This window comes from Sandaracinaceae bacterium, assembly GCA_020633055.1.
In the GTDB taxonomy this organism is placed as follows: Bacteria; Myxococcota_A; Polyangia; order Polyangiales; family Houyiibacteriaceae; genus JADJJE01.
This window is the reverse complement of the sequence record JACKEJ010000017.1, coordinates 113,280-170,950: the sequence shown is the minus strand read 5'-3', so window position 1 is coordinate 170,950 and position 57,671 is coordinate 113,280. Positions and strand designations below refer to the sequence as shown.

The 57,671-nt window shown below is 70.2% G+C and carries 38 protein-coding genes and 1 pseudogene (2 of these 39 cut by a window edge); 24 read left to right on the top strand and 15 right to left on the bottom strand.

Going from position 1 to position 57,671, the window contains the following annotated elements; translation table 11 throughout:
• On the top strand, window positions 1-292 hold the 3' end of the coding sequence (locus H6726_32220; GenBank protein ID MCB9662350.1) for a putative metal-binding motif-containing protein. Its footprint begins 1,064 nt before the window's first position; the window shows 292 of its 1,356 coding nt (coding positions 1,065-1,356); its start codon lies beyond the left edge, outside the window; its stop codon occupies window positions 290-292.
• 48 nt (window positions 293-340) lie between these two features.
• Here the strand turns inward: H6726_32220 and H6726_32215 are convergent, their stop codons facing one another.
• Complete coding sequence (locus H6726_32215; protein MCB9662349.1) at window positions 341-1,786, bottom strand: serine/threonine protein kinase; 1,446 nt, start codon at window positions 1,784-1,786, stop codon at window positions 341-343.
• A 158-nt stretch (window positions 1,787-1,944) separates the two neighbouring features.
• Between H6726_32215 and H6726_32210 the strand changes: the two genes are divergently transcribed.
• Both H6726_32210 and H6726_32205 read left to right on the top strand, forming a co-directional pair.
• Window positions 1,945-2,616, top strand: a complete 672-nt coding sequence (locus H6726_32210) for a hypothetical protein (protein MCB9662348.1) — start codon at window positions 1,945-1,947, stop codon at window positions 2,614-2,616.
• 104 nt (window positions 2,617-2,720) lie between these two features.
• Window positions 2,721-3,923, top strand: a complete 1,203-nt coding sequence (locus H6726_32205; protein ID MCB9662347.1) for a glycosyltransferase — start codon at window positions 2,721-2,723, stop codon at window positions 3,921-3,923.
• 25 nt (window positions 3,924-3,948) lie between these two features.
• On the opposite strand, the gene polA is transcribed toward H6726_32205, so the two are convergent.
• Entirely contained in the window at window positions 3,949-6,642 is a 2,694-nt protein-coding gene (polA, locus tag H6726_32200) for a DNA polymerase I (GenBank protein MCB9662346.1), read from the bottom strand.
• 60 nt (window positions 6,643-6,702) lie between these two features.
• Between polA and H6726_32195 the strand changes: the two genes are divergently transcribed.
• Window positions 6,703-8,127: a sigma-54-dependent Fis family transcriptional regulator gene (locus tag H6726_32195; protein ID MCB9662345.1), complete on the top strand. Its 1,425-nt coding sequence runs from the start codon at window positions 6,703-6,705 to the stop codon at window positions 8,125-8,127.
• A gap of 96 nt (window positions 8,128-8,223) precedes the next feature.
• On the opposite strand, the gene H6726_32190 is transcribed toward H6726_32195, so the two are convergent.
• Window positions 8,224-9,834: a SulP family inorganic anion transporter gene (locus tag H6726_32190; GenBank protein MCB9662344.1), complete on the bottom strand. Its 1,611-nt coding sequence runs from the start codon at window positions 9,832-9,834 to the stop codon at window positions 8,224-8,226.
• Window positions 9,835-9,940: 106 nt separating this feature from the next.
• On the opposite strand from H6726_32190, the gene H6726_32185 reads away from it, so the two are divergent.
• The 4 genes from H6726_32185 to H6726_32170 all read left to right on the top strand — a co-directional run bounded on the left by H6726_32185 (window position 9,941) and on the right by H6726_32170 (window position 15,355).
• Window positions 9,941-11,389 (top strand): HAMP domain-containing histidine kinase, encoded by a 1,449-nt coding sequence (locus H6726_32185; GenBank protein ID MCB9662343.1) that lies wholly within the window; start codon window positions 9,941-9,943, stop codon window positions 11,387-11,389.
• A gap of 121 nt (window positions 11,390-11,510) precedes the next feature.
• The gene (locus H6726_32180) at window positions 11,511-12,074 is read left to right on the top strand and encodes a hypothetical protein (GenBank protein MCB9662342.1); all 564 of its coding nucleotides are present in this window, start codon (window positions 11,511-11,513) and stop codon (window positions 12,072-12,074) included.
• 159 nt (window positions 12,075-12,233) lie between these two features.
• A complete protein-coding gene (gene ffh, locus H6726_32175) occupies window positions 12,234-13,928 on the top strand; it encodes a signal recognition particle protein (GenBank protein MCB9662341.1) in 1,695 nt (564 codons plus the stop codon).
• A gap of 5 nt (window positions 13,929-13,933) precedes the next feature.
• Complete coding sequence (locus H6726_32170) at window positions 13,934-15,355, top strand: carbohydrate-binding family 9-like protein (protein ID MCB9662340.1); 1,422 nt, start codon at window positions 13,934-13,936, stop codon at window positions 15,353-15,355.
• A gap of 34 nt (window positions 15,356-15,389) precedes the next feature.
• Here the strand turns inward: H6726_32170 and H6726_32165 are convergent, their stop codons facing one another.
• Complete coding sequence (locus tag H6726_32165; protein MCB9662339.1) at window positions 15,390-16,967, bottom strand: hypothetical protein; 1,578 nt, start codon at window positions 16,965-16,967, stop codon at window positions 15,390-15,392.
• 65 nt (window positions 16,968-17,032) lie between these two features.
• Between H6726_32165 and H6726_32160 the strand changes: the two genes are divergently transcribed.
• On the top strand, window positions 17,033-18,754 hold the full coding sequence (locus H6726_32160; GenBank protein MCB9662338.1) for an acyl-CoA dehydrogenase family protein: 1,722 nt from the start codon (window positions 17,033-17,035) through the stop codon (window positions 18,752-18,754).
• The gene (locus H6726_32155; GenBank protein MCB9662337.1) at window positions 18,751-19,194 is read left to right on the top strand and encodes a hypothetical protein; all 444 of its coding nucleotides are present in this window, start codon (window positions 18,751-18,753) and stop codon (window positions 19,192-19,194) included. Before H6726_32160 ends, H6726_32155 begins: the two co-directional genes overlap by 4 nt.
• A 39-nt stretch (window positions 19,195-19,233) precedes the next feature.
• Here H6726_32155 and H6726_32150 read toward each other — a convergent pair whose 3' ends face one another.
• On the bottom strand, window positions 19,234-20,739 hold the full coding sequence (locus H6726_32150; protein ID MCB9662336.1) for a response regulator: 1,506 nt from the start codon (window positions 20,737-20,739) through the stop codon (window positions 19,234-19,236).
• A gap of 244 nt (window positions 20,740-20,983) precedes the next feature.
• Between H6726_32150 and H6726_32145 the strand changes: the two genes are divergently transcribed.
• Entirely contained in the window at window positions 20,984-21,637 is a 654-nt protein-coding gene (locus H6726_32145; protein ID MCB9662335.1) for a CPBP family intramembrane metalloprotease, read from the top strand.
• Window positions 21,638-21,732: 95 nt separating this feature from the next.
• Entirely contained in the window at window positions 21,733-22,617 is an 885-nt protein-coding gene (locus tag H6726_32140) for a GGDEF domain-containing protein (GenBank protein ID MCB9662334.1), read from the top strand.
• Window positions 22,618-22,653: 36 nt separating this feature from the next.
• Here the strand turns inward: H6726_32140 and H6726_32135 are convergent, their stop codons facing one another.
• A complete protein-coding gene (locus H6726_32135; protein ID MCB9662333.1) occupies window positions 22,654-23,763 on the bottom strand; it encodes an SMI1/KNR4 family protein in 1,110 nt (369 codons plus the stop codon).
• A gap of 353 nt (window positions 23,764-24,116) precedes the next feature.
• On the opposite strand from H6726_32135, the gene H6726_32130 reads away from it, so the two are divergent.
• The 10 genes from H6726_32130 to H6726_32085 all read left to right on the top strand — a co-directional run bounded on the left by H6726_32130 (window position 24,117) and on the right by H6726_32085 (window position 43,086).
• Window positions 24,117-25,838, top strand: coding sequence for a transglycosylase SLT domain-containing protein (locus H6726_32130; protein ID MCB9662332.1), 1,722 nt, complete (start codon window positions 24,117-24,119; stop codon window positions 25,836-25,838).
• A 4-nt stretch (window positions 25,839-25,842) separates the two neighbouring features.
• Window positions 25,843-27,108 (top strand): molybdopterin molybdotransferase MoeA, encoded by a 1,266-nt coding sequence (locus H6726_32125; protein MCB9662331.1) that lies wholly within the window; start codon window positions 25,843-25,845, stop codon window positions 27,106-27,108.
• A gap of 403 nt (window positions 27,109-27,511) precedes the next feature.
• The gene (locus H6726_32120) at window positions 27,512-29,614 is read left to right on the top strand and encodes a hypothetical protein (GenBank protein MCB9662330.1); all 2,103 of its coding nucleotides are present in this window, start codon (window positions 27,512-27,514) and stop codon (window positions 29,612-29,614) included.
• Entirely contained in the window at window positions 29,611-30,609 is a 999-nt protein-coding gene (locus tag H6726_32115) for a MoxR family ATPase (protein ID MCB9662329.1), read from the top strand. The genes H6726_32120 and H6726_32115 overlap by 4 nt, the downstream gene beginning before the upstream one ends.
• A gap of 190 nt (window positions 30,610-30,799) precedes the next feature.
• Window positions 30,800-31,597 carry a DUF58 domain-containing protein gene (locus H6726_32110; GenBank protein ID MCB9662328.1) on the top strand — a complete coding sequence of 266 codons (798 nt, stop codon included), beginning with the start codon at window positions 30,800-30,802 and terminating at the stop codon, window positions 31,595-31,597.
• Entirely contained in the window at window positions 31,597-33,504 is a 1,908-nt protein-coding gene (locus tag H6726_32105) for a VWA domain-containing protein (protein ID MCB9662327.1), read from the top strand. The genes H6726_32110 and H6726_32105 overlap by 1 nt, the downstream gene beginning before the upstream one ends.
• Window positions 33,501-36,266 carry a VWA domain-containing protein gene (locus H6726_32100; GenBank protein ID MCB9662326.1) on the top strand — a complete coding sequence of 922 codons (2,766 nt, stop codon included), beginning with the start codon at window positions 33,501-33,503 and terminating at the stop codon, window positions 36,264-36,266. The genes H6726_32105 and H6726_32100 overlap by 4 nt, the downstream gene beginning before the upstream one ends.
• Window positions 36,267-36,360: 94 nt before the next feature.
• Window positions 36,361-36,723, top strand: a complete 363-nt coding sequence (locus tag H6726_32095; GenBank protein ID MCB9662325.1) for a TraR/DksA C4-type zinc finger protein — start codon at window positions 36,361-36,363, stop codon at window positions 36,721-36,723.
• Entirely contained in the window at window positions 36,720-37,478 is a 759-nt protein-coding gene (locus H6726_32090) for a nuclear transport factor 2 family protein (GenBank protein ID MCB9662324.1), read from the top strand. The genes H6726_32095 and H6726_32090 overlap by 4 nt, the downstream gene beginning before the upstream one ends.
• 259 nt (window positions 37,479-37,737) lie before the next feature.
• Window positions 37,738-43,086: a hypothetical protein gene (locus H6726_32085; protein MCB9662323.1), complete on the top strand. Its 5,349-nt coding sequence runs from the start codon at window positions 37,738-37,740 to the stop codon at window positions 43,084-43,086.
• A gap of 210 nt (window positions 43,087-43,296) precedes the next feature.
• Here H6726_32085 and H6726_32080 read toward each other — a convergent pair whose 3' ends face one another.
• The 6 genes and pseudogenes from H6726_32080 to H6726_32055 form a co-directional block, all read right to left on the bottom strand.
• A complete protein-coding gene (locus H6726_32080) occupies window positions 43,297-45,120 on the bottom strand; it encodes a GAF domain-containing protein (protein ID MCB9662322.1) in 1,824 nt (607 codons plus the stop codon).
• Window positions 45,121-45,981: 861 nt separating this feature from the next.
• Window positions 45,982-46,260 (bottom strand): annotated as a pseudogene (locus H6726_32075) (LysM peptidoglycan-binding domain-containing protein).
• Window positions 46,257-47,192, bottom strand: a complete 936-nt coding sequence (gene ybgF, locus H6726_32070; protein MCB9662321.1) for a tol-pal system protein YbgF — start codon at window positions 47,190-47,192, stop codon at window positions 46,257-46,259. Before ybgF ends, H6726_32075 begins: the two are co-directional and overlap by 4 nt.
• A 188-nt stretch (window positions 47,193-47,380) precedes the next feature.
• Window positions 47,381-48,331 (bottom strand): acetyl-CoA carboxylase carboxyltransferase subunit alpha, encoded by a 951-nt coding sequence (locus H6726_32065; GenBank protein ID MCB9662320.1) that lies wholly within the window; start codon window positions 48,329-48,331, stop codon window positions 47,381-47,383.
• Window positions 48,332-48,521: 190 nt separating this feature from the next.
• Window positions 48,522-50,288, bottom strand: a complete 1,767-nt coding sequence (locus H6726_32060; protein ID MCB9662319.1) for a GAF domain-containing protein — start codon at window positions 50,286-50,288, stop codon at window positions 48,522-48,524.
• A gap of 239 nt (window positions 50,289-50,527) precedes the next feature.
• Entirely contained in the window at window positions 50,528-50,770 is a 243-nt protein-coding gene (locus H6726_32055; protein ID MCB9662318.1) for a DNA-directed RNA polymerase subunit omega, read from the bottom strand.
• A 239-nt stretch (window positions 50,771-51,009) separates the two neighbouring features.
• Here H6726_32055 and H6726_32050 point away from each other — a divergent pair, with 239 nt between their 5' ends.
• Together H6726_32050 and H6726_32045 are read left to right on the top strand one after the other, a co-directional pair.
• The gene (locus tag H6726_32050) at window positions 51,010-51,318 is read left to right on the top strand and encodes a hypothetical protein (GenBank protein ID MCB9662317.1); all 309 of its coding nucleotides are present in this window, start codon (window positions 51,010-51,012) and stop codon (window positions 51,316-51,318) included.
• Window positions 51,293-52,108: a hypothetical protein gene (locus tag H6726_32045; protein ID MCB9662316.1), complete on the top strand. Its 816-nt coding sequence runs from the start codon at window positions 51,293-51,295 to the stop codon at window positions 52,106-52,108. Before H6726_32050 ends, H6726_32045 begins: the two co-directional genes overlap by 26 nt.
• A 162-nt stretch (window positions 52,109-52,270) precedes the next feature.
• On the opposite strand, the gene H6726_32040 is transcribed toward H6726_32045, so the two are convergent.
• The 3 genes in view from H6726_32040 to greA are tightly spaced (at most 35 nt apart) and all read right to left on the bottom strand, a layout consistent with a single transcriptional unit that may run on beyond the window.
• Window positions 52,271-55,303: a sulfatase-like hydrolase/transferase gene (locus H6726_32040; protein MCB9662315.1), complete on the bottom strand. Its 3,033-nt coding sequence runs from the start codon at window positions 55,301-55,303 to the stop codon at window positions 52,271-52,273.
• Window positions 55,300-57,540, bottom strand: coding sequence for an ATP-dependent DNA helicase RecG (locus H6726_32035; GenBank protein ID MCB9662314.1), 2,241 nt, complete (start codon window positions 57,538-57,540; stop codon window positions 55,300-55,302). Before H6726_32035 ends, H6726_32040 begins: the two co-directional genes overlap by 4 nt.
• A gap of 35 nt (window positions 57,541-57,575) precedes the next feature.
• Window positions 57,576-57,671 carry the 3' portion of a transcription elongation factor GreA gene (gene greA, locus H6726_32030; GenBank protein MCB9662313.1) on the bottom strand. It continues 381 nt past the right edge of the window, so only the last 96 of its 477 coding nucleotides appear in the window; the start codon falls outside the window, past its right edge — the gene reads right to left on this strand; its stop codon occupies window positions 57,576-57,578.

Sequence of the window (57,671 nt, the reverse complement as noted above, 5' to 3'; positions counted from 1 at the left end):
GGGTTGCAGGACCACGGCCGACTGCCCTGCGGAGCTGTACTGCGGTGGGTTGCTCCTGGGCCAGGGGACGGCGGCGACGAACCTGCAGGCGTGCCTGCCTCGCATCCACTCCGGCGGAGGTATCACGGGCGACGCGTGCTCGAACGGCTGGTCCTGCCGCGACCTCGCCTGCATCGGCCAACGCTGCGCCGACACCTGCTGCAACGACGCGCAGTGCCCGGCGAGCGCGGCGTGCGTGCCCGTGAGCCGCGGACGTGGGGCCTACGAGATGCGCTGCGTCCCGCGCTGGTGAGCAACCACGCATGGACGGCGCGCTGCCGGTCCCTCGCGCTCGCTTCCGTCAGTCGAAGCGCTCGTAGGCGGAGCCCGTCGCGCGCATGGCGCTGGACGGGCGCTCGGTGGCGCCGGCGGACGGAGCCGGCCTTCGGCGCGCGCGTGTGAGACGCACGCGCTGAGGCGCTTCAATCGCTGCGAACAGGTGCTGCGTCGCCGCGAAACCCGCGAGGCGCAGCTCCACCTCCATGGCTGCACCCGCCGCGAGCGGGGTGACGAGTGGTGTCGTCCCGATCAGCACCCCATCGGACCAGACCTCGGCGCCGGCTGGCTCGGAAAGCAGCGTGGCCGTGACCTGCGTGGTCGGCGCCCCGTCGGGGGCCGCACCGGCCTCGTCGTCGCTCACGTCGGGCGCTGACGCCACGGCGGACGGCGCACGCGCAGCGTCCACGAGCTGCGTTCCGGCGTCGAGCGCGTGGGCCGAGTCGCCGCTCCGAAGCGCGAGCTGCGTCGCGAGCGCGACAGCCACCAGCGAGGCCGCGCCGATGGCGACGCCGCGAAACCCCGCCCGCCGCACCTTCGGTTGCCGCCAGGCGCGGTCGAGCGCCCGGGTCACCCGGTTCGCGGACGCGAGCGCCATCACCGCTGGGCTGGCGTCGGCGAGCGCGTCGAGGAACTCCGACGCGTCCTTGTAGCGTTGCTGCGGCTGCTTCGCGAGCGCCTTCATGACGACGCGGTCCAGCGCTGGCGGGATGGGCGCGTCCGGCACACGCTCGCGTGGGCTGACCACCTTCTCCCGGATGTGATGGGCCATCACGACCACCGCGTCTGCATCATCGAATGGGGGCGAGCCCGTCAGCATGGCGTAGAGCAGCGCCCCGACCGCGTACAGGTCACTGCGACCGTCGAGCTCGTGACCCTGGGCCTGCTCGGGGCTCATGTACTTCGGTGTGCCGAACACCGTGCCGGCCTGTGTCTCGAGCGCGTCGAAGCTCAGCTCGGCGCCGACGACCTTCGCGATGCCGAAGTCCAGCACCTTCACCATCGGCTCGTCGGACGTCGGGTCCTCGGCCAGGAAGATGTTGTCGGGCTTGAGGTCGCGGTGGATGACCCCCTTGTCGTGCGCCTCCTTCAGCGAGCTGAGGATCTGCGCCGCGATGTGCACCGCGTCCGGCACCCCCAGCTCTCGCTCCCGGATGGCCTGGCTCAACGTGCGTCCCTCCAGGTACTCCATCGCGAGGAAGAGCAGCCCGTCCGTCGTCTCGCCGAACTCGATGACGCGCACCGTGTTGGGATGCACGAGCAGGCTCATGGTCTTGGCTTCGCGATGGAAACGCTGGACCGTGTCCCTGTCCCACGACGAGTGCTGCCGCAGCACCTTGAGCGCGACGGGACGGCCAAGCCCAATCTGCGTGGCCCGGTACACGGTGCCCATGCCGCCCATGGCGATGATCTCACCGACGTCGAATCGGTCGGCGACCCGCTTGCCCTCGAGGTCTTCTGCGGCGTCCACCGGCACCCCGTCACGGAAGCCGGGCGCGTCCTCGAGAGGCGTCCCATCGCGAGGACAGACGCTCTCCCTACTGCTGGAGGATGTTCCGCATGTCGGGCAGATCCGCATTCGCCGCGATCACCGTAGCACCCGACGAAAGCGTGTGAAAGACTCGCTTCGTGAGCCGCCCGGCCCCCTCTGCCGCACCGCCACTGTACGTCGTCTCGACGAGTCGGGTCTCGGCGCGCAGCAGCTCCCAGCGCTACTTCGCCGCGCTCCTCCCGCAACGCCGCGCCGTCGGTGGTCGGCTGTGCGTGGCCTTGCGGCGCCTTCATACGATCGTCGGGGAAGGCGACTTCGACCATCTGCGCGTGGCGCGCTATCCGGGACGCAGGTCGCTCTCGGCGCTCGCCCGTTCACCGCTGCTCCGCCTGCTCGACAACGCACGACGAGATGGCGTCGCTGCCCTGCGGGTCTCCGAAGCCACGGCTCGCCACGAGCCGGAGACCTGGCGAGAGCTCCGCGCCGTGTGGGCCATCACGGGCGGCCGCGACCTGAACCCGTCCCTCGAGGCCCTCGGAGAGGCGCTCGCGCAACACCGCGAGACCCATGGATTCTTGGCGTTTCGGGCAAGCCTCGGCCCACCGCCGGCGCTGCGCGCCGCCGCTACCGCGCTGTCGCCGCTGGACGCCAGCGAGCTGGCGCTCATCGCATTCCCGAGCGTCCGAATCGCTATTGATACCCTTACTCGACCGGCCTTCGCTGCGGTCCAGAGCCGGGTCACGGACCTGAAAGGAGCCGAGTGGACCTTGCTGGAGCGTGTCTCTCTCCGCGAGATGCTGACCCCCTGATGCACCGCCGGGGGCGAGGTAGGCAGGGGGCGCTCACTTGGCCACCTGCGCCGTTGGTGCCATAGTCCCCGCAGCGTCCCCCATTGGCGCGACCCGAAGCACGCATGGGTACACTCGCCATCATCCTCCTCCTCTGCGCCGCAGGCGCCGTGGGTCTCTTCCTCCTCGGTGTCTGGTCGACCGTGCGACACACGTCGCTACCGACCCCCACCATCGAGGATGACGCCTACCCGCCCATCTCTCTGCTGAAGCCCATCAAGGGGACCGAAGAGTCCCTGGAGCAGAACCTGCGCAGCTTCTTCGAGCAGGACTATCCCGCCCCGTTCGAGCTCGTGTTTGCGTCCTGTGAGGACGGTGACCCAGGCATCGCCCTGGCGCGCCGGGTCGCCCGCGACTACCCCCACGTCCCCGTCGCCTTCGTGCGCTCGGACAGCAGCTTCGGGCTCAACCCCAAGGTCGCCAACCTCAAGGGCGCGCTCGACGCCGCCACCCACGACTTGGTGTTGCAGTCGGATGCGAACGTGCGCGCCCGGCCCACCTACGTGCGGGACATCGTCGGCGAGCTGGTCTCCCAGGACGCGTCGCTGCTCAGCAGCATGGTGGTCGGCGTCGGGGAGCGCACGGTCACAGCCGCGATGGAGAACCTGCAGCTGGGCGCCATGATCGCCCCCGGGACCTGCACGGCTTTGCACGTCGCCGGGGTCACCTGCGTCATCGGCAAGTCCATGCTGCTGCGCCGCTCGGAGCTCGAGGCGCTGGGGGGGCTCGAGCTGGTGCGCGACATCCTGTGCGAGGACTTCATCCTGGGTGAGACGTACCGGGCGGCGGGGAAGCGCCTGGTGCTCTCGTCGCACACCGTGGAGAACGTCAACGAGGAGCTGTCGTTGGAGGCGTTCCTCGGGCGGCACTCGCGCTGGCTGAAGATGCGCGCCGTCATCCACGTGGGCTCGTTCTTCGCGGACATGTTCGCGAACCCCATCTTCCTGTCCCTCATGGCCGTGCTGGCGAGCGACTTCGACCGGCGCGCCATCGCGGCGCTGGTGCTGGCGACCATCATCAAGGTGTCGGGTGACGCGTTCTTGGTGCGTGTGTGCCGCGGCACGCCGATGCCGGCGCGCTTCCTCGTGGTCGCGCCCTTCAAGGACGTGCTGATGGGCTTCGTGTGGTTCTACAGTGGCGTTTCGCGCAGCGTGACCTGGCGCGGGGTGAAGCTGCGTTTCGGGAAGAACAGCCAGCTGCGCCAAGACGACGGCACCCTGCCGGTGCGGGTCGCGCGGCGCCTGTTCTCGGGCGACGACGCGCGCTGATCGGCACAATCGGTGCTCGGCGTGTTCAGTGCGCCACCACCCAGTTGGGGCCCCAGCCGATGTCCACCACCAGCGGCACGCTGAGCGCCATTGCGCCCTCCATGCACGGGCGTACCAGCGCCTCGGCCGCGGCCCGTTCGTCCTCCGGCACCTCGAACACCAGCTCGTCGTGCACGCTGAGCAACATGCGCGTGCGCAGCTGCGCGCGGCGCAGCGCAGCGTCGATGCGCACCATCGCGATCTTGATGATGTCCGCGGCGGTGCCCTGGATGGGCGTGTTGCGCGCGATGCGCTCGGCGCCAGCGCGCAGGTTGTGGTTGCGGCTGCGGATGTCGTTGAGGGTGCGCTTGCGCCCCAGCTCGGTGGTGACGAAGCCCGTCCTGTGCGCGCTCTCCACGAGATCGTCCATGTAGCGCTGCACACCGGCGTAGCGCGCAAAGAACGCATCGATGTAGCGCTTGGCCTCGCTCCTCTCGATCTTGAGGTTGCGCGCCAGGGCGAACTGCGTCTGCCCGTAGATGACCGCGAAATTCACCGTCTTGGCCTGGGCGCGCTGCTCCCGCGTGACTTGCTCGGCCGGTACGTCGAACAGCGCCGTGGCGGTGCGTACGTGGACATCCATGCCGGTGCGGTAGGCCTCCACCAGCTCGGGGTCACGGCTGAGGTGCGCCAGCACGCGCAGCTCGATCTGCGAGTAGTCGGCAGCCATGAGCATCCACCCTGGTTGCGCCACGAAGCACTCGCGGATGCGCCGCCCGATCTCGGTGCGGATGGGGATGTTCTGCAGGTTCGGGTCGCTCGACGAGAGGCGGCCGGTGGCGGCGACGGCCTGGTTGTAGTGCGTGTGGATGCGCCCCGTGCGCGGGTCCACTTCGCGCGGTAGCGCCTCGATGTACGTGCTGGCCAGCTTGGCGAGCGAGCGGTGCTCGATGATGGCCTCCGGCAGCGGGTGCATGGGCGCCAGCTCCTCGAGCACGCTCTGGTCGGTGCTGCGCCCGGTCTTGGTCTTCTTGACGACCGGCAGGTCGAGCACGTCGAACAGCACGTGCTCCAGCTGCTTGGGCGAGCCCACGTTGAAGGGCTCCCCAGCCAGCTCGTGGCAGCGCGCCTCGAGAACGGCCAGGTCACGCGCCACGGTCTCGGCCATCGCCTCGAGAGGCGGCACGTCGAGCCGCACCCCCACCCGCTCCATCCCGGCGAGGACACGTGCCAGCGGCAGCTCGATGTCGAACATCAAGCGGTGGAAGTCCCCTTGGTCCATGCGCGGGCCGAGCAGCGCCGAGAGCCGCAGCTGGAAGTCCGCCCGCTGCGCGGCGTAGGGGAGCAGGTCGCGCGCCTCGACGTCGACCAACGGCACCTTGCCCTTCCCCTTGCCCAGCACGCTCTCGAGGGAGGTCAGCTCGGCGTCCAGCTCGGCGCGCGCGATCTCCTCGAGCGAGTGCCCGTGCCGGCCGGGATCCAGCAGGTAGCTCGCGATGGTCGGGTCGAAGCGTTCGCCGCGTACGATGACGCCGCGCGCCCCCCAGACGAGGTGCTCACGCTTCACGTCGCCCACCTTGCGGAGCAGCGAGTTCGAGAGCAGCGGGGCCAAGAACGCGCGCAGGGCCTCAGCGTCGACCCCCGCGTGACCCAGCCTCGACACAGGCACGTACGCCGCCACGCCCTCGGTGGCGGTCAGCGCCACCCCCAGCAGCTCGCCACGGCGCGCGTCGTCATCCGACACGATGCTGTGGATGGACAGGGCGTTCGCATCGCGAATCGCCGCGCCGAGAGGCCGCAGGTCTTCCTCGTCCGTGATCAGCTGGTAGTGCCCCTCGAGCGTGGGGGCGGGATCCATCTGCGCCAACATGCGCGTGAACTCGAGCTCGGTGAAGATCTTCCGGAGGGCCTGCGCGTCCCCGCCGTCGTAGCGCGCGGCCTCGAGGTCGAACAGCACGTCGACGTCGGCGCGCAGGCTCACCACGTCCCGCGAGACGTAGGCCAGCGCACGGTTGTCGAGCAGCTTCTGCTTGAGCGCCTTGGCCTTGATCGTCTCGACCGCCGCATAGATTCCATCGAGCGAACCGTGCTCCTCGAGCAGCTTCGCCGCGGTCTTCTGCCCCACCCCCTTCACGCCCGGCACGTTGTCGGACGAGTCGCCCATCAGCGCGAGGAGGTCGCGCACCTGCTCGGGGGGAACCCCCATGCGCTCGATTGTCTCGGCGCGGCCGAAGACCTTCTCGCGCATGGTGTCGTACATGGTGACGCCGTCGGTCACGAGCTGCAGGAGGTCCTTGTCCGCGCTGACGATGACGACCTGCAAGCCGGCCTCGCGGGCGCGATGCGTGATGGTCGCGATGATGTCGTCTGCCTCGAAGCCGCTCCGCTCGAGCGGGTGCAGCCCCCAGGCCGCGGCCACCTCTTTCACGCGTGTGATCTGCTGGCTGAGGTCGGGGGGCGCGGGCGGGCGGTTGGCCTTGTACGGCTCGTAGAGCTCGCGGCGGAACGACGGCCCGGGCGCGTCGTGCGCCACGACGACGTACGCGGGGGCGCGGTCCCCGATGAGGCGCAGCAGCATGGAGGTGACGCCCTGCACCGCGTGCGTGGGCTCGCCGCGGCTGTTCGAGAGCGGGGGCAGCGCGTGGTAGGCGCGAAACACGTACGAGCTGATGTCGATCAGGTAGAGCGTGTGGGCATCGCCCTTCGGAGGCAGCTTCGCAGGTGCGTCGGTCTCGGACATGGCGCGCACGATCGCGCGCTCGTCACGTGGGGTCAACTCGCGCGCGCTATACTCGCTGGGATGACCGCGAGCGCGCCCCTCGAGCCCACACCGACCTCCGCGCCACGCCCGCGGGTGCTGGTCGTGGAAGACGACGAGCACATGCGAGAGCTCTTGCTGGAGAGCCTGGCCCAGGACGGCTTCACGGTGCTCGGCGCGGCGTCCGCGGCCAACGCACTCGACCTCCTGCAGTCCGAGGCGGTACACGCGGTGGTCACGGACCTGAACCTGGGTGGCATGAACGGCCTCGAGCTGTGCCGTCGCATCCACGCACTGGACGCCTTGCTCCCCGTCGTGCTCATCACCGCGTTCGGCAGCATGGACGCCGCCGTGGGCGCTGTCCGCGCCGGGGCATACGACTTCATCACGAAGCCGTTCAAGATGAACCAGCTGGTGCTGGTCCTGCGCCGCGCGACGCAGCTCCGCGCCATCCAGACGGAGCTGAGCTCACTCCGAGAACGTGTGGCGAGCGCGAGCGTGGTCGACGCGCTGATCGGGGATAGCGAGCCCATGCGCCGGCTGCGGCACACACTCGGGCGCGTAGCCCGATCGGACGCGACGGTGCTGATCCTCGGCGAGAGCGGCACTGGCAAGGAGGTCATCGCCCGCGCCGTGCACGAGGACAGCGACCGCCGGAAGGGCCCGTTCGTCGCCGTGAACATGGGCGCCATTCCGGCATCGCTGGTGGAGAGCGAGCTGTTCGGACACGCCCGCGGCGCGTTCACCAGCGCGCACGACAAGCACGCAGGGCTGTTCGCGCAGGCCAACGGAGGCACCCTGTTCCTCGACGAGGTAGGCGAGCTCCCATTGGAGGTCCAGCCGAAGCTCCTGCGGGCCCTGGAAGCGGGCAGCGTGCGCCCCGTGGGCGCCGAGCACGACGTCGCCTTCGACGCACGCATCGTGGCTGCCACCCACCGCGACCTGGCGAGCCTCGTAGAGGACGGGTCGTTCCGCGAGGATCTCTACTTCCGCCTGAACGTACTGGACGTCCACGCGCCGCCGCTCCGCGCTCGCGGGAGGGACGTCCTGCGTCTCGCGCAACACTTCATGTCGGCACTGGGCGCGCAGGCCAAGCGCCCGGGGTTGCAGCTCTCGCCCGAGGCGGCCCAGCGCCTGCTGGAGTACACGTGGCCTGGCAACGTGCGCGAATTGAAGAACTGCATCGAGCGCGCAGTCGCGCTCTCGCGTACCGACACCCTCGCCGTGGCAGACCTCCCCGAACGCGTGCGTGACTTCGATCCAGGTCACCTGGTCGTCGTCGCACGCGACATCGACGCCCTCTTGCCACTCGACGTCATCGAGAAGCGCTATGCGCTGCACGTGCTCGAGGCCGTGGGAGGCAACCGTACGGTTGCCGCGGAGGTGCTGGGGGTCGGACGTAAGACGCTTTACCGGAAGCTGCTCGAGTGGCAGGTCGAGCCCGGGGCGACGCGGCCGAAGACCTGAGCGTGGTGGCGTGGCGCGCTGATCCGGAGGCGCGCTGCCCGGGTGCCTGACCACCTACGCACGCCGCGCACGGCGGAAGCCTCCGGCGCGTGACGCTCAGGCGCCCTGCATCACGCGTCGGCGTGTGGCCTGGGGGTGCTCGGACACGGGACGCAGGCGCTGCAGCCCCTCGAAGCGCAGCGTCGCGCTCGGCCATTCGTCGGCGAGCAAGTGGACCTTCTCGAGGAAGGTGTGGTCCACGAGCGTGGCGTGCTCGAAGTCCATGACCACCTCACGCACGTCCTCTGGTACGCGCGTGAGTGCGCGACGCACGGCCAGGAAGTTCAGGAACGTCGCGGAGCCGGTGATGGTGACGACCAGCGTGTCTCCCTCTCGCCGCTGCGTGAGCGGGTCACGCAGGAGGCCACGAAGGGAAGCTCCTCGGACCACGTGCAGGACCACCTTCAGCGCGAGCCCGGCGGCCACGCCGACGAGCAGGTCTTCCACCACCGTGACGATCATCGTCGTGAGGAAGATCAGCAGCTGGTCGAGGCCCTTCTCGCGTGCGTGCCTCAGCTGGCTGGGGGCGGCGAGACGAAGTCCGGTGGCCACCAGCATGGCCGCCAGCGCGGCGAGCGGAATGAGGCCCAGCAGAGTCGGCGCAAAGACGACGAAGCAGAACAGAAACAGGCCATGGAAGAAATTCGCGCGATGGTCCACCGCGCCCGCGTCCACGTTCGCGCGACTGCGCACGATCTCGGAGATCATGGGGAGCCCCCCGACGACGGCGACCGCGGCGTTGGCGACCCCCACCGAGAGGAGATCGCGGTTGAGGTCCGACGCTCGCTTCTTGGGGTCCATGGCGTCCACGGCGATGACCGACAGGAGCGACTCCACGCTCCCCACGAGCGAGAACATGACCACGTACTTCGCGAACACGTAGGGGTGGGCCTGCACGCCACTGAAGTCTGGGAAGACCACGGCTTGCAGGAGGTCGTCTGGCAGGCTGACGAGGAACCGCGGGCCGAGGTCGTACGTGCCCCCCGCGAAGTGGTAGGTGTGCGCGTGCGGCAGGTCGAACCACAGCGCCGCCGGCACCGCGAAGATGAGTACCCCCATGGGAGCTGGCACCTTCTGGAGGCGCGCGGGCAACCTGGGCCAAACCAGCAGCATGACGAGCGCGACTCCACCAATCAGGGCGACCTCGGGGTTCGACTCGACGAGGTCGCGCGGGATGTGGAGGAGGAGCGCGAGGGGCGGCCCCGAGTCGGTCACCCCGAGCAGCAGCGGGACCTGCTTGGCGATGATGATCACGCCGATGGCGGCGAGCATCCCATGCACCACGCTGTCAGGCATGCTCGCGGCGATGTCCCCCGCTCGCAGCCACGCGAGCGCGATCTGGACGACGCCCGCCACCACGCCGACCGCCAGCATCCGGCGGTACCCCAGCGCAGCGTCGCCTCCGCCGAGCTCGGTGACCGCCCCCGCCACGATGACGATCAGCCCTGCGGCCGGACCCTTGATGGTGAGCGGCGCGCTGCCGAGGAACGAGGCGACGAGGCCACCGGCGATGGCCGTCAGGATACCCGCCACGGGCGGGGCGCCGCTCGCGAGCGCGATGCCGAGGCTGAGTGGCAGCGCGATCAGGAACACGAGGAACCCGGAGGTCGCGTTGGCGCGGATGTCGACGTTCATGGGCCGGTCGCGAGTAAGCAAGACGCGCACCATCCGTGCTCCCAGCAGATCACCATGTAGTCCGAGCCCAGAACCCCCTGCGGGTGGGTCAAAGTGACCCAAGGACCTGGCTAGTCGCGTTGACCAGTCCGCCCACCGCGTGGCAGCGTCGCGTGTGCGCTTGGCGCTCAAGCTGACCTTGGTGCTCACCCTCTGGACGCTGATCGTGCTGTCCGGCTACGGCTACTACCGCATGCAGCACGCGCTCGCGTGGGTAGAGGCCGACCTGCGGCGCGACGAGCTTCTCGTCGGGAGCGTATTGCGTCCTGCCGTGGAGCAGGCCTACGCGGCAGGAGGCCGCGCGGAGGCCGAGCGCGTGGTGAGATCGGCGAACGACAGCGAGCGCTTCGTACAGATCCGGATAGTCGAGCACGTCACCACAGGCGACGACGAGGCCGACTACACGTACCTCCCGAACCGCGAGGCGCCCGAGAGCCTGGTGAGCTACGTTCCACTGACGTTGCACCGGAGCCCGGCCGGCGAGCCCGTCGACCTGGGGCTGGAGCTCGTCGTCAGCCTGGACGAGGAGCGACTGCTGGCTCGCAACACGCTCCTCGACCTCGCCGTCGTCCTCCTGCTGATCGGGGTGTGCTCGTTCGGCCTCGCATCGTGGGTCGGGTGGCGCCTGGTCGGACGCCCGGTCGGCGCGCTGGTGCAGCTCCTGCGACAAGTGGGTCGCGGTGAGGAGGCGCACCGAGTCGACCTGCGCGGCAACGACGAGCTGGTCGACCTGGCGGCGGAGATGAATCGCATGGTGGAGCTCATGGCCGTCAGCCGAAGAAGGGAAGCCGACGAGGCCAACCGCGCGGGACAGCTGCAGGAACAGCTCCGCCACGCCGACCGCCTGGCCACGATGGGCATGCTCATGGCGCGTGTCGCGCACGACGTCGGCACGCCCCTCAACGTCATCGGCAGTCGACTCGACCGTGTCCTGAGCGGGCGGGTGGAGGGCGACGCCGCGCTGCGTGACGTGCGCATCGCCAACGAACAGACGGAGAGGATCACGGCAGCCATCGGCTCACTGCTGGACTTCGCCCATCGCGGCGACGCCGAGCGCAGCGAGATTGCGCCCGAACAGCTGCTCCGGCGCGCTCGCGAGCTGTTGGCCACGGTCGCACGGGCGCATCGGGTCGAGCTCCAAACGGTCTCGGTCGTGCCCCCCGACATCCGGCTGCGCACCGCCCCGCAGCTTGCGCTGCAGGCGCTCACGAACCTGTGTGTCAACGCGCTCCACGCATCGGGGGCAGGCACGGAGGTGACGGTGCGGGCGCGCGCCGCCGGGATGGCGTCGCCTCCTCCGGGCGTGATCGCGCACGCGGGACCGTACGTGTGCTTCTCGGTCGAGGACCACGGGCCGGGGCTGCCCACCGGAAAAGAGGACGAGGTCTTCGAGCCGTTCTTCACGACCAAGCCCGTCGGCGAGGGGACCGGCCTCGGTCTCCCGATCGCGCGCAGCATCGCGCACGACTTGGGTGGCTGGCTGGAGGTCCACGCGCGGATCCCTCGAGGGACGCGCTTCGAGCTGTACCTACCCATCCACCCCACCTGACGCCGTGAGCCCTGTACACCGAAGCGACGAAGCCGCAACACGGGCGAAACAGAGGCGTAGAATCATCGTGGCTCGGATCGCTTCCGATCCGCTCGTCGCCCGCGAAGAGAGGAGCACAGCCTTGTCCGCCGAATCGCCGCCGCCCACGCAGAGCCCGAGTCCTCCTTGGGTCGAGGTGTCTGCTCTCGGAGACAACCGCTACCGAGTGCGGCTCGGCGGCCCTTTCGGGCCCACCTGGCTCGCCAGCTTGTGCACCGAGCTGTCGGACAACGACCTATCCATCGAGCGGGCCCACGCCATGCGCGGGCCCGACGACGCGTGGATGGCAGAGCTGACCATCGAAGCCGACGAAGGGGCCGAGGACCCGTGCACCCTCCCCTACCTCGAGTGGGCCGAGTCCCAGCTCGAGACGCACAGCGCGCGCGTGCGCCCCACGACGTTCGATCTGGTGCAGACCGACGCGCATGGGGGCACCCTGTGTCTGACCCTGGAAGCGGACGACGTGCTCGGACTCCTGGGCACCCTCCTGACGCAGCTGGCGAACATCTGCCTGTGCGCGGTCGAGATGCACATCGAGACGCGGGCCGGTCGCGCCCACGACCAGGTGTGGCTCGCCACCGTCGACGGCTGCCAACCCACGGAGACACACCGCGACGAGCTGGATCAGCTGCTGCGCGGCGCGTAGCCGGGCGTCGCTCCGCGCCCGCTTCGCCCCCGCGGACGGGCCCAGGCCGGGCGCGTTGCGTCCGCGCTGCACGACGTGCTACTCCGCACCCCCGATCCCGAGACCCGTTCGCCGCTGCGGACGTCGCGCTCTCGGGTCCCGAACCACGCGACCACACCCATGTTTGAGACCCTCACCAAGGGCTTCCGGGCCGCCCGAAATCGACTCGCCGGCGTCACCGAGCTGACCGAAGAGAACATCGAGCCCGCGCTGCGCGACGTGCGCCTGTCGCTGCTCGAGGCCGACGTCGAGTTCAACGTCACCAAGCGCTTCCTCGCGCGGGTGAAAGCCGAAGCCATCGGCCAGGTACAGCAGGTCGAGGTCAAGAAGGGTCAGCAGAAGCTGAAGGTGGGCGCCGCCGAGCGCTTCGTGAAGATCTGCCAGGACGAGCTCGAGGCCATGATGGCCTTCGAGGGCGAGGCCGTGTTCTTCGCGCCCAAGCCGGCCCCGACCGGCATCATGATGGTGGGTCTGCAGGGCGCGGGTAAGACCACCAGCGCCGCCAAGCTGGCCCGCCTGTTGGAAGCCGAGTTCGGCCGCAAGGTGCTGCTCGTCGCGGCCGACGTGGCCCGCCCGGGCGCCATCGAGCAGCTGCAGGTGCTCGGCGAGCGCATCGACGTCCCGGTCTTCTCCATCCCAGGCGGCATCCCTCTCGAGATCTGCAAAGAGGGCGCGAAACACGCCAAGAAGATCAAGCGTGACACCGTGATCTTCGACACCGCAGGTCGCCTCGCGATCGACGAAGCGCTGATGAAGGAGCTGGCCGACATCAAGGCCGCCGTCACGCCGCAGAACATCTTCATGGTGGTGGACGCCATGATCGGTCAGGACTCGGTCAAGACCGCCAAGTCCTTCCACGAGCAGCTCGCGCTGAGCGGCGTCGTCCTCACCAAGCTCGACGGTGACGCGCGCGGCGGCGCGGCCCTCTCCATCAAGGAGGCCACCGGCGCCAGCGTGCGCTTCGTGGGTATGGGCGAGGAGCTGGACCGCCTGGAGGTCTTCCGCCCCGACGGCATGGCCAGCCGCATCCTCGGAATGGGTGACGTGGTCGGCCTGATGAAGGACTTCGAGTCCGTCGTCGACCAGGAGAAGGCCGAAGAAGACGCGCGCCGCATGCTCGAGGGGCGCTTCACCTTCGACGACTTCCTGCAGCAGATCGAGATGATCCAGAACATGGGTCCGCTGCAGGAGATCTTCGAGAAGATGCCGTTCTTCGCGGACTCCATGCCGGACGGCTTCCAGGTGGACGAGAAGGAGCTCGGGCGCACCAAGGCCATGGTCAACTCCATGACCCGCGACGAGCGGCGCGACCCGACGCTCTTCCAGAAGCACCCCTCGCGCTTGGTGCGCGTGGCCAAGGGTTCGGGCCGCGAGGCGAAGGACGTCGCCGAGCTGATCCAGCGCTTCTCCTTCATGCAGAACATGATGGGCAGCATCGGCCAGCAGGCGGGCATGCTGTCGAAGATCCCGGGCATGAAGCAGCTCGCTCAGGCCAACCAGCTCCGCAACGCCGTGCGAACTGGCGGCATGGAGAGCAACCCGATGATGGCCAACTTGGCCGAGCAGCTGCTGGAAGCGGCCGTCGCCGAGGGCGGTCTGCCCCCAGGGATGAGCGGGCTGCCCGGTATGGGCGGCTTCCCCGGCATGGGCGGCATGGGTGGCATGCCGGGCATGGGCAGCATGCCGGGGCTCCCGCCGGGCTACACGTTGCCGGGCATGGGCCGCAACCAGAACCCGCGCAAGAAGGTCGACAAAGACAAGAAGAAAAAAGAGCGCAAACAGCAGAAGAAGTCGCGCCAGAAGTCGCGAAAGTAGGGCACATGGGGAAGACGACACACGGAGCAGCGCCCTTCGTCGCGCTCGGGATCCTGGGGTTGATGCTGTCATCGGCCTGTGTCGAACGCTCGGAAGAGCTGAGCGCTGCGCAGCGCGAGCGAGTGAGGACCCACGTCTCGCGCACCGCCCCGCACCCCTCCCACCCGCTCGACATCGCGTTCGGCGACTCCGTGGAGCTGATCGGGTACGACCTCAGCGAAGAGACGTGGGCGCGTGGGACGGATCTGACCGTCACTTGGCACTGGAAGGTGCTGGCCCCCGTGGGCGACGACTACCGACTCTTCACGCACATCGAGGCGCGGGGCACGGACACGCTCAACCACGATGGCGACGGCGCCGTGCGTGGCCTCTACCCCCCTTCGCGGTGGCAAGCGGGCGAGTACATCCGCGATGAACAACGCATCCACCTACCCAGTGAGTGGGGCATGGGACCGAGCGGAGCCACGGCCACGGACGCTGCGTTCTACGTGGGCTTCTGGCGCGGCAACGAGCGCCTCCCCGTGCGGCGCGGGGCACAGGACGGCGACAACCGCGCGCGCCCGCTCACCATCCCCGTCAGCGGTGGCAACCCGGTCGAGGCTGGCCCCCCGCGCATGCCCGAGCTCGTCGCCAGCCGGGCGCTCTCATCCATCACCGTGGACGGCGACTTGCACGATCCAGGCTGGCTCGCGTCCCCTTGGTCGCAGCCCTTCGTCCAGACCATGAACGGCGCGCAGGCCCGCTTCGAGGCCCGCGCACGGGTCGTCTACGACGACACGTATCTCTACGTCGCGTTCCAGGTGGCGGACACGAACCTCCAGAGCCCCCACCGCAACGCAGACGACCACCTGTGGGAGCAGGACTGCGTCGAGGTGTTCCTCGATCCCGATGGCGACGGGCGCAACTACTTCGAGATCCAGGTCAGCCCGCGAGGTGTGGTGTTCGACACGCGCTACGACAGCCGGCGGCAGCCGCAGCCGTTTGGTCACGTGAACTGGCAGAGCCAGGCGCAGGTGGGGGTCGCGCTGCGTGGCACGCTGGACGACGACCAGGTGGACGAGGGCTACCACGTCGAGCTCCGCGTCCCGTTCAGCGCCCTGGTCGCCGAGGGGAGCGCGGCGACCCAGGAGGCGCCAGCCCCCGGGAGCACGTGGCGCATGAACTTCTATGTGATGGAGAAATCGCCCAACGGACAGGACGCCGCGGGCTGGTCGCCCGTCTTGGTGCCGGACTTCCACGCAACGGACCGCTTCGGTCGCGTCACCTTCCGCGACCTGCCGCGCAACCAGCGCGCGAACCCCGAACGCCCTTCGGTGAACGCGACGGAGGCTGCGCTCGAGGACCGCGGGCGCGCGTTGCAGGAGACCGCGGAACGCGTGGAAGCCCAGAACCGCCCGGCGCCCGGCGAACACCCTGTCGCTCCCTGAGCCCCACCGCTGGTCTTCGCCCGCCTGATGGAGGTCAGGGTGGCGGACCGGCGGGCACCCGCCGCAGCACGACGTAGTGGTAGTCCGGCGCGTAGGCCACCTGCGCGTACACACGGAACTGCTCCTGCACGAAGGGCATCCGCGCCACGAGCAGCTCCACGGGGTAGCCCGCCAAGCCGACCAACCGACCGCCCGCGGCGCGCTCGGCATCGTGTGGCGCGTCGCCTCGCGCGGCGTGAGCCGCCTGTTGCTGCGAGCCCTGCGGGCGCACCCTCGCCGGAGAGCTCGAGTGCAGCACGATCGCGTCGACGCCGCGCGCCATGAGCAACCCCTCGGGGATGCGCTTGCTCACGTGCCCACCAGGGAGTCGCGCGACCTCGAGGTCGGTGATGCCCCCCAAGTCCACGACGTGGAGGTCACCCGTGTACCCCAGGTACCCGATGTCGACCAACGCCACGCAGCTGGCGCCGTCCAGCGCTGCCAGCACCTCGGCGCCCCCCCGCTCCCGGACCCCAGGCTGCGCGCGCAGCGCGTCGAACGAGTGCAGCCACAGAGCGACCGGTACGAGTGAGGTCACCGCGAGCCCGAGCGCACCCGTCCAGGGCCACGACAGGCGAGCGAGCGCACGCCCCACGACCAGCGCGATGAGCGGGAGCAGAGGGACGACCAGCCTCCCCCCGGGCATCCAATCACCGCCCGCCAGCATCACGGAAAGGAGCCCCAGGCCCACGGCCCCAGGGAGTCGCGGCGGGCCACAGCTCGCCCAGGCCGCTCGGAGCCCATCGCGCCCGCGTGTCCAGAGCCACGCCCCGCACACCACGACGATAGCGGTCGCGGCGCCGGTGCCAACGAGCCAGCGCGCCACGTAGATCACGCCAGCGACGGGGTCACTCGGCTTGGCCAGCGCAGCGAGCGGCAGCGCATGACCGAAAGTGACGAGGCGCCAAGCCACCACGGAGATGGTCCCGCTCGCGACGCTCGCGAGACCCGCGACGCGCAGGCGCCGTGCGGAGGGGCCAACGACCGGACACCACGCCGCGAGACACGCGACGGGCACCAGCTCTGGACGCAACCAAGGGACGCTGAACAGCGCGAGGGCCCACAAGGCCGCGACGCCGCGCGCCGCGCGCGTGGGGGACGGCAGCTCCGCGTAGAGGCCGCAAGTGGCCACGGCGAGCACCAACGTGGCCAGCCCCGTCTCCAGCCCCGCCCCGGCCCACACGACCAGAGGCAGCTGGCACGCAAGGTAGAGCGCCGCGCAGGTCCGCGCCCGCGAGGCACGTGGCGTCCCCGTCGCGAGGAACAGGACGAGCGCAGCGCCCGCCAGCGCGCACAGCGACCCCACCACCCGCGCGACTGCGGGCAGCGCTCCGAAGCGCGCGCACAGGAGCAACAGCGCCGCCCAGGCAGGCCCCGTCACCCCGTCCGCGGCCGCTTCGCCCTGGAAGGCCCACGGTTGCCCTGCGGCGACGCGCCGCACTACGCGGAAGACGACGTACGCATCGTCGACCACATAACCCCCGAGGCCCCACATCGCGACGGACGCGAAGACGATGAAGCCCCCTACCACCACGGCGCGAGATGGGTTCGAGAGGCTATGCGCGCTCCGCATGGGTCGAAGGTACACCGTCGGTCGGCGGCTGGCAGGAGAGCGGTCGAGCAGGCATGGTTGGCAGCATGAGTGATCGCCCGACGAGCTTCATGCGACCTCTGTTCGAGGGCGTCATCCAGGACGACCTGCTGGTGCCCTTCCCCGACGTCTCGCCGGCGCAGCGCGAGTTGCTGTCCGACGCGGAGGGACGCCTCCGCGCGGTCGTCCACCGACTCGACGTGCGGGGCGCTGACCGCGCGGGCGAGCTCGGAGACCATGCGCGTGAGACGCTCGCGAGCGCAGGCGTCTACGGGGCCACCCTCCCCAGAGCGTACGGCGGAGCAGGCCTGTCGCTGGGCGCGTCCGCGGCCTACTACGAGACGCTCGGTGGCATCGACTTGAGCATCGCGGCCTCCTCCGTCGCGCACGCGGGGATGGCGGCGCGCGCCATCGCGCTGCTCGGCACCGAGGCGCAGCGCGCCGAGTGGCTGCCCGTGTTGGCGCGTGGCGAACAGCTGGCCGCGTTCGCCCTGTCCGAGCCGCTCACCGGCAGTGATGTGGCGGGCGTCTCCACGCGCGTGTTCGAGCGCGACGGTCAGCTGGTGCTGGACGGCACCAAGCACTACGTCACGAACGGCCGACACGCCGGGCTCTTTCTGGTGTTCGCCAAGCGGGAGGACGAGCGCCCGGGAGAGCTGAGCGCCTTCCTGGTGCCGTTCGGGGACGGCATCAGCCGCGGCCCAGTGCGTGATTTCGTGGGTCTACGCGCCGCCGGACTCGGCGCCGTGTCGTTCGAGCTCGTGTCCCTCTCCATGGACGCGGCGCTCGGCCAGCGCGGCGACGGCTTCCGGCTCGCGCTCGAGACACAAGACGCGGCCCGCGTCGAGCTCGCCGCAGCGTGCATCGGCGCCGCGAAGAAGGCGCTGTCGCAGGTCGTCGAGCGCGCGTCGTCGAGGAACGCCTTCGGGCGACCCCTGCGTGACTTCGGCATGGTGCAGAGCCGCTTGGCCCACATGTCCTGTGCGCTCTATACGGCGTCCTGCGCCACCCGGCTGACGGCTGGCTGGATGGACGGCACCAACGGACCCGACGAGCTCCCGGACTGCGGGATCGAGGCCGCCATGTGCAAGGTGCTCGCGGCCGAGGCGTACCAGCACGTGGCGCTCTCGGCGCTCGAGCTCGCTGGAGGCATGGGCACGCTGGGCGACCACCCCTTCGAGCGCCACCTGCGTGACGCGCGGGCCATGATGATGTACGGCGGCAGCCACGACGTGCTGCGCAGCTTCATCGCGCTCGCCGGGCTCGAGCGCACCGACGAACGGGTCCACCAGAGCGCGGCGACCCTGCGTGACCGCGTGAAGCAGCTCGGCGTGGTGCGGGAGCTCCGCGCGCAGCGGGCCCGGCGCGGCTTCGCTCGAGAGCGCTTCGCTACGGTGCACCCAGCGCTGGCGCGTGAAGGGGTGATCTTCGAGGAGCTGGTGGCGCGCTTCGGCGGTGAAGCAGAGCGCATCGCGCGCAAGCACGGCGACGCCCTCGGTCGACGGCAGTTCGTTCAGCAGCGCCTGGCCGACGTCGCGCTCGACCTCTTCGGCGTGGCGTCCGTGCTCGCGGCCACGAGCCAGACCGTCCTCCAACGGGGCCCCGAGCGGAGTCGCTCGCAGCTCGACCTGGCGACCGCCTGCGTCGAGCTGGCCCGCGTGCGCGTGGGGCCCGCACTCGACCACATGGACCGGGACGTGGACGAGCTGCTGAAGCAGATCGCTGGAACCGTCTGTGACGAGGCAGCCGCCGCGCTGCGCTCATCATGAGTGGCGCCCGCGGTCGGCGCGCACGCCAGGGGCCCGCGCGGCTCGCGTCCATCTTCGCGCTGCTGCTCTCTCTCGGATGCCACGAGCTCGGCAACCCGGTCACGCGCGAGACCCCCGCGACACCGTACCCCAGCGCGGCCCCGCACAGCACCGTCACCCACGTGACCTACGCGCACAGTCGGGAGGCGGTCGCGTGGCGACGCCCGCCCGCGCACGCCCTCGACCAAGCGCTGCCGAGTGCCCGATACATCGCGCGCATCGACGTCGAACACGCCCCCGTCGCGGTCTCGCGTGTGCGGCTCGCCACGACGGTCGCTTTCGCCGACGGAACGACGCGGACCGTCGAGTGGATCGCGCCCGGCGCGGAGTCTCCGTGGTCCCTCGACCTGGCCCTCGCCGCGCCCCCCGTGCGGGCCATGACGCGGGTCGCCGTCCATTGAACGTGACGAGGCGATGCGCCCCAACCGGGAGGCCTCGGCCTATTCCATCTCGCGGATCACGACGTCGATGTTGCCGCTGTCGCAGCGGTAGTCCTCCACCGTGCCGAGGAACAGCTGTGCCACGTCCGGGTCGAACTGCGAACCGCTGCAGCGGTTGATCTCGCTGGTGGCCACCTCGTGTGGCAGGGCCTTGCGGTACGCACGGTCGCTCGTCATTGCGTCGTAGGTGTCCGCCACGCTGATGATGCGCGCGATGAGCGGGATGTCCTGCGCCTTGAGACCCAGCGGATAACCCAGCCCGTCCCAGCGCTCGTGATGTAGGTGCACACCCGGGATGAGCGGGTGCAAGAACGAGATGGGCTCGAGGATGTCCCGCCCGTGCGCCGGATGCATCTTGAAGACCTCGTACTCCTCCTGCGACAGCTTGCCCGGCTTGTTCAGGTTCATCACGCAGCCGATCTTGCCGATGTCGTGCATGAGCGCTGCCTGTCGGACGATCTCCACCTGCTCGTGGGGCAGTCCCAGCTTGAGCGCGAGGATCTGCGCGTAAGCCGCGACCCGCTCGCTGTGGCCCGCCGTGTAGCGATCCATCTTGTCGATGGCGCTCGCCAACCCGCGGATGGTCTGCCGGAAGGTGGCCTGCAGGTCTTCGTACAAGTGCGCGTTCTCGATGGCGGCCGAGGCGCGGTTGGTGATGATCTGCTGTAGCTTCCGCAAGCCCTCGTCGTAGCGCTTGCCCGCCGTGTAGCTGGCGCAGCACACCATCCCGCTCAGCTTCCCGCGGATGCGCAGCGGCGTGACGATCAGCGACACCGGATCGCCTGCCTCGGGCACCTTGGCGTAGAACGGCAGCGCGGCCGCGCCGTGCTCGCGGAGGGGTCGGTCGTCGTTGAAGCGCTCCTTCAGCGCGTCGATGTCGAACTCGCCCGTGCTCCCGCTCCGTCGGAAGCGGGGGTTGCGCTCCTCCGCGCGGACGAAGAACGACCCCTCGCCGTTGTCGAGGATGACCGTCACGACGTCCGCCTCGATCTCGTGGAGCGCCGCGTCCATCACCGTCCGCAGCACCTGGTCCAGCGAGAGGCTGTTGGCGATGGCTTCGCTCACCTTGTAGAGCGACAGCGCCTCTTTCAACCGGATGTTCTCGGCCGCGAGCTTCTGCTTCTCGAGGCCGCGTCGGATCGTGTGGACCACCTCCTCCACCTTGAACGGCTTGAGGATGTAGTCGTAGGCCCCGCGCTTCATCGCGTCGATCGCGGTCTCCACCGTGCCGAACCCGGTCATGATGACCGTGACCACGTTCGGCATGTGCTTGGCGATCGACTCGAGCAACTCGAGCCCGCCCATGTTGGGCATCTTCAGGTCGCTCAGGACCAGGTCGTAGTGGGTGCGCGACAGCTCGACCAGAGCCGCCGCGCCGTCCTCGGCGGTGCGCACCCAGAACCCCTCCATGGACAGGAAATCCGCGAGGATCTCGCGGATGACTTTCTCGTCGTCGACGACGAGCAGGCGTGGGGAGTCGTTGGTAGGGGTAGGACTGGACGTCATGAGCGCCCGCAGTCCGACCGCAGGGTGGTCTTGGTGAGTCGAGGGTCGCGCCGGCCGGAACACCCGTGCGACGCAGCAGAGAGGCTACGTTTCCTCGTCCGCCGCTGAAGATGGGGGGACATCGCGTTCTTAGATAGTTCTCAGGGACGGTGCCTGTCAACACGCGCGAAGGCGCCTCCGGAAATCGCCGCGTTGCCCGTCGCCCCACGCCCTGGTAGCGTCCCTCCTCGTGTTGAGCCGACGCATGGGAGCCGCCGTCGTGGTGTACGGCCTGCTGACCGCCGCCGCGCTCCTCCTCACGGGGCTCCGCGGACGGAGTCCCCTGTCCCTACCCACGGACGAAGCCTGGCTCGCCGGCGCGATACCGGCGCTGACCATGCGCACGGCGCTGTCCTTGGCGATCGGCTTGGGCCTCGGCGCCTGCGCCGTGCGCGCGACCAAGCTCTTGGTCACCCGCACGCGCTGGGCCATGCGCTTGCACGTGGAGCTCCGCGCGATGGTGGGACCGTTGTCGGGTGCCCGCATCGCGTTCTTCGCGGTGACCTCGGGCGTGACCGAAGAGATCTTCTTCCGCGGGGCGCTCCAGCCCTTGGCTGGTGTGTGGCTCACGTCGGCGCTGTTCGGCGCGGTGCACGTCGGCCCGAACCGCACGTTCCTTCCGTGGACCCTGTGGGCCGCGTTCATGGGGTTGCTGTTCGGATTGTCGTACCAGCTCACGGGTTCGCTGTTGGGTCCGGTCGTGGCCCACATCGTCGTGAACTACGAGAACCTGCACTATCTCGTGTCCTACGACCCGGTCACCGTGGCACGTGAGCGGCGCATCACCCCCGAAGCGCCCACGTTGGTCGGGGCCCGGGTGCGGACGAGTGGCCGGTCGACCCCGGCGGAGCCCCGATGAGGCCCCCACACAGCGCGCAGTTGACGGCCGGCGCCGCTCTCTTCTACTCTGACGACGGTCGTCCCTGACGCCCTGCGCAGGGCCCACATCGCTCCATGGACTCCGACATCAAGACGCGCGTCACTCCGCTGGAGGACCTCAAGCTTCCGGTGAAAGACGGCCAGGATTGCCTGGTGATCATCTATTCGTCGGACGCGCGCCAGTTCGGCAAGCGCTACCTCCTCACCGCGGACTCGGTCAGCATCGGGCGTGGGAGCGAGAACGAAGTGGTGCTCGAGAACGACGCGGTGTCCCGCAAGCACGCGGTCATCGAGAAGCGTCAGCGCATGTACTACGTGAGCGACTTGGAGTCGACGAACGGCACCTACGTGAACGACTCGCTCGTGCGCGACTACCAGCTGCGCCGCGGCGATCAGATCAAGATCGGGGACACCATCCTCAAGTTCCTCTCCGGCTCGGACATGGAGGCCCAGTACCACGAGACCATCTACAAGATGACCATCGTGGACGGGCTCACGGGGGTGAACAACAAGCGCTTCTTCTTGGACGCGATGGACCGCGAGATCCCGCGCGCCCGTCGCCACCAGCGGCCGCTCTCGCTCGTCATGATGGACCTCGATCACTTCAAGGGCATCAACGACACGTTCGGGCACTTGGCCGGAGACTTCGTCCTCAAGGAGTTCGCGCAGCTCGTGAAGGCGCGGCTGCGCCCGGACGACATCCTCGCCCGCTACGGCGGCGAGGAGTTTGCGGTGATCCTGCCCGAGACCGACCGTGACGGCGCCCACAAGATCGCCGACGAGCTGCGCCGGATGGTCGCCGCACACCGGTTCGAGTTCGAGCGTGAGCCCGTGCGCGTGACGCTCAGCTGTGGCGTCGCCCAGCTCGCCGAGGGCTGGGACGTGCTGCAGTTCGTCAAAGCGGCCGACGACCGCCTGTATCACGCGAAGAACTCAGGCCGGAACCAGGTCGCGTCATAGCGCCCAGGCGCGGGCGACGCACCCAACGGCAGCGACTCAGAAGTCTCGCCGCACCCGCAAGCAATCCCCGAGCGGGTACCGCTCCCGCAGGGGGGCCATCGTGGGCTCGAGGAGCAGGTCCTCGTCTCGCACGACGCCGGCCAGATAGCTGCGCTTGACGGCATCGAACCAGGCGTTGGTGTCCTCCATTGGAGGGACGAGCGGTTCCTCACGCAGCGGGTCCAGCGGCGGGAACGGCGCCCCGGTCTCCATCGCCACGCGGATGGCCTCCACGTCTTCCCGCTCGTCCTCGGGAGCCGCCTCCTCGAGTTGGCTGAGCATACGCACCCAGCGTGACGGCGACCCCGTGCGACGCGCCAGCGGCGCGACCACCTGCGCTACCCACAGCGGAGAGGTCTCGCGCTGCTCCCAGGCGGACGCAGGCGCGCGCGCCGCCAGGCGAGAGGACGCCTCGTACGCTTCGGCGCGCTTGTCGATCAGCACCGCGATCTTGAGCGCCTCCCAATCGCACCACGGCAGCGACGGCACGCAGCGAGCTGCCGCCAGATAGGCCCGCATCGCCTCCTCGGGCATGCCCGCGCGCTTGCGTGCGTGGGCCACACTGGCGAAAGCGGTCGCGACGTCGGGCTCCACGCTGACGTGACGCTCCCCCTTGCGCAGGTAGACGTCGAGCGTGAACTCAGCCCCGAAGTCGGGGCTCTCCCACTCGCTGACGCAGGTCTGGCACCACCCATCCATCGTGCGGTGGATCATCCGCTCTTCCCCGGTGTCCGGGTAGTAGTCCACGATGGGCCACGTGTCGGACACCGGTCCGGCGCTGCGGTCGAACGCCAGCAGGCTGCCTTCAGCCGTCTCACAGAACGGCAGCAGCAGCTCGGGGTCCAGGAAATCCTTGCGCATGGCGTTGGCGTAGTCGCGAACGGCGGCGCCGATGGTGCCGGGCTCGAGGCCGACCGGAAGCATCTTGCCCACGGGGAGCTCGCCGCCATTGAAGCGCGTCAGGATCAGGCGCAGGTCCGAGGGGAGCGGCCCGCCCAGCGTCTGCTCCAACGCCCGCAGCTCCGCGTTCGATGCTGGCGGGTTGAGGGTGAGCTCCGCGCGCTTGACGCCGACCCACTTCAGAAACTGGCGAACTCCTCGATGCACGATCTCTCCTGGGTGACCCCGACCGATGGGGGACGGGGGCGGCTCGACCGCGCCCCGATGTCTACCCTGCTTCGCCCACGAGGTAAACGGCCAAAGCCCGCAGCGCACTCGCCGCTACAGCCCCGCGGCGGGGGCTGCTACCCTGCGGCGTGCCGTCCGCCCCCCCTACGCCCAGGCCATCGCCACGAGCCGTCCCGCGCGCAGCCGTGCTGCTCGCGCTCGGCGTGGTCTGCCATACGGGCGCGGCGCGTGCGCAACCGCTCGAAGGCGAACAGGCTGCGGCCCTGCGAGCGATGCGCGAAGCGGAACGCGCGCTGTTCCGACCGGTCGCCCCACAAGGAACCCGAGCGGCGGTGCAGCTCGAAGACCACGTCCCGAGCGTGCTCAGCTCGGGCGTCCCGGCCGCGGCCCCCGAGCGGGCCCAGGCCGACTCCGACCTCACCTGGCTGCGGGGCATCGCCCTGCCCGACCTGCCCGTGCGCTGGGACGAGCGCGTCGTTCGCTTCCTCGAATACTTCCGCAACGATGCGCGCGGCCGTCAGCTGATGGCCGGATGGATTCAACGTTCCACCCGCTACGGCTCGATGATCGACCGGGAGCTCGCGCGCGCCGACCTGCCGCGAGATCTGCGCTGCGTGGCGATGGCAGAGAGCGGCTTCGACCCGACGGTGCGCAGCTACCGCGGCGCATCCGGAATGTGGCAGTTCGTCCCACGCACCGGAGAGCAGTACGGACTGGTCCGCACGCACTGGGTGGACCAGCGCAACGACCCCATCCGCTCCACCCGCGCCGCGGCGGAGTACCTCGGGAACCTGCACCGACGGCTGGGCTCCTGGGAGCTGGCCCTCGCCGCGTACAACATGGGCTATGGCGCGATGACGCGCTCCATCCGCAAGTACAACACCAACGACTTCTGGGCGTTGGCCCGGCTCGAGTCGGGTCTCCCCTTCGAGACGACCGTGTACGTCTCGAAGATCCTCGCGTGCGCCATCGTCATGCGCAACCCCGAGCGGTTCGGCTTCGCCGACCTCACGCGCGACACGCCGATCGAGGTCGAGGAGGTCACGGTCTCCGGAGGGGTGCAGATGTCCACGCTGGCCCGCGCTGCGGGTCTGTCCACCGCCGAGCTCGCCGCCCTCAACCCCGAGCTACTGCGTGGCCGGACGCCCCCCGGCGCCGAGTATCCGGTGCGCATCCCTCGGGAGCGCTTGGAGGCGTTCGCACGAGCCTGGGCGCGCGTGCGGCCCCGCGATCGCGTGTTCGGCTCACACGTCGTGCGCTTCGGCGAAGACCTCGACGACGTCGCGTGGGCGTACCGCACCACCACCGAGGTGCTCCTGGAACTCAACGACCTGGGCAACGGGTCCGCCGTGAGCGCCGGCCTCGTGTTGGTCGTACCCGCCGGGACGCCTCGCCAACGGAGCGCCTCGGCGCGCCGCGATGTGGTGAGCGTTCCATCGACGGTGACCGACGTGCCCGACCGGCGCCGCGTGTTCTATCCCGTACGTGGTGGCGAGTCCATCGAGGCCGTGGCCGCCTTCTTCGGTGTGGGCGTCGACGACGTGCGGCGCTGGAACGCGCTCGACCCCGCAGCCCGACTCGTGTCCGACATGGTGCTGCAGCTCTTCGTCGAGCCCAGCCGAGATCTCTCGCAAGCCGTGGTGCTGTCCCCCGACGACGTGCGCGTCCTCGTCGTCGGGACGGAAGAGTTCTACGAGTATCACGAGACCCAGGCCGGCCGCGTCCGGCTCCGCTACGAGGTGCAGCCCGGCGATACCCTTCGCAGCCTGGCCGACCGCTTCGGACAGCGCACGGGCGACCTCGCGCGCATCAACCGCTTTTCCCGCCGCAGCACGCTGGTCCCGGGTCAGGAGGTCATCATCTACGCGGACCCGACGCGACTGGCCGCCGCCCACCTCGACGGCGACGCGGAGCGCTCCGACGACATCGACGATGATCGCCACGAGGGCGCAGAAGACGACGGGGAGGACACCGGAGACGACGCCGCCGATGCCGACGGCGACGGTGCGATGGGGGTCGCCGACGACGACACCCCCGACGGCGAGGGAGACTGAGCGCGTGCTGACCCTAGGCGACGCAATCTCGCGTGTCCTCGCCGGTGCCGCCCCCCTCGCGACGGAGCGCGTGAGCCTCGGCCGGGCGCTGGAGCGCTTGCTCGCCATCGACCTCACCGCGCGGGTGGACAGCCCCCCGTTCACGAACAGCGCCATGGATGGCTTCGCCGTGCGGGCCGACGCGCTCATCGGGGCCACGCACGTCAGCCCGGTCACGTTGCCTGTGGAGGGCGAGAGCCGCGCGGGTGGTGCTCTGGTCCCGACGTGCCCGCCAGGCGCCACCATACGCATCTTCACGGGAGCGCCCCTTCCCGAAGGGAGCGACAGCGTCGTCCTGCAGGAGGACGTGCAGCATGAAGGACACGTGGCGGTGTTTCGCGATCCGGCACGCCAGGGGCAGAACGTGCGTCAGCGCGGCGAAGACGTCGCGGTCGGCGGCATCCTGCTCCCCCGTGGCGCGCGGCTCCGCGCGGGAGACATCGGGCTGTTGGCCAGCCAGGGCATCGGGGAGGTGGAGGTCTACCGGCGTCCACGCGTCGCCATCCTCTCCACGGGGGACGAGCTCCGTCGCCTCGACGAGCCCGAGCGCCCGGGGAGCATCGTCAACTCGAACGCGTACATGCTGGAGGCGCTGGTGCTGGACGCAGGGGGTACTCCAGACGTGCGCCCGATCGTCTCGGACACCCTCCCGACGCTGACGGCGAGCGTGCGCGAAGCGTGCGCGACGTCCGACCTGGTGATCTCCACCGGCGGCGTGTCCGTCGGAGACCACGACCTGATGCGTGACGCGCTCGGCGCTGCGGGTGTCTCCATGGACTTCTGGAAGGTCGCCATCAAACCAGGCAAGCCCTTCGCGTTCGGACGCGCTCCACACGGCAGCGCGGTCGCCGGCCTGCCAGGGAACCCCGTCAGCGCGTTCGTCACCTTCGAGGTCCTGGTGCGCCCCCTGCTGCGCGTGCTCGCCGGAGACCCCCGCCCCCACCGTCGACACCTCGCGGCCAAGCTCGCGAGTGCGGTCAAGGCCACCCGTGGACGCGACGAGCTGCTGCGAGCGCGGCTGACGGAAGACGCCACGTCCCCGAGCGGGCTGGGCTGTGTCCCCGTGGCGCGGCGAGGCTCGGGGGCCTTGCCCGCGCTCGCGGGGGTGGACGTGCTGGCCCGCATCCCCGCCGGAGAGGAAACCGTCCCGGCGGGGGCGCTCGTGCAATGCCTGCCGCTGTTCGACGTGCCAGGCGTGGCGCGCACGCCCTTCCCTCTTGCGATGGGCTGAGCCGACGCGCTCGTCGGCGCGCGCTCGCCCTGCTGGCCTCCTCCATACCGCACCGCATGCGTTCCTCCCCGCTCGAGGGGATGCGCACCTGCGCGCGCCTGTCGACCCCGAGCGTCCATGGGGAAGATCTCGCGCGCCCGCGCGTTCATCGGATCAAGCGGTGCGCGGTGGGCTATAGTGCCCTTCCGCTCCGCCCCCAGGGAACTTTCCCCGCCCGGCACGGTCCACTCAGCATGCCACGCCCGTTCGCGCCGCCTCCCAGTCCAGCCCCCGGCCCCGAGGTCTCGTCGGCCCCATGGACGCGCGCGAGGGACGTGCGATGAGCGCCACACTCCCGGCCGAACTGGCCCGGGCGGTGGCGGCCGTGCGACGCCGTGTCCGCACCCGGCGTGCCATGGAAACCATGACGCTCTTCGTGGTGGTGGGGCTCGCGGGAGCGGCGCTGGTCATCGCGGGTGTGAAGACGCACGCGATGACGCACGCAGACGCGCTGCCTTGGCTGCTGGGGTGCGCGGTGCTCCCCGTGCTGGGTGCGCTCTTGGGCGCCCTCCGGCCGGTCCCCCCCCTGCATGCGGCGCAGCTCTTGGATCGCGCCCACGCGCTCGACAGCCGGGTCGCGAGCGCCCTCGAGTTCTCGGCCCTCCCCGACGCGGAGCGCAGCGCGTTCATGGACGCCGCCATCGCGGACGCCTCCCAGCGTGGACAAACTCTGGAGCCCGCCCGCGCCATGCCGCTGCGCGTCCCGCAGGACTGGCCCGTGGGCCTGGCTCTCGCCATGGTCGTGCTGGTCGTCGCGCAGCTCGAGGTGCTCGGACGCGCGCCCGCTCCGCCCATCACGCAACAGAACGCGATGCTGGTCCACCCGGACGACTTGGACGCCTTCGAGAGCGCGCTGCGTCCCATGTTGGACGACCCCGACACCGACGAAGCGCTGCGCGACGCGGCGCGCGACTTCAACGACGTGTTGGAGCGCCTCGCCGACCGTGACCTGGACCGCACCGAGGCCCTACGCGAGCTGCGCGAGCTGGAGACCAGGTTGGCGGAGGCGCGGCCCATGGAGGCCGAAGCGCTGGACGACGCGCTGCGGGAGCTCGGCAACGAGCTGCCACGCCAGGGGCTTACGGAGGCTGCCTCGGAGGCCATGCGCGAAGCCAACGCGGAGGCCGCGGCAGACGCCATGCAGCAGCTGGCCGAACGCGTGAGCACCGAGAGCATCTCCCGCAGCGAGCTGGAGCGCCTGCGCCAGGCCATGGAGCGTGCGGCCCGCGACAACAGCCAGCGCGACCGCGAGGAGCTGGAGCGCCGCCTCGACGAGCAGCGTGAAGAGATGGAGAGCCTGCTGCAGCGCCAGCGCGAGCAGGGGCTGGACGAACAAGAGGAGAGCCTGCTCCGTCGGCGCCAGCGCGAGCTGGAGACCTTGCAGCGCGACCAGGCGGCCATGGAGGAGCGTCGCCGTCAGCTGGACCGGCTGCGGCGCGAGATGGACCAGGCCGCGCAGGACCTCAACCGCAACGCCCGCGACGAGGCGGCGCAGCGCATGCAGCAGATGGCCGAGGACCTCAACCGCATGGCGCGCGAGCAGATGAGCGAAGAGCAGCGCCGCGAGCTGCAGCGCCAGATGGAGCAGCTGCGCGAGATGATCCGCCGGGCGCGTGAGCAACAGCAGCAGAACGGCGACCAGGGCCAGCAGGGCCAGCAAGGTCAGCAGGGCCAACAAGGTCAGGGCCAGGGGCGCGAGGGGATGATGCAGCGCTTCCGGCTGGGCGCGGCTGGCGAAGGCGGGCAGCAGGTGCGCATCCGCATGCCCGGCGATGGGCAGCAGGGTCAGGGTCAGCAGGGCCAGGGCCAGGGTCAGGGCCAAGGCCAGCAGGGCCAGGGCCAGGGCCAAGGGGGTCAAGGGCCTGGTCAGGGCCAGGGCCAGCAGGGTCAGGGCCAGGGCCAAGGTCAGGGCCAAGGTCAGGGCCAAGGTCAGGGCCAGGGCCAAGGTCAGGGCGGTCAGCCGGGCGGCTCGGGCCAAGGTCAAGGCCAGGGCCAGGGTCAGGGCGACATGGAGCTCACGCTCGACCCGTCCGGCCAGGGCGGCGGCAACGCCACGCTCGAGCTCCCCGGGATGGGCGAGGGCCAGGGCCAAGGGGAGAGCGAGGGCCAGGGCCAAGGCGGTGGCATGGGCCCTGGCGCGGGGTCCGAGAGCGGCGGCGAGATGCTCAGCGACGACCCCACGCGGCTCAACGGGAACACGCGCGACTCGCGCGTCGAGGGGCAGCACGGCGACGGCCCCTCGCGCAGCGAGGTCATCCTGGGCGCGGCCGAGCGCGGCTTCGTGGGGCGCGGCTACCGCTCCGTTCACACCGACTACTCCAACCACGCCGAAGAGGTGCTCGAGCGCGACGAAGTCCCGCCCGGCTACCGCTTCTACGTGCGACGCTACTTCCAACTGATCCGGCCGCGCGACGCGGCGGACGCCCCCAGCGCTGGCGCAGCAGGCGCGCAGGAGACGACCCCATGAGCAAGGACACCCCAGCCGAGACCGTCGAGACCTTCGGGCGCGACGTGCAGCGGGTGAAGGCCGAGATCGGCAAGATGATCGTCGGTCAGGACGACATCGTGGACGGCGTGTTGACCTGCCTTCTGGCCGGTGGCCAGGCGCTGCTGGAGGGCGTGCCGGGCTTGGGCAAGACCATGCTGGTGCGCACCCTGGCCGAGTCCATGCGGCTCGAGTTCTCGCGCATCCAGTTCACGCCCGACCTCATGCCGGCGGACATCCTCGGCACCACCGTCCTCTCCGAGGACGCGCACGGCAAGCAGAGCCTCGAGTTCCGCAAGGGGCCCATCTTCGCCAACATCGTGCTGGCCGACGAGGTCAACCGCGCGACGCCCAAGACCCAAAGCGCGCTGCTCGAGGTCATGCAGGAGCACTCGGTCACGGTGGGTGGCCACACCTACAAGATGGAGCAGCCCTACTTCGTGCTCGCCACGCAGAACCCCCTCGAGATGGAGGGCACCTACCCGCTGCCCGAGGCGCAGCTGGACCGCTTCCTGTTCAAGCTGCAGGTGGAGTTCCCCTCGCGCGACGAGCTGCACGCCATCCTCGACCGCACCACGGGCGCCGAGAGCCCCGAGGTCAAGCCCGTGCTCGACCGCGAGACCATCTTGAAGATGCGCAAGGTGGTGCGCGACGTCGCGGTCGCCCGCCACGTGCAGGACTACGCCATCCGCGTGCTGGAAGCGACGCACCCCGGGCGCCCCGGCTCCCCGGACAGCGTCGCCCGCTTCGTGCGTTTCGGCGCCAGCCCTCGCGGCGTGCAGGCCACCTTGCTGGCCGCCAAGATCCGCGCGCTGTTCGACGGTCGCTTCAGCGCCAGCATCGACGACGTGCGTTGGGCGGCGAAGCCGGCGCTGCGCCACCGCATGATCCTCAACTTCGAGGGTGAGGCCGAGGGCGTGCGCACCGACCAGGTGCTCGACGACATCCTCAAGTCCGTGCCCGAGACGGCGAAGTAGCCCCAGCGTGCTGAGCTGGTTCCGACAGCGAGTGTCCGGCGGCGGCGCGAGCGCGGTGTCCGCGTCCAAGACGGGCGCGAAGGCCCGCGCGCGCAAGGCCCCGAGCGGCGACGCGGAGCTCTTCGACGAGGAGTTCCAGCGCCGCTTGGAGTACCTCGCGATCGTGTCACGCCGCATCTACAACGGGCGCATGCGCGCCGAGCGCCGCTCCAAGAAGACTGGCGCGGGCATCGAGTTCGCGGACCACCGCGAGTACGTGCCGGGTGACGACTTCCGCTACCTGGACTGGAACGTCTACCAGCGCACCGGGCGCCTGCTGCTGCGCCTGTTCGAGGAAGAGGAAGACCTCTCGGTGTACGTGCTGGTGGACGCCTCACGCTCCATGGGCATGGGCGACCCACCGAAGCTCACCTACGCCAAGCAGCTCGCAGCGGCCTTCGCCTACGTGGCGCTGGCCAACCTGGACCGCGTGTCCGTGCTCACGTTCGACGCGGGCATGAGCGCCCGACTCGCGCCCACGCGCGGCAAGAACCGCATCTTCAAGGTCTTCGACTTCCTGCGCGACGTGCAGGCGAAGGGCGAGACCCACATGGGCGACGCGCTGCGCACCTTCGCGGCACAGAACAAGCGCCGCGGGGTCGCCATCCTGATCAGCGACCTGTACGACCCGGCGGGCTTCGAGGCGGGCATCAACCAGCTGCGCTTCGCCAAGTTCGAGCCCTTCGTGCTGCAGGTCTTCGACCCGGCCGAGGTGCGCCCCGAGCTCAACGGCGACGTGCGCCTGGTGGACCGCGAGACGGGCGAGCACCGCGAGGTGACCATCACGCCGCGCCTGCTCGAGAAGTACGCCGAGGCGCACGCGGCCTACCGCAAACGCATCGAGGACTTCTGCACCCAGAAGCACGTGGCCTACCAGGCCATCGAGACCAGCACCCCCTTCGACGAGGCGGTGCTGGGCGTGCTCCGCCGCGGAGGCTTGCTGGGCTGATGGGCGGCACGGGGCTCACACTCACGGGGCTCACCCTCTCCCAGGTGCTCATGGTGCTGGGGGGCTTCGGCCTGGGCGCGGTCATCCTCTACCTGCTCAAGCTGCGGCGCCGGCGCGTCGAGGTGCCGTTCGTCCGGCTGTGGGAGGACATCCTCGCCGAGAAGCAGACCACGCGCCTGTTCTCGCAGCTCAAGCGCTGGCTCTCGCTGCTGCTGGCCCTGTGCATCATCGCGCTGTTGGCGTTCGCGCTGGGCGACCCCCGCTACGCCGGTGCCACGGCCCAGGGGCGCTCGCTCTTGGTGTTGGTGGACGCGAGCGCGTCCATGTCCGCCACCGATGTCGAGCCCTCGCGCTTCGAGGCCGCCGAGGCCGAGCTGCGACGCTTGATCGACGGGCTCGGGCCCGCCGACCGTTTGCAGATCGCGCAGCTGGACCAGACCGCGACGCCCCTCTCGCCGCTCACCACCGACGCGCGCGTGCTGCGCGACGCCATCGACTCCCTGAGCACCACGCACTTGGGCGCCCAGCTGCGCCCCGGGCTGCACCTGGCGCTGGACGTGCTGCGCGGCCAACCCCGGGCCGAGGTGGTGGTCATCACGGACGGCGGGTTGTCGGCCTCCGCCACCATGGCCGAAGAGCTGCGCGAGGCGGACATCCGGCTGAGCTGGGTGCGCGTGGGTCGCACGGACGACAACGTGGGGCTCTCGGCCTTCGCGGTGCGCCGCTATCCGCTCGACAAGAGCCAGAGCGAGGTGCTGGTGGAGCTGTGGAACCCCACCGACGAGGCCCGTCAGGTGGAGCTGCAGCTCATCGGCGACGGAGAGCCCGTCGACGTGCAGACGCTCTCGCTGGGTCCCACCGAGCGCTTGCGGCGCACCTTCCGCAACGTGTCGGGCGTCGACCGCACATTGGAGGCCCGCCTGGTCACGCGCGAGGGGCTCGACCACCTGGCCGCGGACGACCACGCCTACGCCCGCCTGCCCGAGCGGCGCCGCGCGCGCGTGTTGCTCGTCTCGCGAGGCAACCTCTACCTGCAGGCCGCGCTCGTGCTGGACGAGTACCTCGACGTGGTCGAGGTCACCCCGGACATGTATCCACCGGAGGGCCGCTTCGACGTCGTCCTGTTCGACGCGTGGGTGCCGCCCTCCCCGCCCGAGACGGCCGCGCTCTACCTCTACCCCAAGCCCGACGAGGGCGTGACGGGGCCGTTCGAGATCGTGGAGGAGGTGGCCGCGCCGACCATCGAGCGCGTGGAGCGGCGTCACCCCCTCGTGCGCTGGACGGCGCTGACCGACGTGAACATCGCGTCAGCCCTGCGCGTGCGCACCGAGCGCGGTGACCGCGTGGTGGCTGGCACGGACTCGCTGCCCCTGATGGTCGAGGGGCGCCGCGCTGGCCAGCGCTTCGTGGCGCTCAACTTCGACCCTCGCCAGAGCGACCTGGTGCTGCGCGTCGCGTGGCCGCTGTTCCTGCTCAACACCATCGACTGGTTCGTGCAAGAGGACGCCCGCTACGTCTCCAGCTACTACACGGGCGACACGTGGCACATCCCCGTCCCAGCGGGGGCCACGCAGGCCACCATCGTCGCGCCGGACGAACGGGAGTTCGTGGTGCCCATCGTGGAGGGACGCGCCCTGTTCGCCGGGTCGCGCGCGGGCATCTACACCATCCGCACCGCGGGGGCGGAGGGCGCCGTGACGGAGGACGCGTTCGCCGTGAACGTGGGGCCCGGCGACGAGAGCGAGATTGCCCCCGCCGAGGCGCTGTCCGTCGGGCCCACCACCGCCGGTGAGGTCAGCGCGGGCGCCGCGGGCGTGCGGCGTGAGCTGTGGCTCTACCTGCTGGCCGCGGTGCTCGTCGTGCTGGGCCTCGAGTGGTTCTCGTACCACCGGAGGTACACGGTATGAGCCGGCCTCGCAGCAGCAGTTCCATGAACTGGGGCGTGCTGGCTTTCGCGCTCGTGCTCGTCGGCCTGGCCGCCGCGTACATCGCCCAGCAGGTGTGGCACCACGACCTGACGTGGGAGATGCGCGGCGAGCGCTACGAGTTTCTTGCGTCGCGCGCGCTGGTGGCCCTCAGCCTGATCCCCCTGCTGGGGTGGGTGGCCACGCGCTCCCTCGCGGACCTGCCGCCGCTGCAGAAGTGGCTGGGTGTGCTCTTGCGCGCGGCGCTGATGGCCACCTTGGTGCTGGCCCTGGCGCGCCTCTCGCGCACCACCGACAGCGCGCGCATCAGCACGGTGTTCCTGGTGGACGTGTCGGACTCCGTCACAGACGAGGCCATCGCCGAAGCGCGCGAAAAGGCGCAGGCCGCCTTGTCCGCGCGTGGCGAGAACGACGTCCAGCTGATCACGTTCGCGCAGCACGCGCGGGTCGTGCCGTTGGCGCGTGAGGCGACGGAGCTGCCCGAGACCCTCGAGCGCCACACCGACGCGACGCACCAAGACGCGGGGGCGGGCTCGAACCTCGCCGCCGCGCTGCAGCTGGCCTACGGCCTCTTCCCGCCTGGGCACCTGCGCCGCGCCGTCCTGCTGACGGATGGCGGGCAGACCGAGGGCGACCTGCTGGCCGAGGCCAGCCGCGCGCACGACTTCGACGTGCGCCTCTACCACCACGTGTACACCCAGGGCGCCCCCCACGAGGTCGCCGTACGCGAGGTGAGCGTGCCGGACCAGCTACGCGTGGGCGACCCGTTCCCGGTGCGCGCGCGGGTGTTCTCGAACTACGAAGCCGAGGCACGTGTGCGCCTGTACCAGGGCGAGACGCTCAACGGGCTCGACTCCGTGCGGGATGTCACGCTCACCCCGGGGGACAACGAAATCGAGTTCCAGTCGGTGGTGCGCGTCGCGGGCCCGGTCACATACCGCTTCGAGCTCCAACCACGGGGCGACGACCGCTTCCCGGCCAACAACCGCTTCGAGACCACCGCGGTGGTCCCCGGCAAGCCCACCGTGCTGTACGTGGAGGGCGCGGCGGGGCGTGCCAACTACCTCAGCCGGGCGCTCGCCGCGGGTGACTTCGACGTGGACGTGCGCTCCCCGCGCTCCATCCCCACCAGCCCGCAAGAGCTGGAGCGCTTCGACTTCTTCGTGCTGTCGGACGTGTCTGCCGACGAGGTGTCCATGAGCCAGATGGACGCCATCGAGCGCTACGTGCGCGACCAGGGCGGCGGCTTCATCATGGCTGGCGGCGAGAGCGGCTTCGGCCTCGGCGGCTGGCAGGGGTCGCGCATGGAGCGCATGTTGCCTGTGCGCATGGACGCCGAGCGACGGCGCAACCAGCCCTCGCTCGCGTTGGCGTTGGTCATCGACCGGAGCGGCTCGATGAGCGGCCAGAAGATGGAGCTGGCCAAGGAGGCCGCGCGCGCCACCGCCGAGATGCTGGGCGCCGACGACTACATCGCCGTCGTGGGCTTCGACTCGACGCCCGAGCGCATCGTGCGCATGCAGAGCGCGCGCAACCGGCTGCGCATCGTGCGCGACATCAGCCGCATGACGGCGCGCGGCGGGACCCAGATCTTCCCGGCGCTCGACATGGCCTACCAGGATCTGGCCGTCACCCGTGCGCGCGTGAAGCACGTCATCCTGCTGACCGACGGACAGGCTCCCGAGAGCGGCATCGCGGAGCTCACCCAGGTGATGCGCGCCGAGGGCATCACGGTCACCACCGTCGGCCTCGGCTCGGACGTGAACCGCGTGCTGCTCGAGAGCGTGGCCTCGCTCGGCGGGGGCCGCAGCTACTTCACCAACGACCCCCACAACGTGCCGCGCATCTTCATGCGCGAGACCACGACCGTGGCGCGCTCGGCCGCCGTCGAAGAGTACTTCCAGCCCATGGTGGTGCAGAACGCGGACTTCCTGCGCGGCATCGACATCCGCACGGCGCCCTTCCTGCACGGCTACGTCGCCACACGCCGCAAGCCCACGCCGGCGCAGGTCATCCTGCAGAGCGATCTCGGCGAGCCCATCCTGGCGCGCTGGCGCGTGGGCCTCGGGTGGTCGATGGCCTGGACCAGCGACGTGAAGAACCGCTGGGCCGTGGAGTGGCTGCGTTGGCCTCAGTATTCGCGCTTCTGGACCCAGCTCGTCCGTGAGCACATGCGCCAACGCCGCCGCGAGACCCTCGACATGACCGCCGAGGTGCTGGACGGCGAGGTGCGCGTGACCGTCGATGCCATCGACACGGCGGATCGCTTCATGAACGACCTCGACTCCGTGCTCACCGTCGAGGGCCCGATGGGGGCCCCTGCAGCGCGCGCTGGCGTGGACGACCCTCAAGCGCGCGTGCGCGAAACCCACGCCCTGCGGCAGACCGCGCCCGGTCTCTACGAGGCGCGCTTCCCGCTCGAGCGCTACGGCTCGTTCATGCTCACCGCGCAGCACGAGCGGCAGGGCCGACCCGTGGCGGAGAGCACCGCGCAGCTGGCCAACCCCTACCCGCGCGAGTACCTCAGCTTCGAGCCCAACCGCGCCCTGCTCGACCGCGCGACGGGCGTCACGGGCGGTGGTGCTCTCGACACGATCGAGGCGCTCTTCGACGCTGGCGACGAAACGATTCGGTCGCACGAAGAGCTGTGGCCCAAGCTGCTGTTCGCCGCGCTCGCGCTCTTCTTGCTAGACTTGTTGCTGCGGCGCGTTCGCCTCTTCGATCGAGACTTCCGCCGCGCTTGACTCGCGTTTCGCCATGGTTACCATCGCTGGTCCCGCTGGCCCGGCCCATAGAGGGTGGGGCCCGCAACCGCCCCACTCCTCGGAGCCGATCACGATGAAGAAGAGCGAAATCAACCGCCTGCGCAAGATCCTCGAAGAGAAGCGCGAGAGCGTCATCCGTCGCGCCCGGGAGACCATGGAGAACGACATGGCGCTCGACGTGAACGAGCTCCCCGACGAGATGGATCTGGCCAGCAGCGAGTACATGCAGTCGTTCACGCTCCGTCTGCGCGGCCGTGAGCGCGTCCTGCTCCAGAAGATCGACGTCGCGCTGAAGAAGATGGACACGGACGAGTACGGCATGTGCGTCGAGTGCGAAGAACCGATCTCGGTCAAGCGCCTCGAGGCCCGCCCCGAGACCGAGCTGTGTATCCGCTGCAAGGAAGACCAGGAGCGTCAAGAGCGAGACTTCACGTGAGCTCGCCGGGCTCGGGGAGCGCCCAGGCGGTCGATCGCGCGCTCGTCGCCGCCCGCTTCGTGGCCGCCCTCGACTCTCACGACCTCGCCAGGGTCGCCGACGCGCTCCGAGCGGACGCGGTCTGGCGTCAGCCTGATGGGAGCGAGGCCAAGGGCCGTGAAGCCATCCTCGCGTCGCTGGGCAAGAGGGCGACTCGTCTCACGCAGGAAGGGCCGCTCCGCGTGACGCGCGGCACGGAGGTCGCGTACGTCTGCCAAGAGGGGCTCGCCGATGCGGCTGAGACCAGTGATGGATCCCGCGCGGCGCGCATCGACGTCATCGACGTGGACGCGACAGGCCGTGTCGGGACGTGGCTCACGGTAGGCGGTGTGGGCGCCGCTGCGCCTCAGAGCGGCTCGGAGGCGGACGCGCTCCAGCGCTACGTGGAGCACGTGGGGAGAGGCGACGCACAGGCCGTGCTCCAGCTCTTCGGATCGGCGTGCGATGTGGAGGACCCCGTCGGCACCCCGATCCACGCCGGCCGCGCCGCCGTGGAGAAATTCTACGAGAGCGGTCTGGCCGCTATCACCGGGACGCAGCTGCTCGGCCCCCCAGTCGTGTCGCCGGGGGTGGCGGCCGTGCCGTTCCGCGTCGAGCTCGATCTCGGGGGACGATCGCTGGCGCTGGAGGTCATCGACGTGATGCGGTTCGATGACGACGGACTTTTCAGCTCCATGCGGGCCTTCTGGGGCCGGGGCAACCGACACGAACGCTGATCAGGTGCCGCCAGCGCCAATTTTGGCACCCGGTGCCAAAACGCGTCGCATTGGAAAGGGGATCGTTACAAACCAGCGCAACACTGGTACAGTGGCGGGGTCGTTCGCTTTTTGAGAGGCGCACCTATGCGTAAGCCAAGCACACCGCTCTTCCAAACCCTCCTCACCCTCGCTTTATTCGCGACGCTGTTCTCCGCATGTGCACAAAGGGGCACCCCCCGACCCGGATGCGGGAGGGGAGGAAGACGCGGGTTCCGACATGGGCGGGGGGACCGACATGGGCGCCGACGCTGGGGTGGACTCCGGCCCTCAGACGGGGCTCTGTCAAGAGTGCGTGGCGGACGACCAGTGCCCCGAGGGATCCGAGTGTGTGCCCTTCGGGGAAGCGACCCTCTGCCTCGAGCGCGTGGCCAACGAGTTCGCGATCTGCCCGCGCACGTTCGAGGCCGCGGAGCTCGCCACGCGCCCCGGCCGCTACTACTGCCTCCCGACGGAGGGCTGCTGCATCGACGAGGATGACGACGGCTACGGCGAAGGCGTGTTCTGCGACGGGCCGGACTGCAACGACGCGGACGAGCTGGTGCACCCGGACGCGGACGAGCTGTGCAACGGGGACGACGACGACTGCGACACGCTCGCCGACAACATGCCCATCGACTGCGTGCAGCAGGGCTGTCGCTTCAACGGGACCCGCTACGAGTCCTCGCCTGGCGCGGCTTGCTCGAACGGGACGTGTGAGCAAGTCACGGTGACGAGCTGTGGGCGCTACACGTGCATCGGCGGCATGGAGAACGGCGACGTCTGCGCCGGCAGCTGCGAGGTGAACGGCGTCGAGAACGACGACCTGTGCATCGAGTCCGCGCACTGCGACGCGGGCGTCTGTGTGGACGACCTCCCCGACGGCAGCGCATGCACCGTCGACAGCGACTGCCGAACGAACCACTGCGAGAACGGGTTCTGTTGCTCGGGCGGGACGTGCTGCGCGCAGGACTCGAACTGCCCTGGCTACCCAGGCGTCGGCGTGATCTGCAGCGACCGGCCCATGTGCCAGGGAACGATCGGTTCCGTGAGCTGCGGAGCGGACTTCCAGTGCGTGGCGCTCAACGGGGCGCCGAACGACTCGGGCTGCACCAGCAGCATCGAGGCCAGCAACTGCGGTCCGTACCCGTCCGTGTTCTGTGCGGGCACGACCGACCAGACCGCGCCGTCCTGCGCGACGTCGTGCAATGTCGACGCAGACTGCGACGCCAACGCCCACTGTGACAACAACCTGTGCCTGCTCGACCTCCCGGACGGCAACGCGTGCGACGAGAACTCGGACTGCACGTCGTCGCACTGCCAGAACAACTTCTGCTGCTCCGGCGGCGACTGCTGCGCGATGGCTTCTCAGTGCCCCGCATCGTACAGCTCGGCGTCGGTGTGCACGGACGCGGCAACCTGTCAGGGCACGCGCTCCGACGCGACCTGCGTCGCGAACGTGTGCGGCACCATGGCGGGCATCCAGGACGACACGGGCTGCGGGACCATGACCGTCGCCGACACCTGCGCGTCCTTCCCCTCGGTGTTCTGCAATGGCATGCCCACCCAAACTCGCCCCCCCTGCGGCTCGACCTGCACGCTGGACAGCCAGTGCGACATGGGCTCCCACTGCGACAGCGTGTGCATCCCCAACATTCCGGACGGTGGAGTGTGCGACGAGGACTCGGACTGTGTCGCAGGGCACTGTCAGAACGGGTACTGCTGTGCGTCCGGCGTGTGCTGCTCGACGGCGGCCAACTGCCCGGCCAGCTTCCGGTCGCCCAGCGCATGCGGCAACACCACGACGTGTCAGGGCACCCGGTCGGACGCCACCTGCACCATGTCGCAGTGCGGCACGGTCGCGGGTGTCCCGGACGACTCCGGCTGCAACACGTCCAGCGTGTCGAGCAACTGCGGCACGTACCCGTCCGTCACGTGCAACGGCGCGGTCGACCAGACGGCGCCCGTGTGCGCCACGTCCTGCACCGTGGACGGCGACTGCGACGCGAACGCCCACTGCGACAACGGCCAGTGTCTCTTGGACGTCGCCAACGGCGAGGTGTGTGACGAGAACTCGGACTGCACGTCGTCGCACTGCATGAACGGCTTCTGCTGCGCGTCCGGCGACTGCTGCGCGACGCCCACGAACTGCCCCGCCAGCTACCGTTCGGCGGCGACGTGCACCACGCAGTCGACGTGTCAGGGCCCCCGCACGGACGCGACGTGTAGCAACAACCAGTGTGGCACGACGGCACCCATCGACGACGACCGCGGCTGCACGGCCGGTTCCATGGCCCTCGACTGCGACCTGAACCCACCTCAGTACTGCACCGGGACCGAGACCCAGGTGCCCCCGGTGTGCGCGGCTGCGTGCACACAGGACAGCGAGTGCATCGCGTCGGCGCACTGCGACACCACGTGCGTCGCGGACCTGCCCAACGGCTCGAGCTGCGACGAGGACTCGGACTGCATCGCGGGTCACTGCGCCAACGGGTTCTGCTGCGCGACAGGCGACTGCTGCTCGACCGCGGCCAACTGTCCGGCGAGCTACAGCACCGCGCCCGTGTGCAACACGGCCGCGACCTGCCAGGGCACGCGCTCGAACGCGACCTGCAGCGCGTCGAACCAGTGCGGAACCATCTCCGGCGTCGAGGACGACAGCGCTTGCGACAACCTGGTGGTCGCGAACACCTGTGGTTTCTTCCCGAGCGTGACGTGCAACGGGCAGCCGGTGCAGGCGCCGCCCACGTGCAGCACGGGGTGTACGACCGACGCGGACTGCGACGCGAACGCTCACTGCGACGGCGGCCTGTGCCTCCCCGACCTGACGGACGGCAACTCCTGCGACGAGGCGTCCGACTGCATCTCGGGTCACTGCCAGAACGACCGCTGTTGCGCGAGCGGCGACTGCTGCTCGACCGCGAGCAACTGCCCCGCGAGCTACCGGTCCGCGCCGCTCTGTAGTGATCCGGCGACGTGTCAGGGCTCCCGCTCCGATGCGGTGTGCGCAGGCAACATCTGCGGCACCACCACCAACGTCCCCGACGACACGGCCTGCAACGCAGGCGTCTTGGCGAGCTCCTGTGGTCCCTACCCCAGCCGGTTCTGCAACGGCCTCGCGTCGCAGGTGGCCCCGGTGTGCGGCAGCAGCTGCAGTGGCAACGGCGACTGCGACGTGGACGCTCACTGCAGCGGTGGCCTGTGCGTGCCCGACCTACCGGACGGTGGGTCGTGCAGCGGGCTGGGCGCCGCGGCGTGCACCAGCGGCATCTGCAACAACGGCTTCTGTTGCTCGGGCGGCACCTGCTGCTCCACCGCGACGGACTGTCCGGGATCCTTCCGCCGGAGCCCGGCCTGCGACAACGCCGCGATGTGCCAGGGCACGCGCGACGACGCCGCTTGCGTGGCCTTCTCCTGCGCCACGGTGCCCAACGTGCCGGACGACACGGCCTGCTCGGCGGTGACGGTGGCGAACCTGTGCGGCCCCTACCCGACCGTGTTCTGCAACGGCGCGGCGGACCAGATGGCCCCGGCTTGCTCGGCCATGTGCTCCGCCGATGGAGACTGCGACGCGAACGCGCACTGCGACTCCAACCTGTGCACACCAGACCTCGCGGACGGCAGCACGTGCGACGAGCCCTCGGACTGCGTCTCCGGTCACTGCAGCAACAACCGCTGCTGCTCGGGCGGTGTCTGCTGTTCGTCGGCCGCCGAGTGTCCGGCCGCCATGTTCACGGTGGCCCCCGTCTGCGACACCGCCGCCGCGTGCGACGGTCACCGTAACGACGCGGTCTGCAGCGGCTTCGTCTGCAGCATGTCGCCCGAGATCGACGACGACAGCGCGTGTACGGCGGGGACCCTCGCGAACGCCTGCGGAACGTACGCCGACCGCTTCTGCAACGGGTCGGCGACACAGTCTGCGCCGGCGTGTGGCACCAGCTGCACGAACGACTCGCAGTGCGACACCAGCGCGAACTGCATGGGCGGCATGTGCGTGTCGGACGGCGCCAACGGCGACGCCTGCAGCGCGAACAGCCAGTGCATGAGCAACCACTGCCAGAACGGCTTCTGCTGCGCGACCGGGGACTGCTGCTCCACCGCCAGCGACTGTGGCGGCTATGGCAGCGCCCCCGCCTGCGACTCACCGTCGACCTGCCAGGGCACGCGCGACGACGCCGTCTGCACCGCCGCCAAGCAGTGCAGCACGACCGCCAACGTCCCGGACGACAGCGCGTGCACGTCCGGCACCCTCGCCAACGGGTGCGGCAACTACACCAACCTGATGTGCAACGGGGCGGTCTCGCAGACGGCGCCGATGTGCCCGTCTTCCTGCACCAACAGCTCGCAGTGCGACGCGGGCGCGTTCTGTGGCATGGGCATCTGTCAGCCCCTCCGCACGCAGGGTCAGACGTGCTCCATCACGTCGGACTGCGCGGGCGGCCTCGCGTGCGCAGACGGCGTGTGCTGCAACAACTCCTGCGGCGGCCTGTGCATGGCCTGCAACGTCGCCGGCAACGTGGGCACCTGCTCCCCCATCCCTGCGGGCCAGGACCCCATCAACGAGTGCGGGATGGTGCCCTGCACGGGCTGGTTCTCGGGCTGGGGCGGAACCAACTCGGACCAGTGCTTCACAGCACAGAACGCGCCGGCCACGGCCGTGGACTGCAACGGTGCCGGCGGATGTGAGGGGGCGCCGCAGGTCTGTCCCGCGCAGCCACCCAGCACGATGGTCCTCGACTGTGACAACCTGTGTCAGGCCAAGAACACGTCGACGTGCGTGAACCAGGTCGCGCCCGTGTGTAACTCGGTCACGCCGAGCCCGGCCAACCAGACATGCAACCTGGGCGTCTGCACGCAGAGCCTCGCACGCTGTATGGGCGGCGTACCCCAGAACTGCCCGATCCCCAGCTCGCACCCGAGCTACAACCCGAACGACATCTGCGACGGTCTGGACAACGACTGTGACGGCATGGTGGACGACGGAGCGGTGGCCCTGTGCAACCTCCCCAACGCGAACGAGTCGTGCGGCGGCATGAGCGGGTGTCAGGTCGCCTCGTGCACGAACGGCTACCTGGACGCGAACTCCACGGCCTCCGACGGTTGTGAGTGCTTGCCCGAGAGCATCTCGGTGAACAGCTGCGCGGCGGCGACGTCGGCTGCCATCCAGTACACCCTCACCGAGGGGATGTCCGGCACCATCACGGGCAACCTCGATCTCATGGCCGATGGCGACTGGTACCGGGTGGTCATGAACAACTCGGCGACTGAGGGCTACCGCCCGCAGGTGACGTTCACAGGAACCGTCAGCAGCGACGTGGTGTTCGACGTGTACCAGAACGACTGCTCGACGCTCGCCCAGCACACGGGCCGCGCCGGCACCTCCTGCTTGGGCACGAGTGGCCAGCCTCGCAACATCACGCAGTACGACTTGAACGCCAACGAACGCACCACGGAGTGCGCGCCAGCGGGCAGCAACGGGACGGCCTGCAACAGCGCGCCGAGCCGGACGTTCTTCATCCACGTGCACCGCGCTCAGTCGTTGGCCCCAACCTGCACGCCCTACACGCTCCAGGTGCGGAACGGCACCTGAGCCCCTCGCGAACGGTGGCCGGCCGATGGGAGCGCCCCGTCGGCCGGGCGCGTTCGCGCTACACGTCGCGGGGGCGGCCTGCGGGGAGCGCACCGGCGCGTACGCTGGCAACCCTGGGGGCCCAGCGCGCGCGGCTCGAGCGACAGCGTCCGAGTTCCGCGGCGCTGGGGGGCACGGCGCCCGTGGCGCGACGCGTCGCTTCCGCCGCGATCAGTGAACGGACGCGCGCGTGGTGCCGGAGGAGGAGGCCTCGTGTGCCTCGTCTTGGGGGAGCTCGATGCGAAAGGTGGTGAGTCCGGGCTGGCTCTCCACGGCGATGCTCCCCCCGTGATCACTGACGATGCTGTGGACGATGGCGAGACCGAGACCCGTCCCCCCCTGCTTGCCGTGGGTCGTGAACGACTCGAACAGACGGGAGCGGATCTCCTCGGGCACACCGGGCCCGTTGTCGGAGAACGCGATGCACAGCGCGCCGTTCGAGCCGCGGGAGACCGTGAGGACGCAGCGCCCCTCGAGTCCGCGCGTCGCAGAGATCGCCTCCGCAGCGTTGCGCGCCAGGTTGTGCAGCGCGCGCAGGACCTTCGTCTCGTCGAAGTATGCCGTGCCCCGCTCCTCGAGCCGCAGGTCGAGGGCGATCCCACGCGGCTCCAGCTCGCGACGGAGCTGCTCGGCCGCCTCTTCGAAGAACTTGTAGACGTAGACCTTGCGGATCCAGATGGTGCGCTCCCCCCGGGCGAACGCGAGGGTCTCCTTGGTCATCACGTTGAGGAGGTCGACCTGGCGTTGGATGGTCTGCGCGTACTCGGCGCGCCTGTCGGCGTCCCCCTCTTTGCTGAGCAGCTTCGCGTAACCTTGGATGACCGTGAGGGGGGTCTTGAGGTCATGGAGAACGCTCGAGAGGAACTGCCCGATGGTGCTGAGGCGCTGCTCCCGAGCGCGGCGTTCACGGCCGCGCGCCTGCGTGATGGCCGTGGAGATGTGGCCCGCGATGACGGTGGCCAGCTTCACGTCGTCCTCCGTGAACGCCTCGCTCCCCGCAGCCTTGTTGAGCAGCTCCACCGCGCCGATGCCGTCGTCCCAGCGTAGCGGCACACACAGCAACGAGCGCGGGTGGTAGCCCACCTTCTCCGAGATGTTGCGGCTGTGGCGCTGGTCCGCGTCGACGTCGTTGACCACCTGATGCTGTTGGTGCTGAGCGACCCACCCGCAGATCCCCTGCCCCGCCTTGATGCGCAGACGCTTGATGGCCTCGGGCTCGCCTCCGACGGCAGCGCGGAAGCGGAGATCTCCCGTGTCCGAGTCGGCCAGCAAGATGGACGCAGCCTCGGCGTTCACGGCGCGCATCGTCCGCGCCAGCACGCCCTCGAGGAGCTCGTCGAGCTCCGTCGCGCTCGCCGACACCTGCGCGATCTCGAACAGGACGTCGAGCTCGCGGACCTTCTGCTGGAGCTTCTCCTGTGCCTCCAGCAGCTCGATGTTCTTGCCGATCATCGACAAGAACAGCTTGGAGTTCTCGATGGAGACGGCGGCCTGGCTGGCGAGAGCGCCCAGCAGCGCCTCGTCCTCGACGCTGAAGTAGCCCTCGCCCGACTTGTTGAGGCACTGCACGACGCCGATGATGCGGCCGTGGTGGTTCTTCATGGGGACGCACACCGTGGAGCGGGTGCGGTAGCCCGAGCGGCGGTCCCACTCCGCATCGAACCGAGGGTCCTGATACGCGTCCTTGATGTTGAGGGTCTTGCCGGTCAGCGCGACGGTGCCTGCGAGGCCATCACCCACGCGCAGCCGGATCTCGAGCCAGCGCTCCCCCTGCGCCACCTTGGACCAGAGTTCGTTGGTGTCCTCGTCGAGGACGTACAGCGTGCTCCGATCCGCCTCCATCGCCTCGGAGATGCGGTCGACCACCAACGTCAGCAGCTCTTGCAGGTCGAGGGTGGAGCCCAACGCAGCGCCGACGTCCTGGAGCGCCTTCAGCTTGCGCTGCTCACGCTTCACGGACGCACGCAGGGCGTCTACGTCGAGACCATCGGGCACGAACCCGAGTCTGGCCCAGCTGGGCCCTTGCGATCAATCGCTACGGCGACCAGAGCGGTCGCCGGGCACGGGGGCGCTTCAGAAGCCGCGGCGCATCTGCGCCCGATCACCGACCTCCACCGCCCGGATCGACGTCGTCATCATCACGGTGCAGGTGTGTTCACGCACCTGCACCACGCGGGCCTCGGCCACGACCTCGTCCGGGTACTCGTCCGGGCGCTCCGTGTCGGGGACGGTCTCACCGAGATCCGTCCGGTGCCCGGGGCGGCTCGCGCGCCACTCGTCGCCCGCGCGGACGATGGAGAAACGGTTTCCCAGCTCGACCCCTTCGGCGCTGCCCTTGTCCAGAAACCCGAGCTGCTGGTCCGCAAGGAACACGGTGGGCTGGAGGAGCGCGACGATCGTCGCGTCGACGTCCGTCGCGTTCACGCGGGGCGGCACCACGGAGAAGTTCCTGTCGATCTCGGCGATCAGGAAGCCGCGCTCGATGGGCTCCAGAGACTCCGTGATGGTCGCGCGCCCGAGCTGGCGGTCGGCGTCGTAGTCAGTCAGTCGCACCGTGCCGAGCACGCGCACGAGGACGCCGCTGTCGTTGTCCGAGCGCTCACCATTGCGGATGTTGCGGTAGACGGTGTAGCTGCGGCCCGGCGTTGGCGTCACCCCCTCCCCGAAGCGGACGTAGACCTCGTCGTACTCGGTGAGGAGCATCTGGTCTTCGCGTGATCCCACGATCACGCCGGAGCGCTCGCGCGCCTCGGTGTCCAAGTAGCCCTGGTCGCGCAGCCAGATGGTCCCGCCGGCGACGCGGGGCCGGCGCTGAATCGTCGGCGAAGACGCGTCGACCACGCCGCCCGGCCGAAGCCGCACGTGGTCACTCGGGTAGATCCAGTGTGGGTTCGTGATCTCGGGGTTGTAGGACCAGATGCGCGGCCACTCCCACGGGTTGCCGTGATACCGGCCCGAGATGTCCCACAACGTATCCCCGGTGCGAACCACGTGGACGTCCGGGACCGGGCCTCCGCCGCCGACGACGCGTACGCTCTGACGCTGAGCCCGCACGATGCCGGTCGAGATCGAGACCCATGTCACTGGGGCGCCAAGCAACGCGAGGACGAGCGCGATACGGCGATAGGACTTCATGACGCTTCCTCCCGCGATGCGATGCGCGCCGCGACGGTGTCCGGGTACTCCTGCTGCACCCGCTGAAACAGAGCCCTGGCGCGACCTGTGTCGCCGCTGCGAGCGTGGCACAGACCCATCTTGAGCAGCGCGTCCGCGACCTTCGAGTGGCCGCCGTGACGCTGCACGAACACCTCGAACGCGTGGAGGGCGTCGCGGTATCGTCGCTGTGCGTAGAGAGCCTCCGCGCGCCAGTAGCGCGCATTGGCCGCGTAAGGATGCTGGGCGTGGGTCGCCAGGAAGGAGTCGAAGCCCTCGACCGCCTGCGCGTATTCGCGGTCTCGGAGCATCCCGAGCGCCGCCCGGTACGAGACGACGGCGACGTCGGGAGCCTGCACGCGCGGCTCGGGCGCGACTGGGGTGAGGGCTCCACCCGCCGCGACGGTCGCCGGGAGCGGCGCGCCAAATGACGGCGGGGGGGCGCTCGGCGGGTTCACGGGAATCGGCGGCACGGGGACCTCCGGTCCCTGCGTGGTCGGCAGCGGTGCGCGCTCGGCGCTCGGCGCGAAGCCTGGTGGCGCCGCCCCCTCCGGGATGACCGTGGTCGGGATGTCGGCGCTCGGAACGCCACGCACGCGCAGAACTGGACGCGGACCATCCCCACGAGGGGTCTCGTCGACGACCACCTCGCCGGCGTCGGGCTCGATCCACGCTGCGCCGCCGTCGGTGTCGCTGCTGCCGGAGAACTGAGAGGGCACAGCCCCGTCATCGGCCGCGGCACCATTCGCCCGGATGCTGATGGTCGCTACGCGCTGGGTCGCCTGGGCCGTCCGCAGAGACTCGGCCTCGCTGCGGGCAAGCGCGAGCTCGCTACGCAGGGCACGAATCTCTTCGTCCTGCTGTCGCCGCGCCTCCTCCAGCTCGGCAATCTGCGCGTCCGCACCGTCGGGCACGGTCCCACCACGCCGAGCAGAGGTGGCGCCGCAGCCAGTGCCGAGCGCGAGGAGGAGCGCAAGTGCGAGAAGTCGAGTCACGTTGATCCCGAGGCAGCCGCCGGGCCACCTGGGAGACATCGTAAGGACTGCGCGCCGGGCCCGTCAAAAAAGCGCGGCGGCACATCGGGCCGCAGGCTGCGCGCCCGTCACGCGCCGACGACGGGACCGATGCCACGGAAGCGTGCGTAGCGCTGCGCGACGAGCTCTGGTCCCGGCAGCCCGTCCAGCTCCGCGAGATGCTGGCGCAGCGCCTCGCCCAGCGCTTGGGCGGCTTGTGTGGGGTCGCGATGGGCCCCGCCTGGCGGCTCTCGGACGAGCTCGTCGACAATGCCGTTCTTCAGCGCGTGCGAAGCGAGCAGCTTCAATTGCTCGGCCGCCTTGGGTGCCTCGGCCCCGTCTCGCCAGAGGATGGACGCGCAGCCCTCCGGCGTGATGACACTGTAGGTGGCGTACTCGAGCATGAGGACGCGGTTGGCCACGCCGAGACCCAGCGCGCCACCCGACCCCCCCTCCCCGATGACCGTGGCCACCACGGGCACGGGCAACCTCGACATGCTGAGCAGCGCTTGGCCGATCGCCTCGCCTTGCCCGCGCTCCTCGGCGCCGATCCCGGGATAGGCCCCGGGGGTGTCGATGAACGTGAACACGGGGCGGCCGAAGCGACCCGCCAGCTCCATGATGCGCACCGCCTTTCGGTACCCCTCGGGGTGGGCCATACCGAAGTTGCGACGCACCTTCTCCTTCGTGGTGCGCCCCTTCTGGTGGCCGATGACGGCGACGGCCCGCCCATCGAGGCGCGCGAAGCCGCTGACGATGGCTGGGTCGTCCGAGAACGCGCGGTCCCCGTGCAGCTCCAGGAAGTCGTCGAAGATGGCCCCCAAGTAGTCCAGGAAGTACGGCCGCTCGGGGTGCCGGCTGAGCTGGACCTTCTGCCACTCGCTGAGCTCTGCGTACAGCTCGCGCTGAAGGCTCTGTGCGTGGGACAGGAGCGCGTTGACCTCGGCGGAGACGTCATCGCCTGGTCCTGCCGCCGCACGCAGCTCCTGGATGCGCCGCTCCAACTCCACCAGCGGTTTCTCGAAGTCGAGGTGTGCCACGCCGTAGAGGTAGCTTGGATACGCGGCGGCGGCTAGCGGAGAAGAGGCCGAGGTCGCTCACTACGCGGACCCGGACGAGCTGCCACACCGTGTCACGAGCCCCTCTGGTGGCCACACTGGAGAGCACCACGTGACGCGGCTTCCGGGCGGCGCCCCTGCGGCCCGCGTTGGCCACCACGCCGCGCCCGGCTCAGCTGCTGGCCGTACGGTCGTCCCAGCCCTGGAGCGGCTTGGCGCGCAGCACGTTGTACACCTGCAGCGGCTTGGCCTTGCCCTTGGCCTGGATCTCACGCGGAGGATCGAACTCGAAGTAGTCCTTGACCTCGTTGTAGGTCCACTCGCTGATCAGACATTCCCCTGCCGCAGCGTGTGAACACAGTCGGGCCCCGACGTTCACCGAGTCACCGATGACCGTGTACTCGAGCGCCTTGGAGCTGCCGAGGTAGCCCGCGACGACCTCGCCCGTGTTGATGCCGATGCCGATACGGATGGGCTGCTTGCCCTCGGCGCTGCGTCGCTCGTTGAGCTGGTCCAGCACCTGGTACATCTCGAGGGCGGTGCGCACGGCGCGCACGGCGTCGTCCCCGTAGGACACCGGCGCACCGTAGAGCGCCATGATCTCGTCCCCGACGAACTTGTCGAGGGTGCCCTGGTACTTGAAGATGATGTCCACCATCAGCTCGAAGTACTCGTTGAGCATGTCCACCATCTCACGCGCCGGGATGGCCTCGCTCATGGAGGTGAAGCCGCGAATGTCGCTGAAGAGGACGGTCGTGGGGCGCGCCTCGCCGTACTTCTTGACCTCGACCTTGCCCAGCAGCACCTGCTCGGCGATGGCAGGCGAGAGCAGGCGCTGGAAGCGCTCGCGCGTGACGGCCTCGGCCTCGAGGCGCTGCGCGAAGAGGCTGTTCTGGATGGCGATGGCGGCCTGGTTCGCGACGTTCTGGAAGAGCTGCAGGTCCTTCTCGTTGAACGCGTTCGCTGCGATCTGCGAGTCCAGCAACATGATGCCGAACACCTCGCCAGCGTGCAGCAGTGGCACCGCCATGCTGGAGCGGATGCCCTGCATGATGATCGAGTGCGCCCCGGAGAAGCGCGAGTCCACGGAGGCGTCGCTCGAGAGGACGGCGGCCTTGTCCCGCAGGACCTGGTCGATGATGGTGGTGGACAGCACCACCTCCTCGCCTTCGGCCTGCTGGCGCTTCGTCTGCACGCAGCGCGGCGTGAGCTCCTTGTTGTCGTCGTACAGCAGAATCACGCCACGATCGGCGGGCAGGATCTGGAACGCCGCCGCGAGGATCTTGGTCAGCAGCTTGTCCACGTCGAGCTCGACCCCGATGGCCCGCATCATCTCGTAGCTGACGCGCAGCTTCTCGTAGTCCCGCTTCAGCGCCTCGGTATCGTGCACCATGCTGGCCGGCACGAAGGACTGCTCTAGGACGGCATCGAGCTTGGTGCGGATATGGCTCTCGACCATCCCGGGAGCCATCGTGACGGACGCCTGGCGCTTCCTGGGCTGAGCCGCAGCTGCCGCGAGGGCCGTCGCCGCAGCCGCGGAGGTGAGCGCCGAGGGCGGCTGGGCCGGCCTTGCGTCCGAGGGGCGTTGGGGGGCAACGCCGAAGCCGGCTTGCTCGATGGTCTGGTTGCGGGCGGGGGCGGACGGCTCGGGGGCGCCGCCATCCGCGCGGTAGATGATGCGCGTGGAGCCCATCATGATCTCGTCGCCGTCCCGCAGCGGGTGGTCGCCCACGCGCGCGCCGTTCACGAACGTCCCGTTCAACGAGCCCAGGTCGCGCAAGATGTACCCACCATCGACCTGGTCGATGTGGCAGTGCTCCTTGGACACGATCCGGTCGAGCACCTGGTGGGTGTTGTTCGGATGGCGTCCGAGGGTGTTGTGGGCGAGCAATTCACGGTCTTGCTGACCGTCTGCCCCGATGATCGTAATTCTGGCCATGTAAGCGCAAAGCGAGCTGCGAGAGCCGCGATGGTAACGACCGCGGCGGGTGGAAGTAAAGCTGCAAGCGCCACGCGCTCGTTTTCTCGGCGTGAGTCCACGCGACGTGCCATCCGCGCTGCTTCCGGTCCGTCACGCGCACACGAAAAAAGCGGCCCAGGGGGCCGCTCTCTTCCTGCTCTCGGCTTCGACCAAAGGATGAGCCGAAGCTCCGCAGGTCGCGCCGCCCCTGGCTGGGCTCAGGCGCCCTCGGCGGCCTTCGTTTCGGCGATGTAGACGTCGACCGCGTCCTTCACGGGGGTCGCAAACGACACGCGCTGCTTCGCGATTTCGCGCAGGGCCGTGACGGCGGGGCGGTTCTTGCTGGCGACGAGGGCGGGCGCGCCCTTCATGAGCTCACGCGTGCGGCGGGCAGCCAGCACCACCAGGGCGAAACGGTTCTCTTCGTGCTCGAGGCAATCTTCGACGGTGACGCGGGCCATGGATACTCCAGTGATTGGGTCGCGGAGGGTAGCAGCTCGCGCCCGGCACCGCAATTGCGGCGAATACGCCCGCGCCAGCGGCGCCGCTCCGGCGGCGCCTGTCGGACCCCGAGGACCCGAACCCTCGCGTGCGCTCTTGATCCGGGAGCGCATGTCGACTACCGACGGGACTCATGAGCGCCATGCGCCCACCGTCTCAGCGTCGTCCCCGTCGCGACCCTCCTCTGCGCGCTACCGCGATGTCCCTCGCGATGGCGTGCTCCCTCGCCTGCGGGGCGTCGCAGCGACCGGCCGCCGCCCCCGACTTCCGCACACTCCAGGTGCACGAGGCGCGCGTCAGCGAGCTCGGCGCCCGCGCTCAGGATGGGACGCTAGGCTGCTCGGAACGGCAGGGAGCGGCTGAACGATGTGGCGCAGAGGTGGCCCAGGCCCGCGCCGACGCGGAGGGAGTGCGCGACGCGGACCTCGAAGCGCGCCTCGACCGCCTCGTGCAGCACTGCGCTGCCGCCGCCGGCACCGTCCATGCCCAGTGTGCCGACGCCCAGTGACCAAGCGCCTCCCCTGAGCGCGCTCGCGGTGCTGCTGCTTTGCGCCGGCACGTCCGTGGCGCGTGTCGCTCAGGGCGCGCCGGTCGACGCGCTGTCCCTCGGCCTCCACTTTGCGGCCTCCCTGGCGCTAGTGCGGGTTGGCGCCTCCCTGGCCGTGCGGCGCCGTGCGCGCCTCATGGCGACGACGCTGAGGGAGACGACCCCTGTCGACCAGCTCGCACCGAGCACGACTGCGGAGCGGGGGGCCCCGCCCGACGCGCCACGCATGCGCGTCCCGCCCGCGCAGCGCTTCGACGACGTCGTGGACGACCCCGGGCGCCACCCTGACTGCCGCATCGTTCCGAGCGGACGGGGGGCGTGGTGGCGCGCTCCGTACGCAGGGGTCGTGTTCGGGGTCTTGCTCGGCGTCCACGCGCTGGCGGTCCCGCTGCTCCGTGCCCCCTGGACGCTCGGCGCGACGGCGCTCGCGTGCGCTCCCCTCGCGCTCTTCTGGCTGCGAGGCCGTGCGACCTGGCGGGCGCGGCGCGGGGTGGCGTTGGTGCTCACGCCCGAGGCGCTCATCGTCCGTGATGCGCGAGGTGCGCGCAGCGCTGCCTGGCGGGATGTCCGCGAGGTCGCCCTCGCCGAGCGAGCTGGCTGGGACACACTACGGGGGGCTCACCGCGTGACGTCGTTGGTCGTCGAGCGAGCGGGAGCCGACCCGCTGGTCATCTCCGAGGACGACCTCGCCGCTGCGCCGGGGGTGGTCGCTGGCGAGATCGACCGATACCGTGGGGCGTTCGTGGACTGACTGGGCCCCGCCGCCCTCCCGCGGCCACGCGCTGAGCTCTAGGCGTCGGTGCAGGCGGGCGGGCGGGCATTGGGGTCAGAAGCGCACGACGCCCTGCAAGACGCTGCCACGCCATGGTGTAGCGGTGACGAGGGCGCGCGCGTCGCATGAGACGACACCCGGCTATGGGCGAGGCGTCGCAGGAGTGGGCTCGGGCGGAGGGGCGGGCAGCTCCCGCTGTGCAGGAGCGACCACGCACGCGTCCACCGTGACGCCGACGGCAGGGGCGAACGACAACACCTCCAGCGGCCCCGTGGCGTCTACCGTGACCTGCGAAGACCCCGCCTGAACCTCACGTCGTACGTCGAGCAGCGTCAGCACAGCCTCGCGCTCCGAGCGTACTGCGCACACCACACGCACCGCACCGCGGGGAGCCCCGCTGGACGGCAGCACGACGCGCGCGTCGGTGCGAGGCTCGCAGCCCTCCTCCGCGCAGACCCACTCACCGACCCGCGCACCGGGGGCGTCGCCCAGCACCAGCCCGCGTCCGCTCGGGCGGCGCAGGACGCCCAGCTGCCCGAGCAGCGCGACGCCGCCCGGCACCGGCTGCTCCATGCCGAGGTAGCGCCAGAGCAGCGGAATCACCGCCCGGTCGCCGAGCTCGGTCAGCGCCCGAGCCTCCGCCGCGCGCGCCGGGAGGTAACGCTCGTCGCGCAGCTTGCGCCGCAGCGGGCCCACTGCCCTCCGATCGCCGAGCATCCCGAGGGCCGTCGCGGCCGCTGGTCCCAGCCGCACGTCGCTGAGCAGGGTGACGAGCGTATCGAGGGATGCGGCGGCGCGCAGCGCGCCGAGGGCCAGGACAGCAGAACGCCGCTCGCCCTCTTCTGCGCTCGCGTCCGCGGCCCATGCGTCGAGGACTGACGCGCCAGCGCGGTCCCCACGTGCGGCCAGCACGAGGGCGCCACGACGCCGCAGCTCCAGGCTGGTGTCGGGCCGGGAGACCAGCGCGCGCACGAGCCCAGAGCTGCCTTCGTCGCCGAGCGCGAGGGAGGCGAGCGCGGCTTCGTCTCGCACGGCCTGGTCATCGTCCTGGTCACGGATGCGGATCAGCGTGTGCAGCGCTGGCAGGTGGCGGAGGCGCCCCAGCAGACGGGCGGTCCCCGCCCGCACGGTCGCGCGTGTGTCGCCCAACAACGGCATCAGCTCGGGCGCCACCGACGCGTCTCCGAGCTCCGCGCGCGCCAACGCCTCGGGCCACGCCTGAGAACCCGCCATCGCCATGGCCTCCACATCGGGGATGCTCGCCACGAAGCCGCTCAGCGCCCCACGCAGCCGCGCGAGGACCTCGGGGTGCGAGTGGGCGACGTTCCGCCGCTCGCCCGGGTCGCGCGTGAGATCATAGAGCTGACAAGCGGTGGACTCGGTCGCGCAGATGGCCTTGTACAATCCGTCGGTGACCATGCGCGCGTCGCCGACCTCGGCAAATGCATAGCGCGGTCCTCCCTCCTGATGGACCAACAGCGGGCCCAAGTCGTCCCCGCGCATGCGTGCGTCCCGCGGGATCCCCAGCGCCGCGAGGATCGTGGTGGCGATGTCCACCAGCTCGACGGGCGCGTGGCTCTCGAACGGATGAACGAGCTCGGGAGTGGACCACAGGAGCGGCACCCGGACCTGCTCCTCGTACAGCGTGGACCCATGGTAGAGCCCACCGTGGTCGCCGAACTCCTCGCCGTGGTCCGCCGTCACGATGACCGTCGCCCCGGGGCGGTAGCGCCGGAACACGCGCACGAGGTCACCGATGGCGTCGTCCGCCGCGGCCACTTCGGCGTCGTAGCGCTCCTCGGCGGAGTCGCCGCGGGCGAAGCGCGGGTCTGGATCGTAGGGCTCGTGCGGCTCGAACAGATGCACCCACGCGAAGACGTCGCGCTCGCCTCCCCCCTCCTGCTCCAGCGATTGCAGGTACTCGCGCAGCTGCCGGACGCGCCGGTGCGCGGGGGCGAACATCTCCTTCTGGTACTCGAACCCGAAGCGCGCCTCGCGCAACGCCTCGAAGCGATGGGCATCGACGAAGAAGATGGCGGGTGGGTAGAACGCGGCTGTGCGCATCCCATAGCGACGCAGCAATTCGGGCAACGCGACGTGCGTGGAGGGCGCGCCCGGCAGGTCCAGCACGGGCCTCAGGTACTTCCCCGTCAGCAGGCTGGACAGCGCATAGCTGGTGTGTGGCGTGGGCGTATAAGCGCGCTCGAACACCGCGGACTCGTCCGCAAGCGCGTCCAGCTGCGGTGTCGCGTGACGGGGACTGCGCAGGCGGTCCGCGCGGAGCGCGTCCACCGTGATCAGCAACACGTTGCGGGACGTCAGGCGCAGCCCGGTGCGCAGGTCCGGCGCATCCATCTCGGACGCAGCGTCCCCCTGCCGTGGGCCCGTGAGGTCGTCCGTCGCGTCGCCCCGTGTGTTCGCGAAGGTCAGGAGCCGCTCGGCCAGCTGCAGCGTCCGACCGCTGACCCCCGTGTACTCCGCGACGACGAACGCCACGTTGGGGGCGCTCAGGGCACGCCACACCGCCATGGGCAGACCAAGCAACGCGACGCCGACGAGCACTGCCAGCAGGCGCGGAGAGGAGCGTCGGTCGCGGAGGGGGGCGAGCCACGTCGCGACCGACACGAACACCAGCACGAGAGCGGCGAGCGTGCCGTGGAACACGGGGTACAGGCGCCGCAGCAGGAACGCGTCGGCCACGCCCGCAGCCAGAGCGAGGGCGAGCACCCCGAGCGCCAACGTCGCGCTCCCGCCCGCGCGCGCTCGGGCATCGAAGCGCGCGCCCAGCTTCAGCACGGTAAAGGCTGGGATGGCGGCTACCAGGGACACCAGGGGGACGCGCAGGGGGGAGTCGTGCACCCGACGCCCCGAGGTCAGCAGGTAGAGCACCACGGTGGCGAGCGCGAACACGATCACACACAGCAGCCGCGCGCGCCCCTCGGCGTCTGGGGCGACGCGGGCGAGCGCGTGTCCGAGCGCGTAGCAAGCGGCCGCGCCTCCCACACCAGCCGTGAGCGCCAGTGCCACGAAGGTGTGGCGCTCAGCCTGTCCCAGGAACAGTGACCAGGTCGGCGTCGCGACGGCGAGGCCGATGTCGAGCGCGGAGACGAGCACGCCCGCCAGCAACACGCGGGGCGCCCAGGTCGGGCCGCGGGGTGGCTCGCTCGCGGTCATCCGGACTCCTCCGCCACGATGGCCTGCTCGAGCACCCGGCGCACGGCGTGCCGCGCCCGCGCATGGTGCGGCGCCGACAGCGACGGGTCGTCCGCGTGGAGCGCGCGCGCCAAGGACCGCGCGAGCTCCAAGCGCTCGAGGTCCCGAAACAGATCGGCGAAGCGGAACCCCGCGGCGCCCGCCTGGCGAACCCCAAAGAGCTGCCCAGGGCCACGGATGGCGAGGTCCCGCTCCGCGAGCTCGAAGCCATCGGTGGTGGCGCACATGGCCGCGAGACGAAGCTCCGCGTCCGGGGTGAGCGCGTCCGCGTGCACCAGCAGGCATGCGCTCTGGCGCTCACCGCGCCCCACCCGCCCACGCAGCTGGTGGAGCTGCGCCAGGCCGAAGCGGTCGGCATCTTCCACGACGATGACGTTCGCCTCGGGCACGTCCACGCCCACTTCGACGATGGTCGTCGCGACCAGCACCGTGACGCGCCCGTCCGCAAACGCACCCAGGGCCTCCGCGCGCGCTTCGCGGTCGAGCTTGGCGTGCAGCATGGCCACAGGGACGTCCAAGCGGGCGCTCAGCTCCTGATGAACCGCGACGACCCCGCGGCCGGATGGGTCCTGCTCCTCGTCGTCGTCTTCCCGCCCGCGCGCCGACGCTGGGGCGATGGTCGGGCACACGACGAACGCGCGCCCGCCAGACGCCAGCGCACGCTCGAGCTGGCGGTATGCCTCCCCCCGCCCGGACGACGCGTAGCGCTTCGTGATGATGGGCTTCCGGCCCGGCGGCAGGCCGCGCATGGTGCTGACCTCGAGGTCGCCGTAGAGCGCCAACGCCAAGCTGCGCGGGATGGGCGTCGCCGTCATGACCAGGAGGTGCGGCGCGCGTCCGCCAGCCTTGTCGACCAGCTGCAAGCGCTGCGCGACCCCGAAGCGGTGCTGCTCGTCGACGACCACGGCGGCCAGGTCGTCGAACTGGACGGCCTCCCCCAAGAGGGCATGCGTGCCGACGATGATGTTCGCCTCACCGCTGGCGATCGAGGCGAGCCGCTCACGCCGCTCGCGCGCGCGGAGCTTGCCCGCCATCAGCACGGGCCGCAGCCCCATCGGCTCCGCCAGGCGTGTGATGCCCCGAAAGTGCTGCTCCGCGAGCACCTCGGTGGGTACGAGCCAGGCGATCTGAGCGCCGACGTGGGCGACCTGCGCGCTGGCCAGCAGCGCGACAGCGGTCTTGCCGCTGCCCACTTCACCTTGGAGCATGCGGCGCATGGGAGTCGTGGCCGCCAGGTCCCGGCGCACGTCGCCCAGCACGCGCCGTTGATCCTCCGTGAGCGAGAAGGGGAGCTTCCCCTCGTCCGCACGGCAAACGTCGGCTGGCGCGACACATGCGCGGGCGGGCAGCCCAGCCTCGTCGGCCCTGCGCTGCTGGAGCGCGAGCTCGAGCAGGAACAGCTCCTCGATCGCGAGGCGACCGTGGTGCTCGGTGTCCCCGGCGTTCCACGTGACCAGCGCGTCTGGGTCCAGGTCGGCCGGAGGCGCGTGCAGCGCGGCGAGCGCGACCCCCACCGGGCCCAACGCCCCTCGGTCGCGGACCGCGTCGGGGATGATGTCAGGCACGAACGCGCCGACGCGCTCGAGCGCCGCGGCGAGCGCCTTGCGCAGAGCCGCAGGCGTGACGCCCGGGATGGCGGGATAGCGCGGGACGATGGCCCCCGCCTCGTTCGGGAGCTCGGGGTGGGCGATGGTGAGCACCCCGCGGTGCTCGTCCACGCGGCCGAAGACGCGCACGGTGGCCCCCACCGGGAAGCGCTGCGCGAGGCCCGGAAGCCCGTGGAACCAGACCAATCGCAGCTGCCCATAGTGACCACTGGGGTCGGACGGCCGTGGCACGAGGCGCACCTCGCTCAGCCGTTTGCGTCCTCGCGGAGGCGGTTGCGTGACCGTCCGCACGACGCCCTCCGTCAGCAGGCGTGCTCCCGGCGTGAGCCGACCGATGGGCGTCACCAGACGTCGATCGTCGTAGCGGCGGGGGAGCAACCAGACGAGGTCGCCGACGGACGACAGGCCGCGCTCCGACAGGGCCTTCCCCGACACCTTGCCGATGCCCGGCAGCGTCTCCACCGGCGCCGCCAGGATGGCGTCGATCGCGCCCTCGTCGGGCGCTCCCTCGCGCGCTGTGCGCGACGCTGCGGACGTCGAGCCCACCTCGAGGTGGGGGGGCGTGATCGTGGAGGGGTCCGTCGCGCCCACGTGCCTATCCTGGACCTAGTGCCTCGGCGCCGGGCTCAGGGCTGCGACCAACGGACGGCCGTGATCTCGTAGGTGCGCATGCCCCCCGGGGTCTTGACGGTCACTTCGTCACCCGCCTCACGGTTGATGAG

Coding starts and splice junctions, on each gene's coding strand:
- H6726_32040 (MCB9662315.1), bottom strand. CDS start 55,303: ATGACCGCGAGCGAGCCACCCCGCGGCCCGACCTGGGCGCCCCGCGTG.
- H6726_32190 (MCB9662344.1), bottom strand. CDS start 9,834: ATGGTGCGCGTCTTGCTTACTCGCGACCGGCCCATGAACGTCGACATC.
- H6726_32140 (MCB9662334.1), top strand. CDS start 21,733: ATGGACTCCGACATCAAGACGCGCGTCACTCCGCTGGAGGACCTCAAG.
- H6726_32085 (MCB9662323.1), top strand. CDS start 37,738: ATGGGCGGGGGGACCGACATGGGCGCCGACGCTGGGGTGGACTCCGGC.
- H6726_32105 (MCB9662327.1), top strand. CDS start 31,597: ATGGGCGGCACGGGGCTCACACTCACGGGGCTCACCCTCTCCCAGGTG.
- ffh (MCB9662341.1), top strand. CDS start 12,234: ATGTTTGAGACCCTCACCAAGGGCTTCCGGGCCGCCCGAAATCGACTC.
- H6726_32050 (MCB9662317.1), top strand. CDS start 51,010: ATGTCCCTCGCGATGGCGTGCTCCCTCGCCTGCGGGGCGTCGCAGCGA.
- H6726_32165 (MCB9662339.1), bottom strand. CDS start 16,967: ATGCGGAGCGCGCATAGCCTCTCGAACCCATCTCGCGCCGTGGTGGTA.
- H6726_32055 (MCB9662318.1), bottom strand. CDS start 50,770: ATGGCCCGCGTCACCGTCGAAGATTGCCTCGAGCACGAAGAGAACCGT.
- H6726_32155 (MCB9662337.1), top strand. CDS start 18,751: ATGAGTGGCGCCCGCGGTCGGCGCGCACGCCAGGGGCCCGCGCGGCTC.
- H6726_32145 (MCB9662335.1), top strand. CDS start 20,984: ATGGGAGCCGCCGTCGTGGTGTACGGCCTGCTGACCGCCGCCGCGCTC.
- H6726_32160 (MCB9662338.1), top strand. CDS start 17,033: ATGAGTGATCGCCCGACGAGCTTCATGCGACCTCTGTTCGAGGGCGTC.
- H6726_32205 (MCB9662347.1), top strand. CDS start 2,721: ATGGGTACACTCGCCATCATCCTCCTCCTCTGCGCCGCAGGCGCCGTG.
- H6726_32110 (MCB9662328.1), top strand. CDS start 30,800: ATGCGCGCCGAGCGCCGCTCCAAGAAGACTGGCGCGGGCATCGAGTTC.
- H6726_32100 (MCB9662326.1), top strand. CDS start 33,501: ATGAGCCGGCCTCGCAGCAGCAGTTCCATGAACTGGGGCGTGCTGGCT.
- H6726_32195 (MCB9662345.1), top strand. CDS start 6,703: ATGACCGCGAGCGCGCCCCTCGAGCCCACACCGACCTCCGCGCCACGC.
- H6726_32115 (MCB9662329.1), top strand. CDS start 29,611: ATGAGCAAGGACACCCCAGCCGAGACCGTCGAGACCTTCGGGCGCGAC.
- H6726_32150 (MCB9662336.1), bottom strand. CDS start 20,739: ATGACGTCCAGTCCTACCCCTACCAACGACTCCCCACGCCTGCTCGTC.
- polA (MCB9662346.1), bottom strand. CDS start 6,642: ATGTCCGAGACCGACGCACCTGCGAAGCTGCCTCCGAAGGGCGATGCC.
- H6726_32120 (MCB9662330.1), top strand. CDS start 27,512: ATGACGCTCTTCGTGGTGGTGGGGCTCGCGGGAGCGGCGCTGGTCATC.
- H6726_32045 (MCB9662316.1), top strand. CDS start 51,293: ATGCCCAGTGTGCCGACGCCCAGTGACCAAGCGCCTCCCCTGAGCGCG.
- H6726_32060 (MCB9662319.1), bottom strand. CDS start 50,288: ATGGCCAGAATTACGATCATCGGGGCAGACGGTCAGCAAGACCGTGAA.
- H6726_32170 (MCB9662340.1), top strand. CDS start 13,934: ATGGGGAAGACGACACACGGAGCAGCGCCCTTCGTCGCGCTCGGGATC.
- H6726_32095 (MCB9662325.1), top strand. CDS start 36,361: ATGAAGAAGAGCGAAATCAACCGCCTGCGCAAGATCCTCGAAGAGAAG.